Annotated in this window: 56 protein-coding genes, 1 tRNA gene and 1 pseudogene (2 of these 58 only partly in view); 25 read left to right on the forward strand and 33 right to left on the reverse strand. The window is 59.5% G+C overall.

The window, feature by feature from the left end:
* The 5 genes from ACDZ94_RS00485 to ACDZ94_RS00505 form a co-directional block, all read left to right on the forward strand.
* Positions 1 to 372, forward strand: partial view of an inactive transglutaminase family protein gene (locus ACDZ94_RS00485; protein ID WP_064453643.1) — the end only. 1,161 nt of this gene lie to the left of the window's left edge; the window shows 372 of its 1,533 coding nt (coding positions 1,162–1,533); its start codon lies beyond the left edge, outside the window; it ends in the stop codon at positions 370 to 372.
* Positions 372 to 1,358: an alpha-L-glutamate ligase-like protein gene (locus ACDZ94_RS00490; protein ID WP_064453644.1), complete on the forward strand. Its 987-nt coding sequence runs from the start codon at positions 372 to 374 to the stop codon at positions 1,356 to 1,358. The genes ACDZ94_RS00485 and ACDZ94_RS00490 overlap by 1 nt, the downstream gene beginning before the upstream one ends.
* A 99-nt stretch (positions 1,359 to 1,457) precedes the next feature.
* Complete coding sequence (pabB, locus tag ACDZ94_RS00495) at positions 1,458 to 2,801, forward strand: aminodeoxychorismate synthase component I (protein WP_432750923.1); 1,344 nt, start codon at positions 1,458 to 1,460, stop codon at positions 2,799 to 2,801.
* 228 nt (positions 2,802 to 3,029) lie between these two features.
* The gene (locus ACDZ94_RS00500; protein ID WP_064453646.1) at positions 3,030 to 3,332 is read left to right on the forward strand and encodes a type II toxin-antitoxin system HigB family toxin; all 303 of its coding nucleotides are present in this window, start codon (positions 3,030 to 3,032) and stop codon (positions 3,330 to 3,332) included.
* Positions 3,332 to 3,688 (forward strand): helix-turn-helix domain-containing protein, encoded by a 357-nt coding sequence (locus ACDZ94_RS00505; RefSeq protein WP_064453647.1) that lies wholly within the window; start codon positions 3,332 to 3,334, stop codon positions 3,686 to 3,688. Before ACDZ94_RS00500 ends, ACDZ94_RS00505 begins: the two co-directional genes overlap by 1 nt.
* Before the next feature lie 116 nt (positions 3,689 to 3,804).
* Here ACDZ94_RS00505 and thrH read toward each other — a convergent pair whose 3' ends face one another.
* The gene (gene thrH / locus ACDZ94_RS00510; protein WP_128588240.1) at positions 3,805 to 4,422 is read right to left on the reverse strand and encodes a bifunctional phosphoserine phosphatase/homoserine phosphotransferase ThrH; all 618 of its coding nucleotides are present in this window, start codon (positions 4,420 to 4,422) and stop codon (positions 3,805 to 3,807) included.
* Between the two features lie 152 nt (positions 4,423 to 4,574).
* Here thrH and ACDZ94_RS00515 point away from each other — a divergent pair, with 152 nt between their 5' ends.
* The 3 genes from ACDZ94_RS00515 (at position 4,575) to ACDZ94_RS00525 (ending at position 8,050) form a co-directional block, all read left to right on the forward strand.
* Positions 4,575 to 5,309: a phosphoadenylyl-sulfate reductase gene (locus ACDZ94_RS00515; protein ID WP_064453648.1), complete on the forward strand. Its 735-nt coding sequence runs from the start codon at positions 4,575 to 4,577 to the stop codon at positions 5,307 to 5,309.
* A 469-nt stretch (positions 5,310 to 5,778) separates the two neighbouring features.
* Entirely contained in the window at positions 5,779 to 7,308 is a 1,530-nt protein-coding gene (locus ACDZ94_RS00520) for an NCS1 family nucleobase:cation symporter-1 (protein WP_064454995.1), read from the forward strand.
* 13 nt (positions 7,309 to 7,321) lie between these two features.
* Entirely contained in the window at positions 7,322 to 8,050 is a 729-nt protein-coding gene (locus ACDZ94_RS00525) for an aspartate/glutamate racemase family protein (RefSeq protein ID WP_262665989.1), read from the forward strand.
* Positions 8,051 to 8,109: 59 nt separating this feature from the next.
* Here the strand turns inward: ACDZ94_RS00525 and ACDZ94_RS00530 are convergent, their stop codons facing one another.
* Complete coding sequence (locus ACDZ94_RS00530) at positions 8,110 to 9,033, reverse strand: LysR substrate-binding domain-containing protein (RefSeq protein WP_432750924.1); 924 nt, start codon at positions 9,031 to 9,033, stop codon at positions 8,110 to 8,112.
* 106 nt (positions 9,034 to 9,139) lie between these two features.
* Here ACDZ94_RS00530 and ACDZ94_RS00535 point away from each other — a divergent pair, with 106 nt between their 5' ends.
* Entirely contained in the window at positions 9,140 to 9,886 is a 747-nt protein-coding gene (locus tag ACDZ94_RS00535; RefSeq protein WP_432750925.1) for a 3-oxoacyl-ACP reductase family protein, read from the forward strand.
* Between the two features lie 88 nt (positions 9,887 to 9,974).
* Here the strand turns inward: ACDZ94_RS00535 and ACDZ94_RS00540 are convergent, their stop codons facing one another.
* Positions 9,975 to 10,664: an HAD-IA family hydrolase gene (locus ACDZ94_RS00540; RefSeq protein ID WP_221295419.1), complete on the reverse strand. Its 690-nt coding sequence runs from the start codon at positions 10,662 to 10,664 to the stop codon at positions 9,975 to 9,977.
* Between the two features lie 444 nt (positions 10,665 to 11,108).
* Between ACDZ94_RS00540 and ACDZ94_RS00545 the strand changes: the two genes are divergently transcribed.
* The gene (locus ACDZ94_RS00545; protein WP_064453653.1) at positions 11,109 to 11,492 is read left to right on the forward strand and encodes a DUF2784 domain-containing protein; all 384 of its coding nucleotides are present in this window, start codon (positions 11,109 to 11,111) and stop codon (positions 11,490 to 11,492) included.
* Here the strand turns inward: ACDZ94_RS00545 and ACDZ94_RS00550 are convergent.
* Positions 11,452 to 12,420 (reverse strand): NAD-dependent epimerase/dehydratase family protein, encoded by a 969-nt coding sequence (locus tag ACDZ94_RS00550; RefSeq protein ID WP_432750926.1) that lies wholly within the window; start codon positions 12,418 to 12,420, stop codon positions 11,452 to 11,454. The two genes, ACDZ94_RS00545 and ACDZ94_RS00550, sit on opposite strands and share 41 nt — an antisense overlap.
* A gap of 93 nt (positions 12,421 to 12,513) precedes the next feature.
* On the opposite strand from ACDZ94_RS00550, the gene ACDZ94_RS00555 reads away from it, so the two are divergent.
* From ACDZ94_RS00555 to ACDZ94_RS00580, 6 genes are all read left to right on the forward strand, one after another.
* Positions 12,514 to 13,398 (forward strand): LysR family transcriptional regulator, encoded by an 885-nt coding sequence (locus ACDZ94_RS00555; RefSeq protein ID WP_432750927.1) that lies wholly within the window; start codon positions 12,514 to 12,516, stop codon positions 13,396 to 13,398.
* A 54-nt stretch (positions 13,399 to 13,452) separates the two neighbouring features.
* Entirely contained in the window at positions 13,453 to 14,031 is a 579-nt protein-coding gene (locus tag ACDZ94_RS00560) for a DUF4337 domain-containing protein (RefSeq protein ID WP_064453656.1), read from the forward strand.
* Between the two features lie 206 nt (positions 14,032 to 14,237).
* The gene (locus ACDZ94_RS00565) at positions 14,238 to 14,897 is read left to right on the forward strand and encodes a M24 family metallopeptidase (protein WP_432750928.1); all 660 of its coding nucleotides are present in this window, start codon (positions 14,238 to 14,240) and stop codon (positions 14,895 to 14,897) included.
* 17 nt (positions 14,898 to 14,914) lie between these two features.
* Positions 14,915 to 15,268 carry a gamma-glutamylcyclotransferase family protein gene (locus ACDZ94_RS00570; protein ID WP_432750929.1) on the forward strand — a complete coding sequence of 118 codons (354 nt, stop codon included), beginning with the start codon at positions 14,915 to 14,917 and terminating at the stop codon, positions 15,266 to 15,268.
* 103 nt (positions 15,269 to 15,371) lie between these two features.
* A complete protein-coding gene (locus ACDZ94_RS00575) occupies positions 15,372 to 15,707 on the forward strand; it encodes a hypothetical protein (protein WP_010563783.1) in 336 nt (111 codons plus the stop codon).
* Between the two features lie 77 nt (positions 15,708 to 15,784).
* Positions 15,785 to 16,825 carry a DMT family transporter gene (locus ACDZ94_RS00580; protein ID WP_262665998.1) on the forward strand — a complete coding sequence of 347 codons (1,041 nt, stop codon included), beginning with the start codon at positions 15,785 to 15,787 and terminating at the stop codon, positions 16,823 to 16,825.
* Between the two features lie 31 nt (positions 16,826 to 16,856).
* Here ACDZ94_RS00580 and ACDZ94_RS00585 read toward each other — a convergent pair whose 3' ends face one another.
* The 3 genes from ACDZ94_RS00585 to ACDZ94_RS00595 form a co-directional block, all read right to left on the reverse strand.
* Positions 16,857 to 18,416 (reverse strand): sensor domain-containing diguanylate cyclase, encoded by a 1,560-nt coding sequence (locus ACDZ94_RS00585; RefSeq protein WP_432750930.1) that lies wholly within the window; start codon positions 18,414 to 18,416, stop codon positions 16,857 to 16,859.
* A gap of 565 nt (positions 18,417 to 18,981) precedes the next feature.
* A complete protein-coding gene (locus tag ACDZ94_RS00590) occupies positions 18,982 to 19,869 on the reverse strand; it encodes a hypothetical protein (RefSeq protein WP_432750931.1) in 888 nt (295 codons plus the stop codon).
* A gap of 394 nt (positions 19,870 to 20,263) precedes the next feature.
* A tRNA-Ser gene (locus tag ACDZ94_RS00595) sits at positions 20,264 to 20,353 on the reverse strand.
* 335 nt (positions 20,354 to 20,688) lie between these two features.
* On the opposite strand from ACDZ94_RS00595, the gene ACDZ94_RS00600 reads away from it, so the two are divergent.
* The 3 genes from ACDZ94_RS00600 (at position 20,689) to ACDZ94_RS00610 (ending at position 23,355) form a co-directional block, all read left to right on the forward strand.
* The gene (locus ACDZ94_RS00600; protein WP_064453715.1) at positions 20,689 to 21,381 is read left to right on the forward strand and encodes a crotonase/enoyl-CoA hydratase family protein; all 693 of its coding nucleotides are present in this window, start codon (positions 20,689 to 20,691) and stop codon (positions 21,379 to 21,381) included.
* A gap of 213 nt (positions 21,382 to 21,594) precedes the next feature.
* Positions 21,595 to 22,341: a lysophospholipid acyltransferase family protein gene (locus tag ACDZ94_RS00605; RefSeq protein WP_407017245.1), complete on the forward strand. Its 747-nt coding sequence runs from the start codon at positions 21,595 to 21,597 to the stop codon at positions 22,339 to 22,341.
* 42 nt (positions 22,342 to 22,383) lie between these two features.
* Positions 22,384 to 23,355, forward strand: coding sequence for a magnesium and cobalt transport protein CorA (locus ACDZ94_RS00610; protein WP_407017246.1), 972 nt, complete (start codon positions 22,384 to 22,386; stop codon positions 23,353 to 23,355).
* On the opposite strand, the gene ACDZ94_RS00615 is transcribed toward ACDZ94_RS00610, so the two are convergent.
* From ACDZ94_RS00615 to ACDZ94_RS00625, 3 genes are all read right to left on the reverse strand, one after another.
* Positions 23,352 to 24,077, reverse strand: a complete 726-nt coding sequence (locus tag ACDZ94_RS00615) for an amidotransferase (protein WP_432750932.1) — start codon at positions 24,075 to 24,077, stop codon at positions 23,352 to 23,354. The two genes, ACDZ94_RS00610 and ACDZ94_RS00615, sit on opposite strands and share 4 nt — an antisense overlap.
* A gap of 230 nt (positions 24,078 to 24,307) precedes the next feature.
* Complete coding sequence (locus ACDZ94_RS00620; RefSeq protein ID WP_432750933.1) at positions 24,308 to 26,455, reverse strand: 3-hydroxyacyl-CoA dehydrogenase NAD-binding domain-containing protein; 2,148 nt, start codon at positions 26,453 to 26,455, stop codon at positions 24,308 to 24,310.
* A gap of 16 nt (positions 26,456 to 26,471) precedes the next feature.
* On the reverse strand, positions 26,472 to 27,677 hold the full coding sequence (locus tag ACDZ94_RS00625) for an acetyl-CoA C-acetyltransferase (RefSeq protein WP_432750934.1): 1,206 nt from the start codon (positions 27,675 to 27,677) through the stop codon (positions 26,472 to 26,474).
* Positions 27,678 to 28,326: 649 nt separating this feature from the next.
* Here ACDZ94_RS00625 and ACDZ94_RS00630 point away from each other — a divergent pair.
* Positions 28,327 to 29,133 (forward strand): c-type cytochrome, encoded by an 807-nt coding sequence (locus ACDZ94_RS00630; RefSeq protein ID WP_432751475.1) that lies wholly within the window; start codon positions 28,327 to 28,329, stop codon positions 29,131 to 29,133.
* 136 nt (positions 29,134 to 29,269) lie between these two features.
* On the opposite strand, the gene ACDZ94_RS00635 is transcribed toward ACDZ94_RS00630, so the two are convergent.
* From ACDZ94_RS00635 to ACDZ94_RS00700, 14 genes are all read right to left on the reverse strand, one after another.
* A complete protein-coding gene (locus ACDZ94_RS00635; protein ID WP_128588314.1) occupies positions 29,270 to 30,073 on the reverse strand; it encodes a transglutaminase family protein in 804 nt (267 codons plus the stop codon).
* Entirely contained in the window at positions 30,070 to 31,020 is a 951-nt protein-coding gene (locus ACDZ94_RS00640; protein ID WP_064453722.1) for an alpha-E domain-containing protein, read from the reverse strand. Before ACDZ94_RS00640 ends, ACDZ94_RS00635 begins: the two co-directional genes overlap by 4 nt.
* Before the next feature lie 4 nt (positions 31,021 to 31,024).
* Positions 31,025 to 32,434 carry a circularly permuted type 2 ATP-grasp protein gene (locus ACDZ94_RS00645; RefSeq protein WP_432750935.1) on the reverse strand — a complete coding sequence of 470 codons (1,410 nt, stop codon included), beginning with the start codon at positions 32,432 to 32,434 and terminating at the stop codon, positions 31,025 to 31,027.
* A 414-nt stretch (positions 32,435 to 32,848) separates the two neighbouring features.
* The gene (locus ACDZ94_RS00650) at positions 32,849 to 33,190 is read right to left on the reverse strand and encodes a ribonuclease E inhibitor RraB (RefSeq protein WP_003193463.1); all 342 of its coding nucleotides are present in this window, start codon (positions 33,188 to 33,190) and stop codon (positions 32,849 to 32,851) included.
* Positions 33,191 to 33,404: 214 nt separating this feature from the next.
* On the reverse strand, positions 33,405 to 33,641 hold the full coding sequence (locus ACDZ94_RS00655) for a hypothetical protein (RefSeq protein ID WP_128588318.1): 237 nt from the start codon (positions 33,639 to 33,641) through the stop codon (positions 33,405 to 33,407).
* Between the two features lie 103 nt (positions 33,642 to 33,744).
* Positions 33,745 to 34,350: an START domain-containing protein gene (locus ACDZ94_RS00660; protein ID WP_064453725.1), complete on the reverse strand. Its 606-nt coding sequence runs from the start codon at positions 34,348 to 34,350 to the stop codon at positions 33,745 to 33,747.
* A gap of 41 nt (positions 34,351 to 34,391) precedes the next feature.
* Entirely contained in the window at positions 34,392 to 34,646 is a 255-nt protein-coding gene (locus ACDZ94_RS00665; RefSeq protein ID WP_128588320.1) for a YkgJ family cysteine cluster protein, read from the reverse strand.
* 161 nt (positions 34,647 to 34,807) lie between these two features.
* Positions 34,808 to 35,299, reverse strand: coding sequence for a hypothetical protein (locus ACDZ94_RS00670; RefSeq protein ID WP_064453727.1), 492 nt, complete (start codon positions 35,297 to 35,299; stop codon positions 34,808 to 34,810).
* A 93-nt stretch (positions 35,300 to 35,392) separates the two neighbouring features.
* The gene (locus tag ACDZ94_RS00675) at positions 35,393 to 36,832 is read right to left on the reverse strand and encodes a PLP-dependent aminotransferase family protein (RefSeq protein ID WP_053257531.1); all 1,440 of its coding nucleotides are present in this window, start codon (positions 36,830 to 36,832) and stop codon (positions 35,393 to 35,395) included.
* Between the two features lie 251 nt (positions 36,833 to 37,083).
* Positions 37,084 to 37,899: an OmpA family protein gene (locus ACDZ94_RS00680; RefSeq protein ID WP_064453728.1), complete on the reverse strand. Its 816-nt coding sequence runs from the start codon at positions 37,897 to 37,899 to the stop codon at positions 37,084 to 37,086.
* On the reverse strand, positions 37,896 to 38,258 hold the full coding sequence (locus tag ACDZ94_RS00685) for a DUF4398 domain-containing protein (protein WP_064453729.1): 363 nt from the start codon (positions 38,256 to 38,258) through the stop codon (positions 37,896 to 37,898). Before ACDZ94_RS00685 ends, ACDZ94_RS00680 begins: the two co-directional genes overlap by 4 nt.
* 9 nt (positions 38,259 to 38,267) lie before the next feature.
* Positions 38,268 to 39,077, reverse strand: a complete 810-nt coding sequence (locus ACDZ94_RS00690; RefSeq protein ID WP_432750936.1) for a substrate-binding periplasmic protein — start codon at positions 39,075 to 39,077, stop codon at positions 38,268 to 38,270.
* 82 nt (positions 39,078 to 39,159) lie between these two features.
* A complete protein-coding gene (locus tag ACDZ94_RS00695; protein ID WP_432750937.1) occupies positions 39,160 to 40,089 on the reverse strand; it encodes an electron transfer flavoprotein subunit alpha/FixB family protein in 930 nt (309 codons plus the stop codon).
* Between the two features lie 2 nt (positions 40,090 to 40,091).
* Positions 40,092 to 40,841 (reverse strand): electron transfer flavoprotein subunit beta/FixA family protein, encoded by a 750-nt coding sequence (locus tag ACDZ94_RS00700; RefSeq protein WP_017138339.1) that lies wholly within the window; start codon positions 40,839 to 40,841, stop codon positions 40,092 to 40,094.
* A 531-nt stretch (positions 40,842 to 41,372) separates the two neighbouring features.
* Between ACDZ94_RS00700 and ACDZ94_RS00705 the strand changes: the two genes are divergently transcribed.
* Positions 41,373 to 43,037 carry an electron transfer flavoprotein-ubiquinone oxidoreductase gene (locus ACDZ94_RS00705; protein ID WP_432750938.1) on the forward strand — a complete coding sequence of 555 codons (1,665 nt, stop codon included), beginning with the start codon at positions 41,373 to 41,375 and terminating at the stop codon, positions 43,035 to 43,037.
* 191 nt (positions 43,038 to 43,228) lie between these two features.
* On the opposite strand, the gene ACDZ94_RS00710 is transcribed toward ACDZ94_RS00705, so the two are convergent.
* Positions 43,229 to 44,119 carry an AraC family transcriptional regulator gene (locus tag ACDZ94_RS00710; protein WP_064453733.1) on the reverse strand — a complete coding sequence of 297 codons (891 nt, stop codon included), beginning with the start codon at positions 44,117 to 44,119 and terminating at the stop codon, positions 43,229 to 43,231.
* Positions 44,120 to 44,340: 221 nt separating this feature from the next.
* On the opposite strand from ACDZ94_RS00710, the gene ACDZ94_RS00715 reads away from it, so the two are divergent.
* On the forward strand, positions 44,341 to 45,393 hold the full coding sequence (locus ACDZ94_RS00715; protein ID WP_432750939.1) for an NAD(P)-dependent alcohol dehydrogenase: 1,053 nt from the start codon (positions 44,341 to 44,343) through the stop codon (positions 45,391 to 45,393).
* Here ACDZ94_RS00715 and ACDZ94_RS00720 read toward each other — a convergent pair whose 3' ends face one another.
* The 6 genes and pseudogenes from ACDZ94_RS00720 to ACDZ94_RS00745 all read right to left on the reverse strand — a co-directional run bounded on the left by ACDZ94_RS00720 (position 45,394) and on the right by ACDZ94_RS00745 (position 51,411).
* Entirely contained in the window at positions 45,394 to 46,197 is an 804-nt protein-coding gene (locus ACDZ94_RS00720) for an IclR family transcriptional regulator (RefSeq protein ID WP_064453735.1), read from the reverse strand. It lies immediately after the preceding gene.
* A 193-nt stretch (positions 46,198 to 46,390) separates the two neighbouring features.
* The gene (gene araH / locus ACDZ94_RS00725; protein WP_017138344.1) at positions 46,391 to 47,356 is read right to left on the reverse strand and encodes an L-arabinose ABC transporter permease AraH; all 966 of its coding nucleotides are present in this window, start codon (positions 47,354 to 47,356) and stop codon (positions 46,391 to 46,393) included.
* Between the two features lie 17 nt (positions 47,357 to 47,373).
* Positions 47,374 to 48,873, reverse strand: coding sequence for an L-arabinose ABC transporter ATP-binding protein AraG (araG, locus tag ACDZ94_RS00730; protein ID WP_064453736.1), 1,500 nt, complete (start codon positions 48,871 to 48,873; stop codon positions 47,374 to 47,376).
* On the reverse strand, positions 48,870 to 49,850 hold the full coding sequence (locus tag ACDZ94_RS00735; RefSeq protein ID WP_064453737.1) for a substrate-binding domain-containing protein: 981 nt from the start codon (positions 49,848 to 49,850) through the stop codon (positions 48,870 to 48,872). The genes araG and ACDZ94_RS00735 overlap by 4 nt, the downstream gene beginning before the upstream one ends.
* A gap of 19 nt (positions 49,851 to 49,869) precedes the next feature.
* Positions 49,870 to 50,690 (reverse strand): annotated as a pseudogene (locus tag ACDZ94_RS00740) (SDR family oxidoreductase).
* Between the two features lie 241 nt (positions 50,691 to 50,931).
* Entirely contained in the window at positions 50,932 to 51,411 is a 480-nt protein-coding gene (locus ACDZ94_RS00745; RefSeq protein WP_221295470.1) for a GNAT family N-acetyltransferase, read from the reverse strand.
* Positions 51,412 to 51,600: 189 nt separating this feature from the next.
* Between ACDZ94_RS00745 and ACDZ94_RS00750 the strand changes: the two genes are divergently transcribed.
* The 3 genes from ACDZ94_RS00750 (at position 51,601) to ACDZ94_RS00760 (ending at position 53,548) form a co-directional block, all read left to right on the forward strand.
* The gene (locus tag ACDZ94_RS00750; protein WP_262666022.1) at positions 51,601 to 52,797 is read left to right on the forward strand and encodes an MFS transporter; all 1,197 of its coding nucleotides are present in this window, start codon (positions 51,601 to 51,603) and stop codon (positions 52,795 to 52,797) included.
* 85 nt (positions 52,798 to 52,882) lie between these two features.
* Positions 52,883 to 53,230, forward strand: a complete 348-nt coding sequence (locus tag ACDZ94_RS00755) for a hypothetical protein (RefSeq protein WP_064453741.1) — start codon at positions 52,883 to 52,885, stop codon at positions 53,228 to 53,230.
* Between the two features lie 51 nt (positions 53,231 to 53,281).
* Positions 53,282 to 53,548 carry a hypothetical protein gene (locus ACDZ94_RS00760; protein ID WP_064453742.1) on the forward strand — a complete coding sequence of 89 codons (267 nt, stop codon included), beginning with the start codon at positions 53,282 to 53,284 and terminating at the stop codon, positions 53,546 to 53,548.
* 278 nt (positions 53,549 to 53,826) lie between these two features.
* Here ACDZ94_RS00760 and ACDZ94_RS00765 read toward each other — a convergent pair whose 3' ends face one another.
* Together ACDZ94_RS00765 and ACDZ94_RS00770 are read right to left on the reverse strand one after the other, a co-directional pair.
* Positions 53,827 to 54,555 (reverse strand): class I SAM-dependent methyltransferase, encoded by a 729-nt coding sequence (locus ACDZ94_RS00765; RefSeq protein ID WP_221295471.1) that lies wholly within the window; start codon positions 54,553 to 54,555, stop codon positions 53,827 to 53,829.
* 25 nt (positions 54,556 to 54,580) lie between these two features.
* A protein-coding gene (locus tag ACDZ94_RS00770; RefSeq protein WP_432750940.1) for a PfkB family carbohydrate kinase crosses the window boundary here: on the reverse strand, positions 54,581 to 55,296 show its 3' portion. It continues 202 nt past the right edge of the window; 716 of the gene's 918 nt are visible here — the last part of the coding sequence; its start codon lies beyond the right edge, outside the window; the stop codon is at positions 54,581 to 54,583.

The following is a 55,296-nucleotide window of genomic DNA, read 5'->3' on the forward strand; positions in this document are numbered from 1 at the left end:
CTATCGGTGGTGCTGACCTTCGTGGTGGTGCTGATTGCGGCCATCAGCCTGTTCAGCCACAAACTCGGCCTGGAACGCGGGCTGTCGGTGGCGCTGTTCCCGATGGTGATCCTGACCATGACCATCGAACGCCTGTCGATCACCTGGGAGGAGCGCGGCGCCAACCATGCGCTGAAAGTGGCGATCGGTACGCTGTTCGCTGCCTCCCTGGCGCACATCATCATGAGCGTGCCGGAGCTGATCTACTTTGTGTTTACCTTCCCGGCGATCCTGTTGATCCTGGTGGGCTTCATGCTGGCCATGGGTCGTTATCGCGGCTACCGCCTGACCGAGCTGGTGCGCTTCAAGGCCTTCCTCAAGGCTGACTCGTAATGTTCGGCTTCTGGAAGACCTGGAAGGCCCTCGAAGCGCGGGGGATCATGGGCATCAACCGGCGTAATGCCGACTACGTGCTCAAGTACAACAAGCGCAGCCTGTACCCGATTGTGGATGACAAGATCATCACCAAGGAGCGGGCGATTGCCGCCGGCATCCATGTGCCGGAAATGTACGGGGTCATTTCCACCGAGAAGGAAATCGACAAGCTCGACGAGATCATCGGCGGGCGCAGTGACTTTGTGATCAAACCGGCCCAGGGCGCCGGCGGCGATGGCATCCTGGTGGTGGCCGACCGTTTTGAAGGGCGCTATCGCACCGTGTCCGGCAAGATCATCAGCCATGAAGAAATCGAGCATCAGATCTCCAGCATCCTCACCGGTTTGTATTCCCTGGGCGGCCACCGCGACCGTGCGCTGATCGAATACCGCGTGGTGCCCGACCAGATCTTCAAGAGCATCAGCTACGAAGGCGTGCCGGATATCCGCATCATCGTGTTGATGGGCTACCCGGTGATGGCCATGCTGCGCCTGCCGACCCGGCAGTCCGGCGGCAAGGCCAACCTGCACCAGGGTGCGATTGGCGTCGGTGTGGACCTGGCCACCGGCCTGACCCTGCGCGGCACCTGGCTGAACAACATCATCACCAAACACCCCGACACCACCAACGCAGTGGATGGGGTGCAACTGCCCAACTGGGATGGTTTCATGCAGTTGGCGGCCGGCTGCTATGAACTGTGCGGGCTGGGCTATATCGGCGTGGACATGGTGCTGGACCAGGAAAAAGGCCCGCTGATCCTCGAACTGAATGCACGGCCGGGGCTGAATATCCAAATCGCCAACGACTGCGGCCTGACCCTGCGCACCCACGCCGTGGAAGCGCGCCTGGAAGAGCTGAAAGCCGCCGGCGTGACGGAAACCCCGCAAGAGCGCGTGAAGTTTGTGCAGGAAATGTTTGGGCATATACCCCACGTCGAAGGCTGATCCGGGCTTCAATCTGTCTATAGCCGACATCCCCTCTAGGACCAAATCCTACGGGGGACTACAATCGCCTCCCCACGCCAATCGCTGATCCGCCCCGCAATGTCGACCTGCTCCGTACACTCGCTGCCCTACCGGGCCAACCCCGCCGAATACTTTGCGGCGATTCGCCATGCCCCCGGTGCGGTGCTGCTCGACAGCGGGCGCCCGGCTGCCGAACGCGGGCGCTATGACGTGCTCAGCGCCTGGCCACAAGCAACCTTGACCGTAAGGCCTGACGAAAGCGGCAGTGATTTCCTGCAACGCTTGCGCGATAACCTGACGCAGCTGGGTGAGGCGGCAATGCCGGCAGGTGTGGAACTGCCGTTTGCCGGCGGCTTGATCGGCTATCTGAGCTACGACTTCGGCCGGCACCTCGAACAGATGCCACACCTGGCGACGGATGACCTGCACCTGCCGGATGCACGCTTCGGGCTGTATGCGTGGGCACTGATCAGCGATCACCAGGCACAGACCAGTCAGTTGGTCTTCCACCCGGCGCAGGCCAACAGCGAGCGACAACGGCTGATCGACCTGTTCAGCCAGGCTGCCCCACAAACATCAGCCACCTTCAAGCTCCACGGCCCGATGGCGCCCGACCTCACAGCCGAGGCTTATCGCCAGGCCATCGTGCGCATTCAGGACTATATCCAGGCGGGCGACTGCTATCAGGTCAACTTCGCGCAGCGCTTCCGGGCGCCGTGCATCGGCGACCCATGGGTGGCTTACTGCGCTCTGCGTGAAGCCTGTCCTACACCTTTCTCAGGTTTTCAAAGCCTGCCGGATCACGGCGCGGTATTGAGCCTGTCGCCGGAGCGCTTCGTCAGGGTCAGCGAACGCCACGTCGAAACTCGCCCGATCAAGGGCACCCGCCCACGGGGTTTGACCGCCGAAGAGGATGCAGCTCACGCCGCCGAACTGCTGGCCAGCCCCAAGGATCGCGCCGAAAACCTGATGATCGTCGACCTGCTGCGCAACGACCTCGGTCGCACCTGCCGCACGGGCTCGGTGAAAGTGCCCGAGCTGTTCAGCCTGGAAAGCTACCCCAACGTGCACCACCTGGTGAGCAGCGTCACCGGCATCCTGGCCGACGACAAGGACGCCCTCGACCTGATCGCCGGCAGCTTCCCCGGCGGCTCGATCACCGGCGCGCCGAAGATCCGCGCGATGCAGATCATTGACGAGCTGGAGCCGACGCGACGCGGCTTGTACTGCGGCTCGCTGGTGTACCTGGACGTACGCGGCGAGATGGACAGCTCCATCGCGATTCGCAGTTTGTTGGTCAAGGATGGGCAGGTGTGCTGCTGGGGCGGCGGCGGGATCGTAGCGGACTCGCAGTGGGAGGCGGAGTATCAGGAGTCGCTGACCAAGGTGCGAGTTTTGTTACACACGTTGGAAAGCCTGTAGCGCTCCGTATCTTCCTGGCGCTCGGACGCAGAGCCCCGTAGCCGAAAAAGCCTGAATCAGAATGGCCGTGGACGGCGTGTGAGTGGGAGGATAGCGTCCAGCCCCTACCGTCCACCCGCCGTTTGTGAAGGATCACATGAAGCGACTGTCTACTCGTCAGAAATTATTTCCGCGATTGCATATCCACTCAAGCGTATCTATTATCTCCCGTATTGGGAGATTGCAACGATGCGGATAATCGCTCTCTCTACCTTACGAATATTCTGGGAAAGCCATCCCGCGTATATCGAGGCCAAAACGCCGCTGGTCGAGCTGTATCGCCACATGGAGAAGACTATTTACGCCACGCCGCAGGCACTCAAAGATGAGCTTAGAACGGCGAGCATTCTCAAGGGCGGCAGGGTTGTTTTCAACGTGGGCGGCAACAAGTACCGAGTGATCATGGCGATCGACTATCAACGACAGCTGGGTTTCATCCGTTTCGTAGGGACCCATGCGCAATACGACCAGATCAACGCGGAGACCGTGTGATGAACATCAAACCTATTCATTCCCAGGAAGACCTGACTGCGGCGCTCACACGCGTCGAGCAGCTATGGGGAGCGCAAGTCGGCTCGCCAGAGGGTGACGAGCTGGAAATCCTCGCCGTACTCATTGAGAAGTACGAGGCGGAACATTTTCCAATGCCGGCTTCGGACCCAGTGGAAGCGATTAAATTTCGCATGGAGCAGTTGGGCATGACTGCCCGCGACCTGGAGCCTTTTATCGGTACGAGCGGGCGAGTGTCCGAAGTGCTGAATCACAAGCGAAAGCTGAGCCTGGCGATGATCAAACGCCTGCATGAAGGTTTAAGTATTCCTTATGAGCGGTTGCTGGCCGGGGTTTAGGCGCAGACTGAACCGGCTTCATCACAGGCAAGCCAGCACCCACATTTTAAGGGTCACAAATCAAAATGTGGGAGCCGGGCTTGCCCGCGATGAGGCCAACAGCATCAACCAATCAACTACAGGCTCAATGGCCGATTCGACGCCTTGATGAACGCTTTCTTCAAGTCCTCAAACGTATGCACCGCGGGGAACTGCGGGAACTCGCGAATCACATTCTCCGGCGCATGGAACAGAATCCCACGGTCAGCTTCGCCGAGCATGGTGGTGTCGTTGTAGGAATCGCCGGCGGCGATCACGCGGTAGTAGAGGGTCTTGAACGCCAGCACCGACTGGCGCTTGGGGTCCTTCTGGCGCAGTTGGTAGCTCACCACCCGGTCGTTCTCATCGGTAATCAACCGATGGCACAGCAAGGTCGGGAAGCCGAGTTGGCGCATCAGCGGTTGGGAGAATTCGTAGAAGGTGTCTGACAAAATCACCACCTGGAAGCGCTCGCGCAGCCAGTTGACGAACTCGATGGCACCGTCCAGCGGCTTGAGGGTGGCGATCACTTCCTGGATATCGGCGAGCTTGAGCCCGTGTTCGTCGAGGATGCGCAGGCGTTGCTTCATCAGCACGTCGTAGTCGGGAATATCCCGGGTGGTGGCCCGCAAGGATTCAATACCGGTTTTTTCAGCGAAGGCGATCCAGATTTCCGGAACCAGCACCCCTTCCAGGTCGAGACAGGCAATTTCCACAACACACCCCTATTTATCTTATTCAAGTTGAGCGAGCAAAAGGACTGCCGAACTCTAGCGACTCAAGCTCGGCCCCGCAACGCGGGGCGGATTTTGATACCATCGCTCCCCTATAGAGCGCTCAGCGCCACTGACCTGTAGGAACCGTCCTGATGAACCAAGCCTTCGACGTCGCTGAACTCGCTGCGACTTACGCAAACAAATCCGCCCAGGACATTCTCAAGCTGGCGTTCAGTCAGTTCGGCGATGACCTGTGGATTTCCTTCAGCGGCGCCGAGGACGTGGTGCTGGTAGACATGGCCTGGAAGCTGAACAAGAACGTCAAGGTATTCAGCCTCGACACCGGCCGTCTGCACCCGGAGACCTACCGGTTTATCGAGCAGGTGCGCGAGTTCTACAAGATCGATATCGAGCTGATCTCGCCGGACCAGCGCGCGCTGGAACCCTTCGTCAAGGAAAAGGGCCTGTTCAGCTTCTACAAGGACGGCCATGGCGAATGCTGCGGCGTGCGCAAGATCGAGCCGCTGCGCCGCAAACTGTCCGGCGTAAGCGCCTGGGCCACCGGCCAACGCCGCGACCAGAGCCCCGGCACCCGCAGCCAGGTGGCGGCACTGGAGGTCGACAGCGCTTTCTCCACCCCGGAACGTACGCTGTACAAGTTCAACCCGCTGGCGCAGATGACCAGCGAGGAAGTCTGGGGTTACATCCGAATGCTCGAGTTGCCTTACAACAGCCTGCATGAACGCGGCTTTATCAGCATCGGCTGCGAGCCGTGCACCCGGCCGGTATTGCCGAACCAGCACGAGCGCGAAGGCCGCTGGTGGTGGGAAGAAGCTACGCAGAAAGAATGTGGCCTGCACGCCGGGAATATCATCAGCAAAGCCTGAGGGCTAGCGCAGTAAAAATGTGGGAGCGGGCTTGCTCGCGAATGCAGTGGATCAGTCGACACATTCAGTGACTGGCCCTTCACATTCGCGAGCAAGCCCGCTCCCACATTTGCTTTGTGGTGGGTATAAATCTTGTACACACTGATGTAACCATCGGTGCCATTTATGTGTGCAATCCAGTTCAAGACGCACCATAACGTAACATCTCTTCCCGCTTCTTTTCGTTCTCTCCCACACAGCTTCTACTGCATAAAAAATAAATACCTGTTCAAACGGTCAATTTATATCGCTTTAAATTCAGTCATTTACTTGGACAACCTATAAAAAAGAAATTAATCACCCGTTTCATAGTTCAAAAACTGGCACGCATGTGGCTTAAGTTGAAATGCGCTTTGTATACAATAAATACAAAACCTACATACACTTTGCCATCCGCGGCTTGCTCGCCGATGCGCTGGAGCCTGCCGGAATGCGTACAAGCCTCTCGAATAACATCGCACTGGATCTGCCCTCCTCCGCCCTGAACCCGGCGGCCGCGAGCCCCGGCCCGTTGGTGCTCAGCCCTCGCCTGCACAACCGGGACCTGGCGCCCACCAAAGTTGAGGGTCGTCGCTGGGGTCGCTACAGCATTTTCGCGTTGTGGACCAATGACGTGCACAACATCGCCAACTATTCGTTTGCCATCGGCTTATACGCGCTGGGCCTCGGCGGTTGGCAGATTCTGTTATCACTCGGGATTGGCGCGGCGCTGGTGTACTTCTTCATGAACTTGTCGGGGTATATGGGGCAGAAGACCGGCGTGCCGTTCCCGGTCATCAGCCGTATCAGTTTCGGTATTCACGGTGCACAAATTCCGGCGCTGATTCGGGCGGTGATTGCGATTGCCTGGTTTGGTATCCAGACCTACCTGGCGTCAGTGGTTTTCCGCGTGCTGTTGTCGGCAATTCATCCAGGGTTTGCCGACTATGATCACAACTCGATCCTCGGCCTGTCGACGCTGGGTTGGGCGTGTTTCGTGGCGATCTGGTTTGTGCAACTGGCGATCCTGGCGTACGGCATGGAAATGGTGCGCCGCTACGAAGCGTTTGCCGGGCCGGTCATTCTGGTGACTGTGGCCTCATTGGCCGGTTGGATGTATTTCCAGGTCGGCGGCAATATCGCCTGGTCGATCCGCGAGCCGCTGAGCGGTGGCGAGATGTGGCGCAACATCTTTGCCGGCGGCGCGTTGTGGCTGACGATCTACGGCACGCTGATTCTCAACTTCTGCGACTTTGCCCGGTCCTCGCCGTGCCGCAAGACCATCCTGGTCGGCAATTTCTGGGGCTTGCCAGTGAATATCCTGGTGTTTGCCGCCATCACCGTGCTGCTCTGCGGTGGGCAGTTCCAGCTCAATGGACGGGTGATTGAAAGCCCGACCGAAATCATCGCAGCGATCCCCAACACCTTCTTTCTCGTGCTGGGCTGCCTGGCATTCCTGATCGTCACCGTGGCGGTGAACATCATGGCCAACTTCGTCGCACCGGCCTTTGTGTTGAGCAACCTGGCGCCCAAGTACCTGAACTTTCGTCGTGCCGGGCTGATCAGCGCCACCGTGGCGGTGCTGATCCTGCCGTGGAACCTCTACAACAGCCCGCTGGTGATCGTGTATTTCCTGTCCGGACTGGGCGCGCTGCTGGGGCCGCTGTACGGGGTGATCATGGTCGATTACTGGCTGATTCGTAAAAGCCAGGTGGACGTTCTGCAGCTGTATAGCGAAGACCCGAATGGCGTTTATTACTACAGCCGAGGCGTCAATTTACGCGCAGTCGCGGCGTTTATTCCTGCGGCGGTGATCGCAATCCTACTGGCGCTGTTGCCAGGTTTTACCAGCGTCGCTCCCTTTTCCTGGCTGTTTGGCGCTGGTATTGCAGGGCTGTTGTATCGGCTGATCGCCAAGCGCCAACCGTTCTACGCCGATGTCAGCGGCGAAAGCATTGCAGTCGATAACGTCAGTCATTAACCAAGGACATTCCATGCGCATCCTCGTGGTCAACGTCAACACCACCGAATCCATCACTGAAACCATCGCCCAGCAGGCACGGGCTGTGGCCTCGCCCGGCACCGAAATCGTCGGCCTCACGCCGTATTTCGGCGCCGAGTCGGTGGAAGGCAATTTCGAAAGCTACCTGGCCGCTATCGCCGTGATGGACCGGGTGATGGCCTACGATCAGCCGTTTGATGCGGTGATCCAGGCCGGCTATGGCGAACATGGCCGTGAAGGCTTGCAGGAGTTGTTGAATGTGCCCGTGGTGGACATCACCGAGGCGGCGGCCAGCACGGCGATGTTCCTGGGCCACGCCTACTCGGTGGTGACCACCCTGGACCGTACCGTGCCGTTGATCGAAGACCGGTTGAAACTTGCCGGGCTGTATCAACGCTGCGCCTCGGTACGCGCCAGTGGCATGGCAGTGCTTGAGCTTGAAGAAGACCCACTGGCCGCCATGGAAGCCATCGTGCGCCAGGCGGAACTGGCGATCCGCGAGGACAAGGCCGAAGTGATCTGCCTGGGCTGCGGCGGTATGGCCGGGCTGGATGAGCAAATTCGCCAGCGCACCGGCGTGCCGGTGGTGGATGGAGTGACGGCGGCGGTGACCATTGCCGAATCCCTGGTTCGGTTGGGGTTGTCGACATCGAAGATCAGGACCTATGCCACGCCGAGGCCGAAGAGGGTCATTGGTTGGCCGGGTAAGTTGGGCCGGTAGACCGAGTCGCCTGCATCGCGGGCAAGCCCGGCTCCCACATTGGAATTGAGCAACCGTCGTCAAATCGCGCTGAACCGATGCCCCAAGCCCTTTTCGGAAAACTGCTCAATGATGAAGTCCACAAACGCCCGAGTCTTGCCGGGCAGCAGCTTGTGTTCGGCGTAGTAAATGGAGATGTTGCCGTCGTCGACGTACCAATCGGGCAACACCCGCACCACCGCGCCGCTGTCGAGGAACGGCACGGCCATCGGCATGCTGACCAGCGCAATCCCAAGGCCTTGGGCGCTGGCGCAGCAGGCGGCTTCGGAATCGCTCATGGTCATGCGCGGCTTGAGCACCAGCGGGCGTTGCTCACGCTCCGGGCCCGTGAGCTGCCAGGTGCGCACGCGGCCGGTTTGCGGAGAGCGGATCAGGATGCCCAGGCAACGCGATAAATCTTCGGGCGCCCTTACCGGCAGACGCCGCTCCAGATAAGCCGGCGAGGCCACCAGTATTCGATGCGCAGGTGCCAACTTGCGCGCCACCACGCCCTGGGGCAGTTCAAAACCGCCGCCGATAGCCGCATCAAAGCCTTGGCCGATCAGGTCCACCTGGCGATTATCGAAATGCCAGTCCGGGCTGATATCCGGAAAGCGCCGCATGAACTCCACCAGTAATGGCACCACATAACGATTGCCGAACACCGTGCCCATGCTGACCTTGAGCGTGCCCACCGGGCGGCCTTCCGCGCTCGCCAGGTTGGCCACGGCGTTCTGGATGGTGATGAGGCTGCCGCTGACTTCTTCGAGGAACAGCTTGCCGGCTTCGGTCAGGGTCAGGCGCCGGGTGCTGCGTTGAAACAGGCGAACACCGAGGCGTGCTTCCAACTTGGCGACACTCTTGCCGACCGCCGCCGGCGTCAGGCTCAGGTGCCGGGCCGCTTCGGCGAAGCTGCCGCCTTCGGCACTGCGCACAAAGCATTCGATACTTCCAAAGCTTTCCATATCGCACCATTCTAAACTTTTGGTTTACACAGACTATAGCAATCACGGTCTACCGGCATGGGTGGGTGAGGTCGATACTCGGCCCATCAACTACTTGGAGATCGACATGACCACACAAAACCTCATCGGCAAAGTCGCCTTGATCCAGGGCGGTTCCCGCGGCATTGGCGCTGCGATCGTAAAACGCCTGGCCGCACAAGGCGCAGCCGTCGCCTTCACTTACGTCAGTTCGGCCGCCAAGGCCGAAGAACTGCAGAACGTCGTGATCAGCGCAGGCGGCAAAGCCCTGGCCATTCAGGCCGACAGTGCCGACGCCACGGCGATTCGCAATGCGGTCAACGCCACCGTCGAAGCGTTCGGGCGCCTGGATATTCTGGTGAACAACGCCGGTGTATTGGCCATCGCGCCACTGGAGGATTTCAAGCTGGAAGACTTCGACCAGACCCTGGCGATCAATGTGCGCAGCGTGTTTATCGCTACTCAGGAAGCGGCCAAGCACATGGGTGAAGGCGGCCGCGTGATCAACATCGGCAGCACCAATGCCGAACGTATGCCGTTTGGCGGCGGTGGCCCCTACGCGATGAGCAAGGCGGCGCTGGTGGGCCTGACCAAAGGTTTGGCACGGGACCTGGGGCCACGCGGCATCACCATTAACAACGTGCAGCCGGGGCCGGTGGACACCGATATGAACCCCGCGAACGGTGAGTTTGCCGAGACGCTGATCGGGTTGATGGCGGTGGGGCGTTATGGCCACGTGGAGGAGATAGCGAGTTTTGTGGCTTATCTGGCCGGGCCGGAAGCGGGGTATATCACCGGTGCAAGCCTGACCATTGATGGTGGTTTCAGCGCCTAACCCATTGTGGGAGCGAGCCTGCCTGCGACGGCGGTCTTGAGGACGCCATCGCAGGCAAGCCAGCTCCCACATTTTTGACCCTGTTCAGTCAGGGAAAAGGTGGCAAGCCATAGGCGGCGAGATCGAAGTCCGCGAGTTTGCGGATGATCTGGTCGGCATGTTGGTATTTGCTGTCGGCCATGGCTTCATCGGGCACGGCGATAGCGGTCATGTTGGCGGCTTTCGCGGCCGTCACACCGAACGGCGAATCCTCGAACACCAGGCAATCCTGTGGCGCGACGCCCAAGCGGCGCGCAGCGGTCAGGAAGATATCCGGCGCAGGTTTCGCGGCGCCGACTTCCGGGTCATCGGCCGTGACGATGGTGCCGAACAGGCCAAACCATTCACGGTGCAAGGTGGTCTTGTGGCCAAACGAATTGCGCGACGAACTGGTGCCCACCGCGATCGGAATGTTATGCGCCTTCAAGTGCCGCACCAGCGCCTCGGCCCCGGGCATGCCCAAGGCCTTGGGAAAACGCTCGCTCATCAGCGGTTCACGGATTCTGAGAAACTCTGCTGGCGTGATCGGCAAGTCCAGCGCCTTGACCACGTAATCGGCCAGGTCCTGAGCGCCTCGGCCGATGATGTGCTGCTTGATGCCCCAGTCGTAGGTACGGCCGTAGCGTTCGGCGATGATCTGCGTGACTTCGGTGTAGATGCCTTCGGTATCCAGCAATAACCCGTCCATATCGAAAATCACGGCCTTGATCGGGCCGACTGCGGTACGCGGTGCATTCATCACAACAGAACCTTGGGGAAAGGACTAAAAGGATTCAGCACAATAACGGCCCAGGTTGCTTGCAAGCAACCATCACGGCCACAAACCTGAGCCCGCCCTCACGCCTTACTCCGCAAAGTCCACGCCTTCAGTCGTCTCAGCCCACGCCTCAAAATCAGCGCTTAACACCCTTGACCTGGGTGCATGCAAAACCCAACGTAGCCTTGCCCGGCAGCAGGCACACTGGACGGCTTCGGCTTTGCCTATGTTGGACGCTCCAGCCTCGCGCCCTATTTGCAAAGCGGCGAGTGGGTAGAAGTATTGGGCGACGGGATCATCCATAGTACGTGGCGGGTGTATGACGGCAATCGCAGTAATATGTCGAAAAAACTGCCTGTGTTTATCGCCTACCCGCAAGAAGAATTCGGCGCCTGACACTGGCCCACCTTATAAGCGAATCCCAACATGCTCTATCGCGTAGCCGCCGACAGCCTGGTGCTGTTTCACCTGAGTTTCATCTTGTTCGTGCTGTTCGGCGGATTGCTGGCCCTCAAGTGGCGGCCTGTCATGTGGCTGCACCTGCCCGCAGCGGCCTGGGGGGTCGCCGTCGAGGTGTTCCACCTGCCCTGCCCGCTGACCCGTTGGGAGAACCTGTTCCGCCATCTCGCCGGGCAGGACGGTTATGGCGGCGGGTTTGTCGAGCATTACATCCTCACGCTGATCTACCCGGCCGGGCTGACCCCGAACATTCAATGGGTACTCGGGGCCGTGGTGTTGCTGATCAACATGGCGGTGTATGTGCGCTTGATCAGGCGGACGCAGGCAAACACCCCAGGTCGGCCAAGGTAGTCTCCACCGCCTGTTCCAGCGGCGTGTGCGGCTCACGGCCCAAGGCATCCAGCAAGCGCTGGTTATCCAGGCGCAACGGGGTTTGCCACAGGTAGCGCATTTCCTGCATCTCACGGACTGTGACGACAAAGGGCGCTGCCAATTTCATCAACCACCAAGGGAAACGACCTACGCGCGGTTGATGGCCGGTCCGACGCAGCACCACGCGCTGGATCGCCTCGGCCATCTGCGTGCCATCCGCGTCCATATGCCCAGCCATATGAAAGCGCGCGAACGCATCGAGGCTCGCCCGGCGCTCAATCAACTCGAGCATGGTGCGCGCCACATCCGGCAGGTACGCCCATTGATGCGCCACACCGGGAGCGCCCGGGTAGCTGACGGCGTGCACCGGTTTGCCGGGCTTGACCAAGCCTTGGGCGAACCAATTGTTGGCCACCCGGGCGCCGAAAAAATCCCCGGCGCGCACGATCACCACCCGAGCGCCCTGGCGGGAAGCGTCCTGTAGACGCTGCTCCAGTTGCACACGAATCGCGCCTTTGCGTGTCTGCGGGTGCTGAGGCGAGTCTTCGTGCAACACGGGAAACGCATCCGGCCCGAAGTTGTAGACCGTGCCAGGCAACACGATGGTCGCGCCCTCGGCGATGGCCGCCGCGATACTGTTATCGATCATTGGCAGCACCTGCTCGGCCCAGTTGCGATAGCCCGGTGGGTTGACCGCATGGACGATCACCGCACAGCCACGCGCGGCAGCGAGCACTTCCTGGCGATTGAGTGCATCGCCCTGGAGCCAGGAGAAGGCGGCATTCGCAAGTCGCGCCTTGTCCACATCCCGGGTCAACGCACACACCTCCCAGCCTGCCGCACTCATCTGCCGCGCCACTTCGCCGCCGATCCCGCCCGTCGCTCCCAGTACCAGAACTTTGCTCATGACCGTCTCCCACGTTGGTTGGTGAGGCCATTGTGTGGCGGGGTCAGCTATAGATAAATTGCCGAAGAGCATCGAGCCGCTATACATTTATGCATGCCTGCGAATATTGGTTGGGAGCTTTACCGGTCGTTCCTCGGCGTACTGAAGGAAGGATCGTTGTCGGGGGCCGCGCGGCTGCTTGGCATCACACAGCCGACGGTCGGCCGGCACATCGCTGCACTGGAATTGGCGCTGGGGGTGGTGCTGTTTACTCGCTCGCCCACCGGGCTGTTGCCGACGGCGGTGGCCCACACCTTGCGCGCCCACGCCGAAACCATGGAGCGCACGGCCGCCGCCCTGGAGCGCGCAGCGTCAGCCCAAGGCGACGAGGTACGTGGCGTGGTGCGGATTTCCGCCAGTGAAGTGGTCGGCGTGGAAGTGTTACCGCCGATCATCACGCAGTTGCGCCGCCAGCACCCGCACCTGCGGGTTGAACTGATCCTGAGCAACCGCCTGATCGACCTGCTGCAACTGGAGGCCGACATCGCCGTACGCATGGTGCGACCGAGCCAGGAGCAATTGCTGGCAAGGCGCGTCGGCCTGATCGAAGTCGGCCTGCACGCCCGCGACGATTATCTGCAACAGCACGGCAGCCCTCTGCTGATGCAAGACCTGGTCGGCCACTCGGTGATTGGCTTCGATCAGGAAAGCGCGTTTATCCGCAGCCTGGCCATCAACGGCTTTGAACGCAGCACCTTCGCCATCAGCAGCGACAGCGACCTGGCACAACTGGCGCTGATTCGCGCCGGTGCCGGTATCGGCGGCTGCCAGGTGCAACTGGCCAAGCAAGACCCGCGCCTGCACCGGGTCCTGCCCGACGCGTTTGCGTTCAAGATGGACACGTGGGTCACCATGCACGAAGACCTGCGCAACAGCCCGCGCTGCCGGGTGACATTTGATGCGCTGGTGCAGGGTTTACAGCGTTACGTACAGGATTGAGACAGCTGAACTGGTAAAGAATCAGACTCCCTCATTCCGTTCGTAGACGCCCCCATGTCCGAAGCCTTCGAAGTCCCCAGCCCCCACGAAAAACACGTCGAACACACCACCGAACACGCCCATGGCCGTGGAGACAATTTCGCCAGCCGCATCGCTGTGATGACCGCCCTGATGGCCACCCTCGGCGCCATGCTCAGCTACCAGGCAGGCTCGACCGAAAGCGAAGCGGCAATGGACAAAAACAACGCCGCCATCATCAAGACCGAAGCCGCCAACCAGTGGAACTACTACCAGGCCAAATCCAGCCGACAAAACCTGGCGGAACTGGCCACCCATATTCCCGGTGTGGATGCTGCGCATTACAAGGATGAGATCGAACGCTACAAGGGCCAGAAGGAAGAAGTGCGCAAGCAGGCCGAGAAGCTTGAGGCGACTTCGCGGGACTGGGATCAGAAGTCCGAAGAGGCGCTGCACCAGCATCACCGATGGGCTCAGGCGATGACGGCGATTCAGATCGCGATTTCGCTGGCGGCGATCACGTTGCTGACGCGTAAGGAGTGGTTGAAGCGGATGTCATACACCGCTGGCGGCGTGGCCGTGATATTGGGCAGCCTGGCGTGGCTGCATCTCTGACTGACCGAACGCGGTCAAAAAGTGGGAGCTGGCTTGCCTGCGATGGCGGTGGGTCAGGCCGCATCACTGTTTGCTGAACCCGCGCTATCGCAGGCAAGCCAGCGCCCACAGGTGCTCTTCGGGGTTTTCAGAGTTGGGCTCTGCATCGTATCGCTATATAGTAAAACGTATAGCGCCCAGTACAGCTTGAACGCGAGGGAAAACCGGTGACTGCACAACCCAAAGAAGCCGTGGGCGCCGCCTACAGTATCGACTCCATGCGTTATGCCCAGGCCATGACGTGGCAAGCCATCGACCACCTTGCCCAACGTATTCGCCCCGGCATGCTCGAATCCGAAGCGCGCGAGCTGGGCAAGCAGGTGCTCACCGAGCTCGACATGCAACGCATCTGGCACCCGCTGCTGGTGCGTTTCGGTGCCAACACCCTCAAGACGTTCAAGCAACGCTCCGACGGCGACCCGGTACTGGCTGAAAACGATATCTTCTTCATCGACATGGGCGCGGTGTGGCAAGGCCACGAAGGCGACGCCGGTGCGACCTTCACCACCGGCAGCGACCCACAGATGATCGCCTGCGCCAGCGCCGCCAAAGAACTCTTCGACCGCGTACAATCACGCTGGAAAAACCACCAGGTCGTGGGCCTTGAGCTCTACCGCTACGCCGAGGAGCAGGCCCAGGCCATGGGTTGGCAACTGAACCTCGACATCAAGGGGCACCGCGTCAGCGACTTCCCCCACGCGATCCACCGTGGCGGCGACCTGGGGGATTTCGAGCACTACCCGAATGCCGGACTGTGGATCCTGGAAATCCAGATCGCCCACCCGAGCAAGCCGTACGGCGCCTTCTACGAAGATTTACTCGCCTGACCCACCAAGGAATCAAAATGGAACACTCCACCCAATTTCCTGTGCTGCTGTTTTCCTACGGCACCTTGCAAGACAAGGTCGTGCAACTGGCCAACTTCGGCCGGGAATTAGTCGGCCAGCAGGACGCGATGCTGGGCTATTCACAAAGCTGGGTAGAAATCACCGACCCCGAAGTGCTGGCCACCAGCGGCAAGACCCACCACCCAATTGTCGCACCGACCACAGAAAAGGCTGCCAGCGTTGAAGGCATGGTCTTTCAGATCAACGAACAGGAACTGGCGGCGGCGGATGCGTATGAAGTGTCCGACTATAAGCGGGTCTCGGTCGCGCTGGCTTCCGGGCTGACAGCTTGGGTGTACGTGCAGGCGTGAAGATGAAAATGTGGGCTGATTGATTTCAATCCGCCCTGGCCGCGTTTAAAGTGTCGCCCCCCTCGTGAATTGAATCGCGAGGGTTAGTCCATGGAGTTACACAGTGAAGTACGTCAGTAAAGTGGTTGCAGCAGCAGTTCTCGGTTTCGCACTGGCAGGCTGCACCGGCACCGCCATCAAATCCCCGCAGTACGACAGCAGCCAGTACACCGTTCTGGGCCACAGTGAAGCCAGCGCCACCGGCATCATGTTGTTCGGGGTTATTCCTATCGGCCAGAACAGCCGTTTTGTGCGCGCTCAGGATGCAGCCATCAAAGCCAAAGGCGGCGACGCGCTGATCAACACCCAAGTGCAGGAAAACTGGTTCTGGGCATGGGTATTGAGCGGTTACACCACCAAGATCTCGGGTGATGTGATCAAGCTGAAAACCGCGCAATAAGTGTGACCGTGTCAAAATCGCCAGGGCATTAACCCCTACGCGCGACGTATCATGGGCCTGACCTTCGAGGATGGCCCATGAACCTCAGTATCCTGTACGCACTTGCCGCTGCCGCCCTCTTCGGCGCCAGCACGCCGCTCGCCAAAAGCCTCGGCCTGGGCCTCTCGCCTGTGCTGCTCGCGGGCCTGCTCTACCTCGGCAGCGGAATCGGCCTGGCCGGCGTGCGCCTTATCCGTGATCGCGGTTGGAAACCCAGCGGGCTGACCCGTTCCGAATGGCCGTGGCTGATCGGCGCCATCGCATTCGGCGGTATCCTCGGGCCGGTCGCGTTGATGTTCGGCCTGACTCGCACAGCAGGCGCGACCGCTTCCCTGATGCTCAACCTTGAGTCGGTGCTGACCGCCGTTATCGCCTGGCTGGTGTTCAGAGAGAACGCCGACCGGCGCATCGTCCTGGGCATGCTCGCAATCGTGCTGGGCGGCGTGGTGTTGTCAGGGTCCGGCGGTGGCGGCACGAGCCACGATTGGACCGGGCCGCTTGCCGTGGCGGTGGCCTGTTTGTGCTGGGGGATTGATAACAACCTGACGCGCAAGGTGTCTGCGTCGGACGCGGTGTTTATTGCGGGCGCCAAGGGTTTAATTGCCGGGGTGGTGAATTGCAGTTTGGCGCTGTATCTCGGGGCGCAGATTCCGGGTGTTGCGCAGCTGGCGCCTATCTTGTTGGTTGGCTTTCTGGGGTATGGCATCAGCCTGGTCATGTTTGTGCTGGCATTGCGCGGTCTAGGCAGTGCGCGCACCGGCGCCTACTTTTCCACCGCGCCGTTCCTCGGTGCCGCGGTTGCGTTGCTGGTGATGGGCGAGTCGGTGACCATGGCGTTCTGGATTGCGTCGGCGCTGATGGCCGTGGGTGTGTGGCTGCACCTGACGGAGCGGCATGCGCATGAGCATCTGCACGAGGCGACGGAGCACGGACATCGGCACGTGCATGACGAGCATCATCAACATGAGCATGGGTTTGAATGGGACCCGGCGCAGCCGCATAGTCATGTACATGTTCATAGCCCGATGAGGCATAGCCATGCGCATTTTCCGGATGTGCATCATCGGCACAGGCATTGAGGGCGGGCGCTCATGCTGACAGCCTAGGCCGTCAAGGCTGCTCAGCCACCACGCAATTACGCCCGTTTTGCTTGGCCTGGTACAACAGCTGGTCAGCCCTCTCAAGCACAACCGCTATCGAATCGGCGCCGGGGTGCCATAGCGCGACGCCCAGCGAAACCGTCACGTGCCCGACAGTTTCAATGTCCGCTGCGTCAATTGAGGCACGCAGTCGCTCGGCGACATCCATTGCAGCCTGAAGCGAACTATTGGGCAATAACAATACGAACTCCTCTCCACCGACCCTGCAGGGCAAGTCATTGGACCGCGAGTTCTGTTGCATGAGCTGCGCGATAGCCCTCAGTGTTTCATCACCTGCACCGTGGCCGAAGGTGTCGTTCACACGTTTGAAGTGGTCGATGTCCATGGAAACAACGGCAAACGCTTTTTCGGCCTCCTGCCAGCGCGCCAGGATGTCCTGCATCGCTCGACGATTGGCCAGTCCTGTCAGCGCATCGGTTTGCGCTTGCTGATTGAGCTTGCCGATTTTCTCTTGCAGCAGGGTGGCACCCAGCAACAGTGCTCTGCGAATCTGCCAGCTTTCGAAATAACGCGCCGGGACTGCCCTGATGCGTTCGTAGCTGTCGGGTGTATCCAGTCGTTTGGCGCACTCGGCAAGCCTGGACAGCGGCGCCGAGATCCTTGTCCCCAACCACCAGATCAAGATGATTCCGAACAGAGCCAGTGGCGCTATACCCTGCATGACCTTGGCCATGGTATGGCGCAGAACGGCGTGGATATTTTCCAGTGGCTGTTGCGAAATCACCCCCCAACCGCTACTGGGCACCCTGGCGAAGCCCGCGAGCATTTCCACGTCATTGGCATCCGTCGCCTGCAAAGTACCGGCGTCCTGACTGAGCGCAGCATCAGCGATCAAGCCCTTACCCGTGACGCTGCCGATCTGCTCGGGGTCTGTGTGATAGAGCACCCGGCGGGCGCTGTCGATGAGATAGACATGCGCCCCATCCTTGCGCACATTGGTATCCATCAGCGCCTGCAGTGTATTTCTCTGCTCAAGCCGGACACTGCCGCCTATCAGGCCCAGGTATTCGCCTTTCGCGTCAAATACGGGCTGGGTAATGAACACCACCAGATTGCCGGAGAGGGACCTGAACGCATTGCTGATTCTTGGCACACGAAGGCTGAGCGGCTCCTTGTGTTGCAGCGTGCGCCCATCGAGATGGAGGCTTTCCGGGGCTGAGGCAATGATTGATCCGCCCGCGTCGGCGATCAGCACAGAGTTGAAGCTGGCGTCCTGGCCAAACAGTCGATCGGCCTCCTCTGCCAAATAGCGCTTATCGTCAAACGCCTTACCAATGACCCCGGAGCCATACTTTAACTTGTCCAGGTCAGAGTTAAGCACCTGCTCCACACTCAGCGCGATCCGAGAAGCGTAGGCCTTGTTCACCTCCAGGGCATTCTCAATTAACTCCTGCTTCTGAATCTTGAACGTCACCCAGAAACTATTGACCAGGGTTGCAAAGGCAGAGAGCAGTACAAAGATAAGAATCAGCGTGCGAAGGTTGAGCTTAGGCTTCGGTCGAGTGGTCATTATTAAAAAATCCGGGTGTGCGGGAGAATGACAAACGATTTCACCCTTGGTATCGCATCCTGGCCGAAAGCAGCCGCTGCTGCTGGCGAGGACGCCCGCCACCCAATTCTGAACCCACTGGGCCGTTGTGTCTGAAATTAGAGGTTATAAAACACCGTAAGTCGCAAATTGGACCTAAATGGCCCTTTTTCAGAGGCCAAAAACCACAAAGTGAGTATTTCAAATGGCGCACAAAATTTAACCCGTGAAGGGGGAGTGCTATACCAGTCCTATGGGATTTGGTTTTCATGCTCACAAAAAAAGCCTCCCTCGTGCCTGGCTTAGGTGTGGGGGGCTTTTTTACATAAGCGGCGTAATTCGCATCCTGCGTTCAGTCAATCTGTACTCAACGGCCGTAATTGGCCCATTGAGGTCATACTGGAAAACAAAGCTGAACCTCCGGAGATCACGCCTTAGCGGTCAATCTTCCTTTACGTCGACAAGGATTCATCAACGGCCGCGCGAGTTCATAGTTACGTACTCCGTTCAATAAAGTATCGAAGGCTACCTACGCTGTGTTTGTCTTCTACGATGGATTTATGATAGTGCCGTCCTCGGTACGCGCTACCCACGCACCGTTCTCAACGGTAAAACTGAGAGTCTCCATGGAATTTAAAGTCCACTGCCTCGGGCGACCCAGCCATTTTATATGTTCATCTTCAAAGTTGCTGCTGAAATTGATCTCTCGCACGGTTAGTGACTCAGCTTGCCGCTCCATAACTTCCATTTCACGGACATCGGAAAGCCGCAGACATGACTGTGCTACTAACGTTTGAATTGCAATGTTATCGGAGCGCGAGGTATGTGCAACAGATGGGTATACAACAGCTCCAAGGGGCCGCCCTTTAAGCTGTTCAGGAGGGCCCAAGACGTTACCAGTGGATAATTTCTCGGTAATGGCGGAAGTCAGTTTATACTGTGCTGAAAATGTCTCATGAACAGGTTGAGCGAATCGCGTCTCAAAAAACGTTTCAATTTTTGAGAAAGCGACGTCATCTTCCATTCCCTCGCCTGCACCCGGTGGAATTCGGAAGTAAAAAAACTCTCGATCAACAATCCAGCTTGATAGATAAACTATGTTTCCAACATCCGCATTTAGTTCGGAAAATACTGCAGCGATATCGACACTTGCATAGAACATAGGTTTACCGGGACCATTGCAACGTTGAAAACTGGTCACAAGTTCGGCGGGTGGACTACCTAAATAGCTCACTTCACAGAGCCGTTCGGAGCAAATTCTCCCCCGATAAAGCGTGGTCCCTACAGGCAAAGATTGCACTATCAAAGGAATGCCCTTGATTAAGATTCCCACTTGAGTCAGGAGATGGTTGTAATCAATAGCAGTCAGATCGGCACGGTTCAGTGCAGAGACTATTTCACGTATTTTGGTTGTGCTCGTGCGTTCAATAGTCATAGATCAGCATCATTGAAAAGGCGAAGTGGTAATCTTATTCGGGTTGGCTATATCTGTGTCAAGATTCCTGGTCAGACTGTAATTCACTCGTAACCCCCCCTGCAACGAACGTTCACGAACCGTCATTCCACTACCTGCACGGTCGTCCGATTTGGCAAAAGCGGTCGCCTAAAAATATTGGCGATCGTCTGTTCATGGCCGAAGGTAGCCACTCTCTGGGCGCGCTGTTAGCAGCCAGATGAAATGCCCCCGAACACTCAGTCGCTGGCTTTACTTTATGCACCAAAATAGCGCGCCAGTCCCATGGTGGTCCCATGAGGCTATTTTTTGAACGCCAAAAACCACAAACCCCCGACTTTCTCTAGGAAAATCGGGGGTTTGTGTTTGTAGAATGTGGCGGTGAAGGAGAGATTCGAACTCTCGATACAATTTCTTGTATACACACTTTCCAGGCGTGCTCCTTAAGCCACTCGGACACTTCACCGTATCTCGTCAAACCAGTTCAGTCTGTCGAGGCGCGCTAATGTAGTCGAAAGCCTTTCTGATGGCAAAGGTTTTTTTCAGAATTTTCATGCGGTTAGGCGGTTATGCCGTTACCCGCCCGGCGAGGGCGGTGATTCTGCCATTCTCGGGCACCGCTGGCACGCACTTGGGGCGGCTGCTGCGCCCTGCCCTGGGCCGTCTAACCTAAGGAATGCTGGAAAAGTCTGACTGAGTAGTCAGTCACGGCGCTTTACCGGGGCGGGCGTGGTGGGTAACGTCTGCGCATGCTCTTCTATAAACAGCCTATCTATAACAAGTCCTACAAGGAACCGCGTCATGAGTGAGTTGATTGCCTACCACCTCGAAGACGGTATCGCGACCCTGACCTTGAGCAACGGCAAGGTGAATGCCATTTCTCCGGCGGTGGTCAGTGAGTTTAATGCGGCGCTGGATCAGGCCGAGAAAGATCGGGCGGTGGTGATCATCACCGGGACGCCGGGGATTCTGTCGGGCGGTTATGATTTGAAGGTGATGACGGCCGGCCCTAAAGAGGCTATTGGCCTGGTGACGTCGGGCTCGACGTTGGCGCGTCGCCTGTTGTCGCACCCGTTTCCCGTCATCGTCGCATGCCCCGGACATGCGGTGGCCAAAGGTGCGTTCCTGCTGTTGTCGGCAGATTATCGGATTGGTGTGGAAGGCCCGTTCAGCATTGGCCTGAATGAAGTGGCGATCGGCATGACCATGCACCACGCCGGTATCGAGTTGGCGCGGGATCGTCTGCGCAAGTCGGCGTTTCATCGTTCGGTAATCAATGCGGAAATGTTTGACCCGCAGGGCGCACTGCAAGCGGGCTTCCTGGATAAGGTGGTCGCACCGGAAGAGTTGCACGCGGCGGCCCTGGAAGCAGCCCGCCAGTTGAAGAAGATCAACATGAACGCCCACAAGCACACCAAGCTGAAGGTGCGTAAGGCACTGCTGGAAGCGTTGGATGATGCAATCATCCAGGATCAGGGCCATATCCTTAGCTAACACCCCGCAGCGGCAACGCCAGAGCCCGACCTAGAGTCGGGCTTTTTCTTACCGATAAATCCGAAACCTCTTTAGCCGCTCTAGTCAGGCCTTGTCGGCACACGTTGAAACATGTACTTAAACATCGCCTATCTCCTACGTCTGTAGGGGCAATTGCCGAATACAGTGCACATCCGTACACTGCGCCACCTTTTGTCCCGATGGGCCGCGTCGATGCTCTTTCTGTTACGTATGTTGTTGATGAGCCTGCACTTTATGGTTGCCGGTGTGTTGGGCGTGCTGTTGGGCATTTGTCGGCCGTTTAATCCCGACAACAGCCGCTTGTGCGCGCGCCTCTATGCGCTGCCCGCCATGTGGATATTGCGTTTAAACGTGAAGACGGATGTTGACTCGCTGCGCAACAAGCCCGGCACGTGCGTGGTCATCGCCAACCACCAGTCCAACTATGACTTGTTTGTGTTGGGTACTGTGGTGCCTTACCGCACGGTGTGTATTGCCAAGAAAAGCCTGAAATGGGTGCCGCTGTTCGGCCAGTTGTTCTGGCTGGCAGGCAATGTGCTGATCGACCGCGGCAATGCGCACAAGGCGCGTCGCGCGATGCTCACGACCACGCATACCTTGCAGCATCAGGACACGTCGATCTGGGTATTTCCGGAAGGCACGCGCAACCTCGGCAAAGGCCTGCTGCCGTTCAAGAAAGGCGCGTTCCATATGGCGATTGCGGCAGGTGTGCCGATCGTGCAGGTGTGTGTCAGCAATTACATCACCCATATGCAACTTAATCAGTGGAACAGTGGTGATGTCCTCATACGCTCGTTGCCACCGATTCCTACCGCAGGCCTGACTTCGGATGACATCCCTCAGTTGATGCAAACCTGTCAGACGCAGATGGATGAATGTATTGCCGCGATGGACAGTGAGCTGCAAAGTGCCGTAACAATCGAACTCGCTTCCAGCTAAGCTGCCCAACACCTGTCCTCCTAATAAGAAGCGATCAGCACCATGGGTAGAGTTGTTGCGGCCGCCGTTTACAGCGGCGGAAAGAAAGTCACCGATATTACCCTCGATGAGGGCGCGGCCTGGGCCGCCAAACCCGACCATTTTGTGTGGATTGGCCTGGAAGAGCCCAACGCCCAGGAACTGGCCAACCTGCAACGCCAGTTCAACCTGCATGAACTGGCCATTGAGGACGCCCTGGAAAAGCACAGCCGACCGAAGCTGGAAACCTTCGGCGATGCGCTGTTTATCGTGACCTACTCACCGGTACGCGAGAACGGCAAACTGGTGTTTATCGAAACTCATATTTTTGCCGGCAACGGCTACATCATTACCGCACGCAACGGGCACTCAGCGTCGTACGGCTATGTGCGCCAGCGCTGTGAGGCGCGGCCGCTGTTGCTGGAGCATGGGGAAGATTTCGTACTCTATGCGCTGCTGGATTTCGTCACCGAGAATTACCAGCCGGTGAGCGAGGCGATCCATGCCGAGATCGATGAGCTGGAACGCAACGTGTTGTGCAACTCCCTCAATGAAACCCATATCCAGAACCTCCACGGGCTGCGCCGTGACGTGCTGCGGCTCAAGCGTTATGTGGCGCCGATGGTCGAAATCAGCCAGGAACTGCAGAAGCTGAGCTTCCCGTTTATCGACAAGAACATGCGCCCCTATTTCCGTGACGTGCAGATCCACGTGACGCGGCAGATGGAAGACCTGACCACCCTGCGCGATATCGCCAGCCAGACCATTGAGATCGGTGTGTTGCTGGAGGCCTCACGCCAAAGCGTGGTGCAACGCAAGTTCGCCGCGTGGGCGGCGATTCTGGCATTCCCCACCGCGGTGGCGGGGATTTACGGGATGAACTTCCAGAACATGCCCGAGCTGCAATGGCACTACGGCTATTTTGCGGTGCTCGGGTTTATTGCGGCGGGCTGCACCGGTTTGTGGGCGAGCTTCAAGCGTTCGGGCTGGCTTTAAACCGCAGACTCTGGCTTGTGCGCGACAAAACGCATCATCCACTCCGCCACGGTGGCACCGTGGTGGTCGCGTTCCAGGCTTGCCACGCCGTGGGTGTAGACCTTTTCCCCAAGAGTTGTCTGAAGAATCTCCAGCAACTCGCGGGAATAATCGTGGATGAATTCCGGGTGGCCCTGGAAGCACAGCACCTGGTCTTCGATGTGATACGCCGCATAGGGGCAAAAATCGCTGGAAGCTATCACCGTGGCGTTTTCCGGCAGGCTGGTCACTTGATCCTGATGACTGATCAGCAACGTCAGTTCTTCCACCACCGGGCTCATCCAGGGCGCCTTGGCATTCAGCGTGTAGTCGTGGATGCCCATGCCCCAGCCTTTGCTGGCGCGTTCAGTCTTGCCGCCCAACAGCAGCGCCAATAACTGGTGACCGAAACAGACGCCCAGCAATTTATCGCCGCGCGCATAGCGTTCGAGCAGGTAGGTCTTGAGGGTCTGGATCCATGGGTCGGTGCCGAAGGAGTCGGCTTTGCTGCCGGTGATCAGGTAGGCGTCAAACACTTCATCATCTGACGGGTATTCGCCCTGGACGACGTTGTAGATTACAAATTCGGCGGCAATCGGTTGCTTGGAGAACAGGCGCTTGAACATCTGCCCGTACCCTTGGTAGTGATCGATCAAGCCTGGACGCAGGATATCGGTTTCCAGGATACAGACGCGTAGCGACATAAAAAATACCTGACACGGTGATGGGAATAATGCACACCCCAGAGCCTGCCTTGAAATACCCCTGCAAAGCAAGCCCCACCCTGTGCCTACCTGCAGGAGCGGCGGTGCGACGATTCAACTTACCCGCGATGGCGTCATATTCGCCAACATTTGCATTGGCTGACATACCGCTATCGCGGGCAAGCCCGCTCCCAAAAGGGTTCTCTATTACCCAAAATATTGCGTTTCGGTCAGGCGAATATTGCTCCCTGTGCAGCTTTTTCCAGTAGCAGGGCCGGCGGTGAGAACCGCTCCCCATACTGCTCGGCCAGGTAGCGTGCCCGAGCGATAAAGTCGTTGAGCCCGTACTGGTTGATAAATTGCAGCGCGCCGCCACTCCACGCGGCAAAGCCAATACCAAAGATCGAGCCCACGTTGGCGTCGGCCGTCGACATCAACACGCCCTCCTCCACACACCGCACGGTTTCAATCGCCTGGATAAACAGCAAACGATCGCGCACATCTTTTGGCGAAATCTGATTGCCGGGCTGTTCGAAGCGCGCTTTCAGCTCGGGCCACAGGTGTTTCTGCCCGCCTGCGGGATAGTCGTAAAAACCGCCCCCGGCCGCCTTGCCCACGCGTTTGTATTCATTCACCAACAGATCGATCACCCGCGTCGCCGGATGCGTCGGTACCGCCTTACCTTCCGCCTGCAGATCCTTCGCGGTTTGCTGTCGGATATGGCTCATCAGGCTGAGCGATACCTCATCGGACACCGCCAACGGCCCCACCGGCATCCCAGCCTTGCGCGCTTCGGTCTCGATCATTGGCGCGGCCACGCCTTCGCCTAACATCGCAATGCCTTCGTTGGTAAAGGTGCCGAACACCCGCGAGGTGAAGAAGCCGCGACTGTCGTTGACCACAATCGGGGTTTTCTTGATTTGCAGTACGAAGTCGAAACCTCGTGCCAGGGTTTCGTCGCTGGTCAGGGCGCCCTTGATGATTTCCACCAGCGGCATTTTGTCGACAGGGCTGAAGAAATGCAGGCCGATAAACTTGCCTTGATCAGGCACCGCTTTGGCCAGGCCGCTGATGGGCAGCGTCGAGGTGTTGGAGGCAATCACCGCACCGGCGCCAACCACGTTTTGTGCAGCCGCCGACACCCTGGCTTTGAGTTCACGGTCTTCGAAGACGGCTTCGATGATCAGGTCGCAGCCAGCCAGGTCGGCGTCATCCTGAGTAGGATGAATCCGCGCCAGGGTGCTTTCCCGCTGTTCGGCTGTCAGTTGCCCACGGCTGACCTGCTTGTCCAGCAGCGCGGCCGAATGGGCCTTGCCCTTCTCGGCCGCCGCCAGGTTGACGTCCTTGAGCACCACCTCGATGCCCGCACAGGCACTGACATACGCGATGCCCGCCCCCATCATCCCCGCGCCAAGCACGCCAACTTTACGCGTGACGTAAGGCGCGAAGCCTTGGGGCCGTGAACGGCCGGCGTTGATTTCGTTGAGCTGGAACCAGAAGGTACCGATCATGTTTTTCGCCACCTGCCCGGTGACCAACTCGGTAAAGTAGCGCGTTTCAATCAGGTGCGCCGTGTCGAAATCCACCTGGGCGCCTTCCACGGCGGCACACAGGATCTTCTCCGGTGCCGGGAAGCAGCCTTGGGTTTTACTGCGCAATATCGACGGCGCAATTGCCAGCATCTGCGCCACTTTGGGGTTCGACGGCGTGCCGCCGGGGAGCTGATAGCCTTTGTTGTCCCACGGCTGTCTGGCCTCAGGATTGGCAAGAATCCAGGCGCGGGACTTGGCCAGCAGTTCGTCGCGGTCCACCGCCAGCTCATTGATCAAGCCCGCCTGCAGCGCCTGCTGCGCACGGACTTTTTTACCTTCCAGCAAATACGGCAAGGCTTTTTCCAACCCCAGCATGCGCACCATGCGGACCACCCCGCCGCCACCCGGCAACAGGCCCAGGGTGACTTCCGGCAAGCCGAGCTGCACCGACTTGTCGTCCAGCGCGACGCGGTAATGGCAGGCCAGGCAAATCTCCCAGCCGCCGCCCAGGGCAGCGCCATTAATCGCGGCAACCACCGGTTTGCCGAGTGTTTCCAAGCGGCGCAATTGCGCCTTTAACACCCACACACCGGCGTAGAAATCCTTGGCGTGCGCTGTGTCGACTTTGATCAATTCATTGAGATCACCCCCGGCAAAAAAGGTCTTCTTCGCCGAGGTAATGACCACACCGGCCAGCGTGTCCTTCTCCGCTTCCAGGCGCGCGACAGTGGCCGCCATCGCCTCGCGGTACACACTGTTCATGGTGTTGGCGCTCTGGCCAGGCATGTCGAGGGTCAGCACCACGATCTGGTCCTGGCCTTTTTCGTAACGAATGGCTTCGGTCATGACAAATTCCTTGGGCTCAGAGGCGTTCAATAATGGTGGCGATGCCCATGCCACCGCCGACACACAGGGTGGCCAGGCCGTAGCGCTGCTGGCGCACTTCCAGCTCGTCGAGCAACGTGCCGAGGATCGCGCAGCCCGTGGCGCCCAGTGGATGGCCCATGGCGATGGAGCCGCCATTGACGTTGACCCGCGCGGCGTCGATGCCCATGTCCTTGATGAACTTGAGCACCACCGAGGCAAACGCTTCGTTGACCTCGAACAGGTCGATGTCTTCCACGCGCAAACCAGCCTTGGCAAGGGCTTTGCGTGTAGCAGGTGCCGGGCCGGTGAGCATGATGGTGGGGTCGGTGCTGGTAACCGCCGTGGCGACAATCCGCGCCCGCGGTTGCAGGCCCAGTTCACGGCCTTTGGCCTCGGAGCCGATCAGCATCAGCGCCGCGCCATCGACGATGCCGGAGCTGTTGCCGGGCGTGTGCACGTGGTTGATGCGCTCCACATGGCTGTAGACCCGCAGCGCGGTGGCGTCGAAGCCCATCTGCCCCATCATCTCGAAGCTCGGCTTGAGCTTGCCCAGGCCTTCGAGGGTGGAGTCGCCACGGATAAACTCGTCATGGTCCAGCAGTACGATGCCGTTCTGGTCCTGCACCGCAATCAGCGATTTGTTGAAAGAACCGTGTGCGCGTGCCCTGGCCGCTTTCTGCTGGGACTGTAGGGCGAAAGCGTCGACGTCCTGGCGAGTGAAGCCTTCCAGGGTCGCGATCAAATCCGCGCCGATGCCTTGGGGCGTGAAGTGGCTGTGCATGTTGGTCTGTGGGTCGAGCACCCAGGCGCCGCCATCACTGCCCATCGGCACGCGGGACATAGATTCGACGCCACCGACCACCACCAGGTCTTCAAAGCCGGAACGCACTTTCATCGCGCCAAGGTTGACCGCTTCAAGGCCCGAAGCGCAGAAGCGGTTGATCTGTAAACCGGCGACACTCACGTCCCAGTCCGCCACCAGCGCGGCGGTCTTGGCGATGTCGGCACCCTGGTCGCCTACCGGGGTGACGCAGCCGAGGACGATGTCATCCACCTGGCGCGTGTCGAGGTCGCTGCGTTGTGCCAGCGCGGTGAGCAAGCCCGCCACCAGGTTTACCGGTTTGACGCTGTGCAAGGCGCCGTCGGCCTTACCTTTGCCCCGGGGCGTGCGTATCGCATCAAAGATCAAAGCTTGGGTCATGACGTCCTCGAACCGCTGTGCATGTGTGCCCCTTACCTTAGGCCCGATTGACACGGTTTCAATGACGGATGCGCTCATTGCTTTTGACACCCACGCTCGGACGAACGGTAGCCAGCTACGGAAAACGGTCGGTTAAACGTTTTAGCTGTCTAGCCTCGGGGCTGGCGCCAAGATGGCCTTAGGCCTCATGCCGCTTTTAGCGGATTTTCTGATTAGCTGATATGAAATGGATCTAAGCCGCAAAGAACGAGGGCTCTAAGGTTGAATCAGTAAGAAGTTGCTGCCGGGTTTTGCTGGAGCAGCTGTAAGAAAAGCGACACGTCACGTTGCGATACTGAAATTAACCGGCACGCATTTGACGTTCAGGAATAACAACAAAAGGCAGACAGCCATGTTCAAACACACCAAAGTACGTCAGGCGGGACTTATTCTTTTCGCCACCACCCTGATTCTGATCTTGCCCAATTTAACCAAGATTATTGGGTGACGACTCGATCCTCACATTGCGTGCACACAGTCCACCAGGACTGCAGTTTTTGGCAGCACCTGCCGGGGCATTGCGTATAGCGGTCCTGTTGCAGGGGCTGTCTTTTTGCGTGCTGATTTCCGGTATCGTGTGCGCAACCGTCACTTCGAACCGGGTTCCCTCTTGAAACCGATCCTTGCCTTCCTCGCCTTGCTGTTGGCCCTGCCCGCTGCGGCGGCGCAATTGACCATTGAGTTGGACCACGCCAGTAAAACCTGGCAGACCGAGGACTTGCTCAAGCACCCGGATGCGCAGACGGTGCAGATCGTTGATGACGTTTCCTACAAGCGCAATATGACGTATCGCGCAGTGCCGTTGGCAGATCTCCTGCCCGGTTTGAAACCTGAAAACCACCTTCAAGCCGTGGCCCTGGATGGATTTGCCGCCGAGCTAACCGCTGCGCCATTGTTGGAGAAACACGGCGCACGTGCCTGGCTGGCGGTTGAAGACCCGGCGCACCCGTGGCCCGCGCTGGCGGAAGGCAAACCCGGTGCCGGGCCGTTCTATCTGGTGTGGACCGACCCGCAAGCCGCCCATATCAGCCCGGAGCAGTGGCCGTTTCAACTCTCCGCCATCAAGCAACTGAAGACGGTGGCCGAGCGTTTTCCGGCCCTGTTGCCCGACCCGAAGTTGGCTGCAAATGACCCGATCAACCAGGGCTTCGCGTTGTTCCAGAAAAACTGCCTGGCCTGCCATCGCCTCAATGGCGCCGGCGATGCACAGATGGGGCCGGACCTGAACGTGCCCTACAGCCCCACCGAGTATTTCAGCGGGGATTTCCTCAAGCGTTATATCCGCGACCCGCAGAGCCTGCGGCATTGGCCACAAGCGAAGATGCCGGCGTTTACGGCCAGTGTGTTGCCGGATGGCGAGCTGGATTTGCTGGTGGGGTATTTGAAGCATATGGGGGGGCGTAAACAGCAGCCCTGAGCCTGGCAATTTTTCTGAAAACACCCGCGCCCACTGTGGGAGCTGGCTTGCCTGCGATAACGGACGTTCAGTTAACCCATTTGTCTGACCCAGCGCAATCGCAGGCCAGCCAGCTCCCACACCAGAGTTGTCTCGCCTATTGCTGCTGCACGGAAATCACCGGCGTCGGCGCCACACACACCTTGGCATGCATCTGCTCATGCCCACCGCCACGGCGCATGCCGCGTACCGGGCAGGCATCCAGGTAATCCAGGCCCACGGCCAGTTTCAAATGCCGTTCCGGCCGGGCCAGTTGGTTGGTCACGTCAAAGCTGTACCAGGCGTCATCCAGCCAGGCTTCCGCCCAGGCATGGCTGGCGAGGTGCGTGCTGTCCTCAGTGTACAAATACCCCGACACATACCGCGCCGGAATCCCCAGGCTGCGCGCGCAGGCCAGGAACGCATGGGTGTGATCCTGGCACACGCCTGCGCGGCCGGCGAAGGCCTGCGCGGCACAGGTGTCGACTTCAGTGGCGCCGGGCGTGTAGACCATTGACTGGTTGAGGGCGTGCATCAGGTCGATCAGCGCGCTGCGGTCACGACGGCGCTGGCAGTGTTGCTCGGCAAAGCCGCGCAGTGCCTGGTCGGGCTCGGTCAGGCGCGTGCTGCGCAGGAACGGAAAGGCCGACTGGCTCTCGTGTTCGGCCTCGCGTAATTCGTCGATATCCACTTGGCCACGGGCGCCAATGATGATGGCGTCGTGGGGTTCATCCAGGGTCAGCACGTGCAGGATGTTGCCGAACGGGTCAACCTGCGCCCGCACCGGGCGCGGCAGGTCGAGTTGCCAGCTGAGCACATGCTGGCGCTCGCTGTCGTGGGGCGTGAGGCGCAGGTACTGGATGCTGGCGCGCACCTGGTCTTCGTAACGGTAGGTGGTTTCGTGGCTGATGGAGAGTCTCATGCCGCCTCCAGGTAGGAACTGTAGATGGCGTCGCCCAACTGGCGGACCAAGGGAATAAAATCGGTCAGCCAGGCGTGCAGGCCTTCCTCGAGAATTTCATCGATGGCGGTAAAGCGCAGGCGCGCGTCCATCTCGGCGGCCAGGCGCTGGGCCGGGCGGCCATTGAGGCCGGGCAGGCTGGCAAGGATCTGGTCGATCTCTTCGCTGCAGGCCCGCAGGGAACGCGGGACGTCTGCGCGTAACAGCAGCAGCTCGGCCACTTGCCGGGCGCCGGGCGCGTCGCGGTAGATCTCGGTGTAGGCCTCGAATGACGACAAGGCGCGCAACAAGGCGCTCCATTGATAGTAGGCGTGGGCCGTGCCGTCGGTGACGGCGGCGGCTTGGTCACCGGCCATTTCGTAGCGAGCATCGAGCAGGCGCAGGGTGTTGTCGGCGCGCTCGATAAAGGTGCCCAGGCGAATAAAACGAAACGCATCGTTACGCATGATGGTGCCGTAGGTAGCGCCTCGGAACAGGTGCGAACGCTCCTTGACCCATTCACAAAACCGGCTCATGCCGTAGTGGCTCAGCCCTTGTTGGGCAATATCGCGAATATCCAGCCAGGTGGCGTTGATGTTTTCCCACATGTCGGCGGTAATTCGCCCACGCACTGCATGGGCGCTGGCCCGCGCAGCGCCGAGACAACTGTAGATGCTGGCCGGGTTGGCCGCGTCCAGTGCAAAGAAGTGCAACAGGCGTTCGGCGTGCAGTTCGCCGTGGCGTTCGTGGTAATCCTCCAGAGTGCCGGTGATCAACAACGGCATGGCCAACTCATGCAAGCCATCGCCGCGCCCGTCCTGGGGCATCAGCGACAACGAATAGCTGACATCGAGCATGCGCGCGAGGTTTTCGGCGCGCTCCAGGTAGCGCGACATCCAATACAAATCCGAGGCAGTTCTACTCAACATGGCATCAGTCCTCGACCACCCAAGTGTCTTTGGTGCCGCCGCCCTGGGACGAATTGACCACCAGCGAGCCTTCGCGCAGCGCCACACGGGTGAGGCCACCGGGAACGACGCGGGTTTCCTTGCCGGACAATACAAACGGCCGCAAGTCGATATGTCGCGGCGCGATGCCGTTTTCGACGAAGGTCGGACAGGTGGATAAACACAGGGTCGGTTGCGCGATATAGGCGTGGGGCTTGGCCTTGATACGGGCGCGGAAGGCTTCGATTTCCGCCGCCGTGGAAGCCGGGCCGACCAGCATGCCGTAGCCGCCAGAGCCTTGGGTTTCCTTGACGACCAGGTCCGGCAGGTTGGCCAGCACATGGGACAGTTCATCGGGCTTTCGGCACTGAAACGTCGGAACGTTCTTCAGAACCGGCTCTTCATCCAGGTAAAAGCGGATCATCTCGGTGACGAAGGGGTACACCGACTTGTCATCCGCCACCCCCGTGCCGATCGCATTGGCCAGTACCACATTGCCCGAGCGGTATGCCGCGAGCAGGCCAGGCACGCCCAGCATAGAATCCGGGTTGAAGGCCAGCGGGTCGAGGAATGCGTCGTCGAGGCGCCGGTAGATCACGTCCACTGCCTTGGGGCCGTCGGTGGTGCGCATGAATACGCGGTCATCGCGTACAAACAGGTCCGCGCCTTCTACCAGTTCCACGCCCATCTCCCGGGCCAGGAAGGCATGTTCAAAAAACGCGCTGTTGAAGCGGCCCGGCGTCAGCACCACCACACTTGGATTATCCAGCGGGCTGGAGCTTTTGAGGGTATCGAGCAGCAGGTTGGGGTAATGATCAATCGGCGCAATGCGCTGCGCCGCGAATAATTCCGGGAACAGCCGCATCATCATCTTGCGATCTTCAAGCATGTAGCTGACACCGCTTGGGGTGCGCAGGTTGTCTTCCAGCACGTAGTAAGTGCCATCGCCATCGCGTACGAGGTCGACCCCGGAGATGTGAGAATACAGATCGCGGTGCAGGTCCAGGCCCTGCATCGCCAGTTGGTATTGCTCGTTGGCCAGCACCTGCTCGGCGGGGACAATGCCGGCCTTGATAATGCGCTGGTCGTGATACAGGTCGGCGAGAAACATGTTCAGCGCCTTGACCCGTTGAATACAACCACGCTCGACAATCCGCCATTCACTCGCCGGAATACTGCGCGGGATGGTGTCAAAGGGGATCAGACGCTCAGTGCCCTGCTCGTCCCCATAGAGGGTGAAGGTGATACCGGCACGGTGGAACAGCAAGTCGGCCTCACGCCGGCGCTGCGCCAGCAGTTCGGCCGGCGTTTCGGCCAACCAGCGGGCGAACTCGCGGTAATGGGGGCGAACCTGCCCTGCCCCGTCGTACATTTCATCGTAATAAGTGCGGGTCATGCCGTACTCCTTGTCACCCGGGCGCAAGCACTGTCGCAAGGCCCGTGCCATCGGCATAAACACTTAAAAATCAGTCAGTTAAATAACCTGCTAATTCTGACCGCACCTTCCTGGTGCGCAGAATGCTGGCGCTCACGACCCGCGCTTCATCGCAATGCAGGCTTTGACTATCAACAGCATAGTCAGAGTTGATTTCACTGCCCGGCCCCTCCTGCGGATAATCACCCACATCGGCTGAACAGGATTGTTTCCTGAGATTTCAGCGAACCTCTCTTCCCTTTGGGCCACCCTTTTCGGGTGGCTTTTTTTTGCTGCTCGAAAAGTGCGCTGCACGTTCGGGAAATTTCAGACAGCACAAACAAAATCGGCCGACCCAAAGGTCAGCCGATACGCTGTGTTGCTCATAAAATCCAGCTACATGGGTAACCCACGCACCTCCTGCTTGACGCCCCACCCTTCGATGATTCCGCCCAGCGGCTCGACCACCGCTTCAAAGTCTTGCTCGAAGTCTCCTATACCGTCGTAGGTTGCGAACATGATTTTGCTCAGCTCCAGGTACCAGGCGCCATCATCGCGCGCGCTGACCTGGGCATTCAGGGATTCCCCACGAAATCGACCCGCAGCCCTTCGCGCCCGTTCCTCATCCGGGAAAATGGCGTAGAACTCGATGGGGTGAAAACGCGAGAAGTCGAAGCCGCCCTCTTTCATGCGGCGCAGTACGTTGGTGCTGATGTCTTCTTGATAGGCTGTGCTCATGAAACGTCCTCCTCAAACCGATGGATAGACTTTCCGTGCTTCCCGAAGCCCGCGCCCTACTGGCGCGGGTACTACGGCAATGACATGACCGCGGGAAAACAAGCATGTAGCTGACAAGACCAGACCTTAGCGATTCATTCGCTGATCTCAGTTGCAGAGTAGCGCGAAGCTATCACCTCCACCAGAGGTGGTTTGGATGCCATACAGGGAATATTCAGGCGGCGGGGGAGATGTCGAGAATCTGAATACTGTTCTGATCCTTGAGGATCTTGACCGTAGGCTCGGGCTTGCGGCCCTCAAGGTCATTAAGATCGAGTTCGGCGGCTACGGGCACCAGCTTGTTGCGAATCATGTGTGCCGCATCTTCGAGGCTGGGTTTTTGTGCGCAGGTGAACTGCTCCACGGACTGTACGCCGTGATCATCAACGAAGGTAATCTGCCACTTTTGCATCGGTGCCTCCTCGATAAAACCCGTGTGTGGGCTTACACATATCTGGACCTTGAGGGACCGGCAAACGTTCCACTCAAGGCCGGAGGCACCTGATCAACTGCGCTTATTTTTCAGCGTGTTCTTTCAAGGCTTTCAAGGTGTTGAACGGCGCGTCCACCACAAACTTGTTGGCCAGCCACGACGGCACACTGCCACCTGGCTCGGTGTGCACCTGGTAGGTGACTTCGGTCTGGTTGTCGCCTTTTGGCACCAGTTTCCAGTAGCCATCTACCTGGGCGACACGCACGTAGCCTTTGACTTCCGGCTGGTAGGTCGGCACTTCCAGCAGTTTACGGGTCACAGTGCCATCGGCGGCCTTCGACGTGGTGATTTCAAGGATCGAATCGCGGTCGGTCACTGGGAACGGTGCCTTGAACTGGGTGTAGGTCCAGCTCTTGTCACCTTCGGTCTTGAGCAGTTTTTGCGATTTGCATTCGTGAATCCACGAGCAGGCACCGGCCACGTCTTCCTGCAGGGCCTGGATCTTGGCGACGGGCGCCTTGATCAGGGCCACACCGCGATATGCCTTGTATTTGGAGCCGGCAATTTCGCTCAGGGACACCTTGATACCGTCTTCGTCCTTGGCCACTTGCCAATCTTCAGCCTGGGCAGTGGCTGCAAATAACACCGTAAAACCGCACAACACAGCCATTCGTTTCAGCGAACCCATTGTTGTATTCCTTATTGTTGAAGTTCCGATAGTAAAGCCCATCAAGCCGCCGTCATTTGCTCCCACCAGCCGATCAACCGGATCGCATCGGCTTGATCGTTGCCACAAACCTCAAGGTCTGCCTTGAAGTCACTGCACACCGCCGGTCGCTCCGGTTGCCCGAACAGCAGGCACAGCTGTTCGACCGACAGATGCAGGCAGCGTTCGCCTGCCGGTTTGCCGTGGGGCATTCCAGGTAATGGCGAACTGATGGAGGGGGCGATGCAGCAAGCGCCACAGCCTTCACGGCATTTCATGACCAGCAGGTCCTCGACGACTCAATGTGGATGGCCGGGCTAGAGTACGCCCTTAAACAGCCGTTTTAAAATGGTCTAACAGGGGTTTTTCGCACAAAACAAAAGTGACTGACCAGTCTGCGACAAATGGTCGATGGCCTGCGTCACCTTTGCGGGAAAATTTATTGCTTGAATTCGAAATCGAGCGCGGCGCCTTCAATATCGCGTCGTTCTTCACTGCGCAGTTGCAGCTGCATCTGGTTGCTGAGCAGGCGGCCATTGATCTGGAACGCGCTGTCGTCGGTGGGTTTTTCAGCAAACATGGGCGGTAACAACGGCACGCTCTTCGGTTTAGGCATGGTGCCAATGGGCTGCAAATGCCTGACCATTTCCGTCGGCAGGGACAAGTCCAACTGTGCCGGTGGCAGTTTGGTCTGGGCTATTTCGTGGGCAGACTTGGATTTGCTCGCGACCGGTGCGCGTTTTTTTATTACTGCAGGTTTCTTCTTGGCTGCCGGAGCCTTTTTAACCGGCGCCGGCTTCTTCGCAGGGGTCTTCTGTTCGGTACTGGCAGCGGGCTTGCCGTCAGTCACGGGAGCCGCCGCCAGCACCGAGCCGGCATTGCACAGGCTTAGCAGGCCAATCACCACAACAGTGCGAAAAATAGAGGTCATATCGCCAACAGCATTAACGGCAGAGAGCCATATGCTCGCTTTTTGTGCGTGGCATGACAAGTCTGGTGATTCGCCAGCCCGTCTTGCCCCCCTTCAAAAACCGGCCGCAGTTTCCTGACACAACTGGTTGGCCAACATCCCCAGCGTCATCAGTGCCCGCTCTGCCTCGCGGTTCCACGGCGTGCCGCAGTTAAGACGAATACAGTGATTGAACTGTTCCGTATTACTGAAGATCACCCCCGGCGCGATGCTGATGCCCTGCTGCAGTGCACGCACATGCAGTTCCTGGGTATTGACCCGTCCCGGCAAACTGACCCACAAAATGAAGCCGCCCGTCGGGCGTGTCATCTGTGTGCCCTCCGGAAAATACTGCTGCACCGCCAGCTGGAAAGCACTCAGGTTCTTGCGGTACTCCTGGCGGATGTAGCGCAGATGCCGATCATAGCCACCGTTCTCCAGGTACGCCGCGACCCCCATCTGGGTGACGCTGCAGGCCGAGTGGGTACTGAACATCTGCAACCGCTGGATTTCCTGTTGATACTTGCCGGCGATCATCCAGCCGATGCGCACACCCGGGGACAAGGTCTTGGAAAAGCTTGAGCAATAGATCACCCGGTCCAGGCGGTCATAGGCTTTCAGCGCCTTGGTGCGGCCCAGTTCGAACATCAGCTCGCCGTAGATATCGTCCTCGACGATCTGAATATCAAAATCCGAGGCCAGGCGCAGCAACTGTTTCTGGCGCTCTTCGGGCATGGTCGCGCCCAGCGGATTACTCAGGCGCGTAGTCAGCACCAACGCCTTGATCGACCATTGGTTGGCTGCCAGTTGCAGGGCTTCAAGGCTCATGCCGGTGGACGGGTCGCTGGGGATCTCGATGACTTTGAGGCCCAGCAGATCCGCCAGTTGCAGCAAGCCGTAATACGTCGGGGACTCGGCGGCAATCAAGTCGCCGGGACGGGTCAGCACACGCAAGGACATCTGCAACGCATCGACACAACCGTGGGTAATCACCACTTCGGAGGGGTCCACAACCACGCCGGCATCGCGCATGCGAATTGCCACCTGGCGCCGCAGCGGTTCAAAGCCGGGGCTGAACATGTAGCTGAACGCCCGCGGGCTCTGAAAGCGCGTGACCTTGGCCAACTGTTGATGCAGCGCCCGTACCGGCAAGTAGTCGACACTCGGTACCGCCGCGCCGAGTGGGAACACACCTTCACGGCGCGACTCGACCAATACCTGCTGGATAATGCTGCTGCGGGTGACCAACCCCGGGCGTTCAACCCGCGCGATGTCCGGCGTGGGCGCCGTGAGTGCGGGCGTCTGGTGCACGTAATAGCCCGACTGCGGCCGCGCCCGGATCAGCCCCTGGTCTTCCAGGTTGGCGTAGGCCTGCAACACCGTGGCATGGCTGACGTTGAGCTGTGAACTCATCTTGCGCACCGAAGGCACGCGCTCACCGGGTTGATAGACACCGCGCCGGATGTCCTCAGCCAGTTGCTGGGCGATACGTTGGTAAAGCAACAGATTGGTCATGACGCAGCACTCGATTTCACGGGTATTTTATTTTTGTGTGAAACATACCGGCACAGTTTAGAAGTGTACGGGGACAGTTGCGAGAATAGTCGAGCGCGAGCGGCAGTGATAGAAAAAACTGTAAGGTGTATACAGAACAAAAATGTGGGAGCGGGCTTGCTCGCGAATGCGGTGTGTCAGCCAATGAAATGTTGACTGATACTCCGCATTCGCGCGCAGGCCCGCTCCCACATTTTATTCGGCGACAGGCTTCAGCGCGCAGCGCCTAACTGGCCTTTCTCATCGGAGAACACAATTTCCACACGACGATTCTGTGCGCGGCCCCGCTCGGAGGCGTTGACCTCCACCGGGTACTGGTCGCCGTAGCCTTCAACCTGGATGCGTTTTTCGTCGATCCCCAGGTCCATCAGCACGTCGGCCACGGCCTGCGCACGGTCGCGGGACAGCTTGAGGTTTTCCTGTTCGCCGCCGGTGTTGTCGGTGTAGCCCTCGATGCGCACCACGCGCTTGGGGTTCAATTGCAGAAACTGCACGATCTTGAGCACGGTGCGGTTGGCCGAGTTTTGCAGCTGCGCGTCACCGGTGTCGAACAGCACATCGCCCAAGGTCATGACCAGGCCGCGATCGGTCTGGGTGGTGGTCAGGCTGGCGATTTGCTCTTCAAGCCACTTGCCTTGCTGCTGCACACTGGCCAGCTTGTTTTCACGCAGGGCCAGTTGCAGGCGTTGGCGCTCCAGTTCGAGCTTGGTACCGCGCTCTGCGTTAAGGCCTTGCTCGGTGTGTTCGCGGGCGATGGCACTGTAGCGCTGGCTCAGGTAGGCGTAATGCACCACGTCGGCACCGCTGCCCCAATAGCTGGACAAGCGATCGGCGCGGGCCAGGGATTCACCGGCGCGAATCACATCCTTGGGCGCGAAGCGCAACACGTTGGAGTCTTCCTTGACCTTCTGGAAGTCACTGCCGGCCTGCTGCAACGCCTGCTCGCTATTGGGTTGGCTGGCGCAACCGCCCAGGGCGGCGCTGCTCAACAGCAGCACACAGCTCAGACCACGGATCATCGGGCTCATTGGGCTTCTCCCAACTGCAATTGCTTGCGCAGGCGAGTGATGCGGGTATTGAGCACGTTCAGTTGCTCCTGGCTCTTGCGGGTCAGAATTTTCGCTTCGGCGAGGCGCGCGTCCAACTCGGCCTGTTCGGCCCGCATACGCGCATGCTTGTAGGATTGGTCAGCCATATCGGCCTGGGCCCTGGCGAACTTGTCTTCGGCCAGTTTCAGTTCCGGCGACTCATCGGTGCTGGCACCCACGGCGCCGGCCTGTTCCAAGGCTTGCTGGGTGAGGCGTATTTGTTCATTCGGCGCAGGATCGGCTGCACATCCCGCCAGAGCGACAACGGCGAGGGCCGCGAAAAGAGGTCGAAGAGTCACTGTAAATCCTTACTTTGCTGGGGTGCCGACGGGTTGCTGCAATTGCGCTTTCCAGCGTTCGAGGTTGCGCTGCAATGCGGCTTGCGCGGCACCGGACGCGGGCAATTCTGTCATCTTTTTGGCCAGCTGTCCGCGCAGCCACGGATCATTGCAGGCGGAGTTGTGGGAAATCGCCAGGTACAGGCCAGGTTGATCGACGGGCACTTCACGCGCGATCAGGTCGTTGCTCATGCCCAAGGTCTGGGCCATGGCCATCCCGGAATAACGTCCGGCAAGCACATAGTCGACCTCCCCCAGCAGCAGTTTCTGAAAGGCCGGCGTCAAGCTGGGCAGGCGTTGCAGGCTGAGTTGCTGGGCGGCGAAGGTCTCGAAGCCGGCACTCAAGCGCGCGCGTTCGGATACCGCGCCCTTATGGCCGTGAAGGTCGGCGGCCGTGGTGTAGGGCAACGGCGAATCCTTGCGGGTCCAGACCAGGTAATCGATCTGTACCAGCGCCGGGTGGATGTAGTCGAGGGTTTCCAGTTCGCCGAGGTTCAGCGGTGCGTCCGCGAGGATGTCCACGCGCCCGCTGCGCACTTCATCCAACGCCAGGGAGCGTTTACCACCGTAGAGCAGGTCGATTTTAAGCCCCAGATCCTTGCCCACTTGTTGCAGCACTTCGGCGGTGGCACCGATCAGGTGGGTCGGGTCTTGGGGGTCGCGCCACAGCAGCGGCGGTGCATCCGGGCTTCCGGTAATCACCAGGCGATCACATTTGCCGGCGGCCAGCGCCAGGCTTGGCAGCAGCAACAGAGCCAGCAATACGGGACGCAAATCCATGGCAATTTCTCCAGGTTGAAAAAGGGCGCGCAAAAAAAAGCCCGGTCACTCGACCGGGCTCTTTATAAGTGAAGCGGCTGGATTAGACCAGCTTCTCCAACTCAGGTACGGCTTCGAACAAGTCCGCAACCAGGCCGTAATCAGCCACCTGGAAGATCGGTGCTTCTTCGTCCTTGTTGATCGCAACGATCACTTTGGAGTCTTTCATACCGGCCAAGTGCTGGATCGCGCCGGAGATACCGACCGCGATGTACAGCTGTGGCGCAACGATTTTGCCGGTCTGGCCGACCTGCATGTCGTTGGGTACGAAACCTGCGTCGACGGCCGCGCGGGAAGCGCCGACCGCAGCGCCCAGCTTGTCGGCCAGGGCGTACAGGTGCTTGAAGTTGTCACCGTTCTGCATGCCGCGACCGCCGGAAACGACGATTTTGGCAGCAGTCAGTTCAGGACGATCCGACTTGGCCAGCTCTTCGCCGACAAAGCTGGAAGTGCCAGCGTCGTGAGCAGCGGAGACGGCTTCAACGGCAGCCGAACCACCTTCAGCGGCAACCGGGTCGAAGCCGGTGGCGCGCACGGTGATCACTTTGATGGCCGCGGTCGATTGCACGGTGGCGATGGCGTTACCGGCGTAGATCGGGCGCTTGAAGGTGTCGGCGCTTTCTACCGAGATGATCTCGGAGATCTGGTCAACGTCCAGCTGCGCAGCAACGCGTGGCAGGATGTTTTTGCCGTTGGAGGTGGCAGCAGCCAGGATGTGGCTGTAACCAGCGCCCAGCTCTGCTACCAGCGGAGCCACGTTTTCCGGCAGTTGGTGAGCGTAGGCGGCGTTGTCGGCCGACAGTACTTTGCTCACACCAGCGATTTTCGCCGCGGCTTCAGCCACGGCGCCAGCGCTTTGGCCTGCTACCAGTACGTGAATGTCGCCACCGATTTTCGCAGCAGCAGCCACTGTGTTCAGGGTGGCCGGGGCCAGCACCTTGTTGTCGTGTTCTGCGATTACCAAGATAGTCATTTTTAGATTACCTTCGCTTCGTTTTTCAGTTTCTCGACCAGTTCAGCCACCGACTTGACCTTGATGCCTGCGCTGCGTGCAGCCGGCGCTTCGACTTTAACGGTCTTGTTGGTGGAGGCGGTGGAAACGCCCAAAGCTTCTGGAGTTACCGACTCAAGCGGCTTCTTCTTGGCTTTCATGATGTTTGGCAGGGACGCGTAGCGCGGCTCGTTCAAACGCAGGTCGGTAGTGACGATAGCCGGCAGTTTCAACGAAACGGTCTGTGCGCCGCCGTCGATTTCACGGGTAACAGCAACGCTGTCGCCGCTCACTTCGACTTTGGAGGCGAAGGTGCCCTGGCCGTAACCGGTCAGCGCAGCCAGCATCTGGCCAGTCTGGTTGTTGTCGCTGTCGATGGCCTGCTTGCCGAGGATCACCAGCTGAGGCTGTTCCTTGTCGACAACGGCTTTGAGCAACTTGGCAACGGCCAGGGAGGTCAGGTCTTCAGCGGACTCAACCAGGATGGCGCGGTCGGCGCCCAGTGCCAGGGCAGTACGCAACTGCTCTTGAGCAGTGGTCGGGCCGATGGAAACCACGACGATTTCAGTCGCCACGCCTTTCTCTTTCAGGCGTACGGCTTCTTCCACAGCGATTTCGCAGAAAGGGTTCATCGACATTTTGACGTTAGCGAGGTCGACGCCGGAATTGTCCGCCTTGACGCGAACTTTCACGTTGTAATCGACAACGCGTTTGACAGCTACAAGAACCTTCATGGATTCCTCGTTACTCTCCGGTGAAAAGAAAGTCGCCTAGGCGAACCTGGCGGTTGATGCTCATCGGCACACAAGGGCACCTCCAAAAACCTCGGCGTGTGACACAGCGATGGGGGATTGATGACCGTTCGTCAGTAGTGACTGAGAGGTCATTCCTTATCGCGGCGTGTAAACTGCGCGCCATCAATTAAACGCGCGTCACCTGTTTTGCCGTTGCCCTGCTTTTGGACGTGCTCTTGAAACCTGCGGTGTGCCTACGGTTAGCGCAAAACCGACCGTATATTGACCGGAACGCCTATTCTGGTCAATACGCCAAAATAGCCAGTCATAAGCCGCGTTGCTTTGATTTACCTAGCTTCCAAGCAATTCAAACAAACGTTTGTATTGGACGCTGCCAGTGGTGTAGATATAATGCGCCACCTAGAGAGAAAGGTGGGTCATCCCCTGCCCTTTTGCAGCGATGACGGACACGACACCGAACCTCCACCCATTAGAAAAAAAGCCTGTTGAGCCTTGAGTAGGAGATAGCCTGTGGAACGCGAATACATGGAATTCGACGTGGTCATCGTCGGCGCTGGCCCGGCAGGCCTGTCTGCCGCCTGCCGACTGAAGCAGAAGGCCGCCGAAGCCGGTAAAGAAATCAGCGTCTGCGTGGTCGAGAAAGGCTCCGAAGTCGGCGCACATATCCTCTCCGGTGCCGTGTTCGAACCACGTGCCCTGAACGAACTGTTCCCGGACTGGAAGGAACTCGGCGCCCCGCTCAACACCCCCGTGGTGCGCGATGACATCTATGTACTGCGCAGCGCCGACACCTCCACCAAGGTTCCCGACTTCTTTGTGCCCAAGACCATGCACAACGAGGGCAACTACATCATCTCCCTCGGCAACCTGTGCCGCTGGCTGGCCCAACAGGCCGAGAACCTGGGTGTGGAAGTCTACCCAGGCTTCGCCGCCCAGGAAGCACTGTTCGACGAAAACGGCGTGGTCCGCGGGATCATCACCGGTGACCTCGGCGTCGACCGCGAAGGCAATCCAAAAGAAGGCGTCTACACCCCTGGCATGGAACTGCGCGGCAAGTACACGCTGTTCGCCGAAGGCTGCCGTGGCCACATCGGCAAGCAACTGATCCAGCGCTTCAACCTGGACAGCGACGCCGACGCCCAGCACTACGGCATCGGCCTCAAGGAAATCTGGGAAATCGACCCGGCTAAACATCAGCCAGGCCTGGTGGTGCACACCGCCGGCTGGCCGCTGGACATCATGAGCAACGAGAACACCGGTGGCTCGTTCCTCTATCACCTGGAAAACAACCAGGTGGTGGTCGGCCTGATCGTCGACCTGTCCTACAGCAACACCTTCCTGTCGCCGTTCGATGAGTTCCAGCGCCTCAAGCATCACCCGGTTCTGGCTCAATACCTGGAAGGCGGCAAGCGCATCAGCTACGGCGCCCGTGCCCTGGCCAAAGGCGGCATCAACTCGTTGCCGAAGATGGTATTCAAGGGCGGCGCATTGATTGGCTGTGACCTGGGCACCATGAACGTGGCCAAGATCAAAGGCAGCCACACGGCCATGAAGTCCGGCATGCTCGCGGCTGACGCGGTGGCCGAACGTCTGTTTGCCGAATCCGAAGGCGGCGACGAGTTGACCAACTACGTCGACAGCTTCAAAGCCAGCTGGCTCTACGAAGAACTGTTCGCCAGCCGCAACTTCGGCCCGGCGATGCACAAGTTCGGCCCGATCATCGGCGCCGGCTTTAACTGGTTCGACCAGAACATCCTCGGCGGCAAAATGCCGTTCACCCTGCACGACACCAAGCCGGACTACGCCTGCCTGAAGCTGGCCAAAGACAGCAAGCAGATCAACTACCCAAAACCCGACGGCAAGTTGAGCTTCGACAAGCTGAGCTCGGTGTTCATCTCCGGTACCAACCATGAAGAAGAACAGCCGTGCCACCTGAAGCTCAAGGACCCGAGCATCCCGATCAGCACCAACCTGCCGCTCTACGATGAACCGGCGCAGCGCTACTGCCCGGCCGGCGTGTATGAAGTGATCACCAAGGAAGACGGCGAAAAGCGCTTCCAGATCAACGCCCAGAACTGCGTGCACTGCAAGACCTGTGACATCAAGGACCCTTCGCAGAACATTACCTGGGTAACACCGGAAGGCGCGGGTGGGCCGACTTATCCGAATATGTAAGTCGATTGCTTGACCTGAAAGGCTCCCAGACGGGGGCCTTTTTTGTGGCCGGCATAAATCGAATGTGGAACCCGCTTTCTGTGGGAGCCGGGCTTGCCCGCGATGCAGGCGACTCGGTCTGTCAGTAAAACTCAGCGGATGCCATCGCAGGCAAGCCAGCTCCCACATTGACCGAGTTGTATCAACAGAACCTAGGCCGCGCGCTCTTCACCCGGATTACGCAGGAAGTAGCGCTTATATTCGCGACTGAACTGCGACGTACTCTGATACCCCACGCTGTGCGCCGCCTGCGCCACGCCCATGCCTTCTACCAATAACAATTGCTGAGCCTTGAGCAAGCGCAAACGCTTCAGGTACTGCACCGGCGACAACAGCGTGCAGCGTTTGAAATGCTCATGAAACGTCGACGCACTCATGTGCGCATAACCTGCCAGGGTCTCGATATTCAACGGCTCGGCGTAATGGGCATGCAGGTGATTCAACGACGTGGCGATTCGCGAAAACTGCCCCTGCTGCTCCACCAAGGCGCGCAACACATCCGCCTGCGGCCCGCGCAGCGCCGTGAACAACAACTCACGCACCCGTGCCGGGCCCATGATCCGGCTCTCCAGCGGATCGTGCAGGCAGTGCAACAGCCGCTCGACGCACCCGCGCATCGCATCATCGAGCACCACCGAGCTCATCGACTCCAGGGTCTGCGCCGTCGGCGGCGGCCCCGCCTGAATGCCCATGGCCATGACCAACTCGCCCAGCACCACGCGGTCAATGCCAACCGTGACGCCATACAGCGGCGCATTCGGCAGGGCAAAGGTCTCGCATTCGAAGGGCACCGGCATCGCCTGGATCAGGTAGTGCCCCGCGCCATACTCCAGCGTACGCGGGCCCAGATAGGCGACTTTGCTGCCCTGGGCGACGATCATCAGGCTCGGCTCATAAATCTGTGGCCCGCGCGCCACGTCGCAACTGGCGCGCAATACCTGCACGCCCGGCAGGTTCGTCGGGGAAAAACCGTCGCGGGGCGTAAGCCCTTTTATCAAGGCCACCAGCGTGGCGTTGGCGTCGAGATGGCGGGTCAATAACATAAAAGCAGTTCTCGGGAGTTTTCAGATCTGAGCGTCTGCAAGCTTCAAGCCTCAAGCAGCAAGAGAGCGTGCAGTTTATAGCGTGCAGCTTAAGGCTTGACGCTTTTAGCTGCTCCTCCGGAGCTTTAGGCATGAGGTTCGGAGCAATCGCCATGGCCGCAGCCAGGCCGGGCGCGGAGAATGCGCCGCCTCCCTAGTCATTCCTTTTGCGAGGTTTCTTCATGTACACCGCCATCGGTTATGCCGCCCAGTCGGCTACCACTCCCCTCGCCCCCATGTCCTTCGAACGTCGCAGCCCGCGCGCCGATGACGTGGCCATCGAGATCCTCTACTGCGGCGTCTGCCACTCCGACATCCACCAGGCTCGCAACGAATGGGGCATTGCCGTCTACCCACTGATGCCGGGCCACGAGATCGTCGGCAAAGTCACCGCCGTCGGCGCCAGAGTGACCGCGCATAAAGTCGGCGACCTGGTTGGCGTCGGCTGCATGGTCGACTCGTGCCGCCACTGCGACGCCTGCCATGCGGACCTGGAGCAATATTGCCTCGAAGGCCCGACCATGACTTACGCCACCCCGGACCGGGTCGATGGCAGCAATACCATGGGCGGCTACTCCGATAGCATCGTCGTCAGCGAACACTTCGTGGTGAAGATTCCGGCCAAGCTCGACCTGGCCAGCGCCGCGCCAATTCTCTGCGCCGGCATCACCACCTACTCGCCGCTCAAGCACTACGGCGTGAAGGCTGGCGACAAAGTTGGCATTCTGGGTATGGGCGGCCTGGGCCACATGGGCATCAAGTTCGCCAAGGCGATGGGCGCGGAAGTGACGCTGTTCACCCGCTCCGCAAGCAAGGCTGAGGAAGGGCGCCGCCAGGGCGCCGACCACGTGATCGTGTCCACCGACGCCGAGCAGATGAAAGCCGCTGCCGGGCACTTCGACTTCCTGCTGGACACCATTCCGGTGCAGCACGACTTGAACCCCTACCTCGACGTGCTGCGCTTTGACGGCGTGCATATCCTGGTTGGTTTGATCGAGCCGGTGGACCCGCCTGTGAATGCGGCCAAGCTGGTGTTGGGTCGTAAAGTGCTGGCCGGCTCCTTGATCGGCGGTATTGCCGAAACCCAGGAAGTTCTGGATTTCTGCGCCGAGCACAACATCACGTGTGATATCGAAATGCTCGACATCCGCCAGATCAACGAAGCCTACACCCGCATGATCGCCGGTGATGTGAAGTACCGCTTTGTCATCGACATGGCGACCCTGAAGGCCTGATCAGGCCTTTGCGCCCAACTCCGCTGACAGCCGGGCTGCGACCTGTTTGATCACAGGAATCAGCTCGGCCATTTTTTCCAGCGGCATGTAGGGCACGGTACTGGCGATGCTGATGCCGGCGACGATTCGCCGGCTGGCATCGCGCACTGGTGCCGCCACACAGCGGATCGACGGTTCGTTGTCTTCCAGATCGAACGCATAACCCCCCACCACGTATTCGCGCATGCGCTGCTCGAACTGTGCCCAGGATTGCTCCGGGTGCTGCGGCCATTGCAGGCTTTTCCCGCCGGCAGGCAAGCTGACTTCGTACAGACGCTGCCACTCCTCGACCGAATCATCCAGCAGCAACGCCTTGCCGATACCGGTGCGCGCCAACGGCATGCGATGGCCGACCCGCGAGCGCATTTCCGGGCCGTTGCGGCCGGGATTCTTGTGCAGGTAGAGCACGTCGTCGTATTCGCGAATGGCCAGGTGGATGGTGTCGCCGGTCAGCGCCGACAGCTCGTCCAGATAAGGCACGGCCAGGCTCACCAGAGGCAGTTCTTCACGGGCCTGGAAGCCCAATTCGATCAACTTCGGCCCCAGCAGGTAACCGACTTGCGGCACCACGCGCAGGTAACGCTCTTCCACCAGGCAACTGGCCAGGCGGTGGGTGGTGCTGCGGGTGGTGCCGATGCGCCTGGCGATCTCTTTCAGATCCCGCGCACCGGCCGCCACCGCTTGCACCACGCCCAGGCCACGCAGCAGGGTCTGGGTGCCGGTGGGCGCGGCGTCTTTGACGGGGGTGTGGGCGTTTTCCTGCATATCGGGCCTATTGGGAAGTACGAAAACGGCGCCATTATGGCAAATGCTGAACCTCAATACAGTGGAGATCCAATGTGGGAGCGGGCTTGCTCGCGAATGCGGTATGTCAGTTTGCACATCTGCGTCTGATACACCGCATTCGCGAGCAAGCCCGCTCCCACATTGGATTTTCAGTGTTGTTGAGACCGGGTTTCTAACGCTGCTTCATGCGGTCGATAATCACCGCCAGCAACAGGATCGAACCACGGATCACGTACTGGTAAAAGGTGTCGATGTTCTTCAGGTTCATCGCGTTTTCAATGATCGCCAAAATCAGCACGCCGGCAATCACATGGCGGATCATGCCGATGCCACCGCTCAGCGACACACCGCCCAGCACACAGGCGGAAATCACCGTCAATTCAAAACCCTGGCCGATCATCGGCTGGCCCGACGTCATGCGCGACGCGAGGATTACCCCGGCCAAAGCGCCGATCAAGCCGTGCACGGCAAAGATAATGATCTTGGTGCGATCAACGTTCACCCCGGCCAGCAACGCCGCTTCCTGGTTACCGCCGATGGCCATGGTGTTGCGCCCGTAGGTGGTGTAGTTGAGCAGCCAGCCGAAAAACACAAAGCACAGCACGGTGATGATGATCGGCACCGGCACGCCCATCAGTTGGCCGTTACCGAACACGAAGAACCGCTCATCCATCACGCCGACAGCCTTGCCGTTGGAGAAGATGTAGGCCAGACCCCGCACGATCTGCATGGTTGCCAATGTGGCAATCAACGCATTGATGCGCAGCTTGGCGATCACAATCCCGTTGATCAGCCCCACCACCAGGCCCATGGCCAATGCGGCCGACACGCCGAGCACCACGCTGTCGGTGTCACGAATCACAATCCCCGCCACCACCCCGGCGCAGGCAATCACCGAGCCCACCGACAAGTCGAAGTGCCCGGACGCCAGGCAGAACAACATGGTGCACGCGGCAATGCCGACCGTAGAAATCGCCAGGCCCAGGCCACGCATGTTCAGCGGCGAAAGGAAGTTGTCGATAAACAGCGCACTGAGCACAAAGATGCTCAACGCGGCGAGCAGCATCACCCAATCATCCAGAAACTTGCGCTGGTTGAAACCCGGCCAGAAGCCTTTTGCAGTTTTTACCTGGGACATCATTCACCTCGAATTCTTCAAGCCCGCGTACGCGGAAGTGCCAGTTGCAATAGCTGTGCTTCGTCCGCGTGTTCGCGGTTCAACTCGCCGGTCAGCACGCCTTCGCTCATCACCAGGATGCGGTCAGAGATGCCCATCACTTCCATCAGGTCGCTGGACACCACGATCACCGCGATGCCGCTGGCCGCCAGGTTGTGGATGATCTGGTAGATCTCCGACTTGGCGCCGATATCGATGCCACGGGTCGGCTCGTCGAGCAGCAATACCTTCATCGGCATCGACAGCCAGCGACCGAGGATGGCCTTCTGCTGATTACCGCCGGACAGGTACATGATTTTCTGTTGTGCGTTCGGCGTTTTGACTTTCATCGCCTTGATTTGCTGGTCGGCGTTGCCTTTCTCCCAGCCCTCACGCAACAGCCAGCCAAACGTGGAATGGGCACCCCGTGCGCTGATATTGATGTTCTCGGCCACACTGGACAGCGGAATGATGCCCTCCTTCTTGCGGTCTTCCGGACACAGCAGCACACCACCGGCGATAGCGTCACGCGGGGAGCGCAAGTGCAGCGGTTGCCCACACAGTTCGAGTTGCCCGGCCGTGCTGCGCACCAGCCCGCTGAGCAGGCGCAGCAGTTCGGTGCGCCCTGCCCCGACCAGCCCGAACAGCCCAAGGATCTCGCCCTTGTGCACCTGCAAGCTGACCGCTTCACGCAGGCCCGGGCCAAGCAAACCCTCGACCTTGAGCGCCACTTCACCGCGTTCGCGCGGGCGGTAATCGTAGATATCCTGGATGTCGCGCCCGACCATGCACGTCACCAATTGGTCGTGGGTGAGCGTGGCCATGTCGTCAAAGGTGCGCACGAAGCGGCCGTCCTTGAACACCGTCACCGCATCGCAAATACGGAACACTTCTTCCATGCGATGCGACACATACAGCACCACTTTGCCCTCATCGCGCAGGCGCGTGATGATTGCCATCAGCCGGTCGATTTCCCGCGCCGACAAACTGCTGGTGGGCTCGTCGAAGGCAATCACATGGGCGCCACGGGACAACGCCTTGGCGATCTCCACCAGTTGGCGCTGGCCCAGGGACAGCCGCCCGAGCTTTTCCTGCGGGTCGATTTCATCGGCCAGGCCTTTGAGACATGCCAACGCCTGCTTGCGCAGCAGGCCGCCGTTGACCACCCCGAAACGCGACGGCAGATGCCCGAGAAACAGGTTCTCCGCCACGGTCATTTCCGGCACCAGGTGCAGTTCCTGATGGATCACCGCGACGCCGCTGGCAATGCTGTCGGCGGCGGATTTGAAGTCCATCGTCTGCTCGCCGATCTGCACGGTGCCGCTGCTCGGAATGTAGGCGCCGCCGAGGATCTTCAACAGCGTGGACTTGCCTGCGCCGTTCTCGCCCATCAGCGCATGCACCGAGTGCGGCCGCGCTTCAAAGCTGATCTGCGCCAGGGCTTTGACCCCGGGAAATTCCTTGCCGATGCCGTTGAAGCGCAGGGCCGCGCCGGTCATTTCCACAGACCGATTTTGCTCAACTCTTCCTTGAAGTTGGCGCGCGTGATCAGGGTGACGTTATCCAGGGCGGTGAACTTGGCAGGCTCGGTGCCTTTGGTGACCCACGCGAACATCGCGCTGGCGGTTTTGTAGCCCGACGCGTCAGGGCTGAGCAGCATTGAGCCGTAGAAACCGGTGTCGGATTTTTTCAGTTCTTCAATCGCATCGGTGCCGTTGATGCCGACCCCGATCACGTTGGCAGCCTTGAACCCGGCGCTTTCAGTGGCGCGCACGCCGCCCAGCACGGTGCTGTCGTTCATGCCGCCGATGAGCAGGTTTTTCGCGCCGCTGGGCAGTTTCACCAGGGCCGAGTTGGTGGCGTCCATGCTGCCCGGCACGTCGAGGGTTTTCTGTGCGCTGAACAGGATGTGGTCGGCCGGCAAGCCGGCGGCCTTGAGGCCTTCTACCGAACCGTCGGTGCGTTTCTTGCCGGTTTCCAACTCGTCAAAGGTGTTGATGACGGCGTAGGTGTCCTTCCAGTCCCAGTTGCGATGCTTGGCTTCGGTGGCCATGGCCTCGCCTTGTTTCTGGCCGATTTTGTAGGCGTCCAGGCCGACGTAGGGCACGTCTTCCATGGGCTTGCCTTTGGCGTCGACGAAACGGTCATCCACCGCCAGCACTTTCAAACCGTTGAGCTTGGCCTTGGCCATGATCGCAGGGCCCAGGGACACGTCCGGCGGGCAGATCACAAAGCCCTTGGCGCCGTTGGCAGCGAGGGTGTCGATAGCGGAAAGGGTTTTCTCGCCGTCGGGCACGGCGATCTTGATCACGGTGAAGCCCTGGTCCTTGCCGGCTTTTTCGGCGAAGGCCCATTCGGTCTGGAACCAGGGTTCTTCGGCTTGCTTGACCAGAAAGCCGATCTTCACCTCTTCGGCGGATGCAAAGCCGCTGAAAGCGATCGCAAGTGCCAGGGTGCCGAGTGTCTTCTTAAACATGAACCACCTCTTGTTGGATTTAGTCGTGGTACATCACAGAACGCCCGCATCGATCATCAGGCAGGTTGCATTGATAAAAGGCGCCTCGTCAGTCGCCAGGAACAGTGCCGTCATCGCCACTTCTACCGGCTGGCCGATACGCTTGGGCGGGTGCAAATCGAAGGCGCGCTGACGCTCGGCGTGAGGGTCAGGAAAACCGTTCCAGTAATCGACATTGAGCTGAGTTTCGATATACCCCGGGGCGATGGCATTCACGCGGATGCCCTTGGGCGCGTATTCGATGCCCAGGGCGCGAGTGAGCCCGAGCAGGCCGTGCTTGGCGACGGGATAGGGAAAGCAGCCGGGGATGATGTGGCTGGAGTGGGTGGAGGCGATGTTGATGATGTTGCCGATGCCCTGTTCGATCATCAATGGCAACACCGTGCGGCAGCCGAACCAGGCGCCGTCGAGGTCGATGGCGAAACAGCGGCGCCAGTCTTCGTCGGTCATCTGCAGTGGGTCACGGAACACGTTGACGCCTGCGCAATTGACCAGCACATCCACGCGACCAAAGCGCTCAATGGCCAGGTTGACCAGCGACTGCCATTGCTCTTTGGAGGTGATGTCGACGGCTTGCGCGACGATTTGCGCACCGCGTTCGCGCCAATGCGCGGCGACTTTTTCGACTTTTTCGCCCTGGATATCCGCGATCACCAGGCGTGCCTGCTGGGCCTGGAAACAGGCGACGATCGCCTCGCCAATGCCTTGAGCGGCACCGGTGATGATCACCACTTTGTTCTTCAACCGCTCGCCATAGGTAGGCTCGGGGACGGCGGGTAACGACAACGGTTGGGGCTGCATCGCTTCACCTGTTTTATTTTTGGTAGTGAGTGCTGATGCAGCCGACTATAAACCCATCATTTGAAATATCTCAATATATAAATTTGCATCCCACATATTGGAATAAAATCAAAAAATAATGTGGGAGCGGGCTTGCCCGCGAATGCAGTGGGTCAGTCAATAAATCATTGGCTCAACGACCGCATTCGCGAGCAAGCCCGCTCCCACATTTTTGATCTTGGGTGCTTTAAGAGAAGTGTTTTCAGCCGATGGCGAAATCGCGCAGCGCGTCACCTTCCATGCGGTAGCGCACCCACTCCTCCTGCGGCTGGGCGCCGATGGATTTGTAGAAGGCAATCGCCGGCTCGTTCCAGTCCAGCACGCTCCACTCAAAACGCCCGCAGCCATTGTCGCAGGCGATCCGGGCCAGGTGGCGCAACAGTTTCTTGCCCGCACCGCCGCCGCGTTGCTCGGGGTTGATATACAGGTCTTCGAGGTACAGGCAGTTGCTGCCCAACCACGTGGAATAACTGAAAAAGAACACCGCAAAGCCAATCGGCAAGCCGTCCCGCGAACAGATCAAGCCATGGGCGGTGGCACCCTCGCTGAACAGGCTGCGCTCGATATCCACCACACTGGCGATCACTTCATGCCGGGCCTTTTCGTACTCGGCAAGCTCGGTGATGAACGTCAGGATCTGCGCAGCATCGCTGGGTACGGCGGGGCGAATCTCGATGGTCATGGGCGAGCCTTGGGCAAATTCAAAGCCCACATATTAAGGCGGTTTGATGACGGATTGCAGTGCAATTTCGCGGTGACTGGGGTGCTTTACTCCGTCGCGCGGTAACCCGAGCACCACCAACCACAGAACAATCCGCCGGGTCGTGCATGGTAAACAGAGCGTATAAATCCAACGATTCGAGACTTGTTCATGCACACCACGCCTGCGGTGGGCGCGAAGACATTCGCGCTGTTCTGCCTTGCCAGCTTCTTGTTGTCGCTGTCCTACGGCTCGACGTTTCTGCTGTCGCTATTGATTCATTCGCGCGGGGGGAACGAGCATGATGCCGGCAGCGTGATTTCCATGGCGATGCTCAGCACGTTCGTGGCGGTGGTTTTTTGCGGGCATTTGGCCGATGCCGTGGGCGCTGCACGGGCTATTGCGGGGATGGGCGTGTTGCTGGTGGTGGCCTGCCTGGGGTTTGCGCTGACGCCGGGTTTTGGTCAAGGCCTGATGCTGTTCGGGCTGTCCTTGGGGTTGGGCTGGGGCGTGTTCTACACCTTGGGTCCGATCATCGTGACACTGCTGGTGGAGTCCCACCAGCGGGCCAAATACTTTGCGCTGCTGTCGGGCAGCATGTTGAGCGGAATCGGTGCCGGCCCTTTGCTCGGGCGAGCCGCCAGTGCATTGGACCTGCCGCTTACAACGGCCTTCTATATTGCGGGGTTGGCCAGCCTCGCCGGCGTTGTGATGTTCTGGCGCATGGGCGCACGCCTCAAACATCACGCGAATGTGCCCACCTCGAAAATTTCCTGGGCTTCCAGCCGCCGAGTGCTGTCATCCAAAGCGGCATTTGCGATCTTGATGGTCGGCCTGGGTGGCTGTGTATTTGGCGGGCTGTCCTCGTTCCAGACCAGCTATGCAGCGGCCCATGGGTTGGACTATTCGCTGTTCTTCGCGGGTTTCCTGAGTGCCGCCATCACCAGCCGCCTGTTGATCGCCGGCCACGTGGTCAAGCGTGACGCCTACCGGGCCGCCTGCGTGTTATCCGGGATCATGCTCGGGTCGATCGCGCTGTTTGCTTTTGGCGTCAGCGGTAACTTCAGCTACCTGCTGGCAGCTGCCATGTTGGGGGTTGGATATGGCCTCACGTATTCGGTGATTAATGGACTGGTGGCCAGCGAGGCGCCGTCCGGCACTACGTCCCAGGCACTGCTGCTGTTCAGCCTGGCGTACTTTATCGGCGTGTTCGGGTTTCCCTGGCTGGCCGGCAAGCTCATCGTCGACTACGGCCTGCCGACGCTGCTGGCGAGTGTGCTGGGCGTGGCCGTGCTCAACTGGCTGATTACGGTGGCGCGATTGATCTGGCGCCAGCGCTCGGCACACAAAATCTTACAGGTAACTTGATACCGTTCGTCGCCATCAAGGCACGAACCAGAAACGGGCGCGGACCAATAAAGGGTAAGGACATTAATCATATGGAGACACCCCCATGAAGAATTCCAAGTTTGCCGCCCTCGCCCTCACCGGCCTGCTGTCTGCCGCCTCGCTGAGCGCCTTCGCCGCGACGTCGTCGACCGGCAAGACTGACCCCGTCGGCAGCCCGCCAAGCCCTGCCACCCAGGAATCCCAGGATTCGATGGGTACCGGCCTCGACACCAATGGTGGCGCGATTATCGACAACGGCGCTGACCCACGCACCAAAGGTGCCGACACCCAGCGTCAGGCACCGGCTGCGGTGGGCAACGGCAAAATGGGCCCAGGTATCAGCAACGAGCCGAAGGTCAATAAAGGCGATGACAACAACATCCCTGGCGCACCGAAACAACCCGCGCCTTGATGCAGCGATAGCACGACTTACACCCGATCATTTCCCAGTGAAGAGGTACACATGAACGTCGATAGAAACCTTGAAAAAGAAGTCCTCACCCGCCTGTTGCACGCCCACCCGAACGGTTTGGGCAAGGAGGTGCTGGATAACTACCGCGGCGAGAAGGAGGTTGCCAGTGTCTTGGCATTCCTGCAGGACCGTGGGCTTATCAAGGATGGGCATGTGACCACCGACGACGCCGGTGAATATTCGTTGAACCTGCCGATCAAGTTGACCGCGTCCGGCGTGGACGAGGCGCGCAAGTTGGAAGGTGAAAGCCGTCACTGATCCATTTTGTCTGGCCTGGCCCTGGCAGCAGGGCCAGTGGGACTAGTGAAATGCCTCTTGGAAGCAAAGCCAAATATACCGCCGCAAAGAAGCGCAAGGCCGCGCGTATCTAGGCCTTGAGAAAGACGGGTTAGACCAGGCTCAGATCAGGCACTCGACACCCATGTGCTAGCGGGCGTGTTCGCGAATGCGGTGGGTCAGTCAGCTGAGATGTCGACTGACACTCGGCATTCGCGAGCAAGCCCGCTCCCACAGGTTGATCCGATTTGCCAGTGAGATCAGCGGTGGGCCGACACCAGCAGCATCATAGGGCGCTCTTGCTCTTCGGCCAGCTCTGGCCGCGCAATCAGGTCCGCCTCGCTTGGGCCCCACTCCTCGATATGACTCAACGCAAACCCCGCCTGAATCAACAGATTGAGCAACGTGCCCAACGTACGGTGCTGTTTGATCACCCCATCGGCCAGCCAGTTGGTGACCCGTGGCCCTTCGATTTGATAGCCATCCAACGGCCAACTTTTTCGGCCTTGATCATCGACCAGCCATCCTGGATTGCGCGGCGACATGAAAATAGGGTGTTCAATGGAAAACACCAGTCGCCCGCCGGGCACCAGCGCCTGGTGGATACGCTCGAACAGGCCCTTGAGGTCGACGATGTAATGGAACGCCAGGGAGCTGTAGGCCAGATCGAATGAGGCCGCCGGCAGGTCAAGCTGCTCCAGGTCGGCAACTGCATAGGTGATAGCGGGCGCCGAGGTCATCTCTTTGGCCCGCGCCAGCATCTTGTGTGACACGTCCAAACCGAGTACATGCGCAGCGCCCTGCTCCTGGGCCCAGCGACTGAACCACCCGTAGCCGCAGCCCAGGTCCACCACGTTCAAGCCAGGCATCGCCGGCAACTGTGCCTGCAACGCAGGCCACTCGGGCGCACCGGCCAGGCCTTCAACCGAGCGGCCCATCTTGCTGTAGCCCTCGAAGAAGGCAGGCGTGTCGTAGATATTCTGAGTCATTGCGTTGCTCCGTGCTGAGTACGCCCTATTCTGCCAACAACGCATCCACTTCGTCAGCCCCGGGCGAAGTCGCCGGGCCCCAGCGCGTGACCGCCAACGCTGCCGCCGCATTGGCCCTGCGTGCCGCTGCAGCGGGCGCCAAGCCCTTGGCCAACCCGGCCAGAAACACACCGGCATGGGCATCGCCCGCGCCGTTGCTGTCCACCGCTTGCACCTTGAACCCCGGCACATGCTCAGCCTTGCCTTGCTGGCTCACCCAGCAACCATTGGGCCCATCGCGCACCACCAGCAATGCTTCGGCAGGCAGGTGGCGATTGAGCGCCAGCAGCGCATCGGCCAGCGTACCCGTGCCGGTAAACGCAAGCGCTTCCGGGCCGTTGCTGGTCCAGATATCGATACGCGGCAGCAAGGCAATCATCAACGCCGAATCCGGCGCCTTGACCAACGGCCCCGGGTCGAACACCACCGTGATTTCACGCGGCAGCGCCAACAGCCAATCGAGCAAGGCCCGGGCCTTGCCTTCGAGCAACAGGCTGTAGCCGCTGACGTACACATAGTCGTCCGCGCGCGGTAATACGCCCGCCAAATCCTCAGCCCTCAAGTCACCTTCAGCGCCGATGTGGGAAATGAAGGTGCGCTCAGTGGTGGTCTCGGTCAGCGACACGCACAAGCCCGTGTCCTTATCGTCGCTGGCATCCTGGGCTATCTCCACACCTTCGGCCTGCATGGCAGCGCGGGCCA

This window comes from Pseudomonas sp. UBT, from assembly GCF_050915955.1.
Lineage (GTDB): Bacteria > Pseudomonadota > Gammaproteobacteria > Pseudomonadales > Pseudomonadaceae > Aquipseudomonas > Aquipseudomonas antarctica_A.

Bases quoted from the DNA above. Each gene is read 5' to 3' on its own strand.
- ACDZ94_RS00670 (WP_064453727.1), bottom strand. From the start codon at position 35,299: ATGACCTCTATTTTTCGCACTGTTGTGGTGATTGGCCTGCTAAGCCTG.
- ACDZ94_RS00620 (WP_432750933.1), bottom strand. From the start codon at position 26,455: ATGACCGAAGCCATTCGTTACGAAAAAGGCCAGGACCAGATCGTGGTG.
- ACDZ94_RS00615 (WP_432750932.1), bottom strand. From the start codon at position 24,077: ATGTCGCTACGCGTCTGTATCCTGGAAACCGATATCCTGCGTCCAGGC.
- ACDZ94_RS00690 (WP_432750936.1), bottom strand. From the start codon at position 39,077: ATGGATTTGCGTCCCGTATTGCTGGCTCTGTTGCTGCTGCCAAGCCTG.
- ACDZ94_RS00580 (WP_262665998.1), top strand. From the start codon at position 15,785: ATGAACCTCAGTATCCTGTACGCACTTGCCGCTGCCGCCCTCTTCGGC.
- ACDZ94_RS00600 (WP_064453715.1), top strand. From the start codon at position 20,689: ATGAGTGAGTTGATTGCCTACCACCTCGAAGACGGTATCGCGACCCTG.
- ACDZ94_RS00735 (WP_064453737.1), bottom strand. From the start codon at position 49,850: ATGTTTAAGAAGACACTCGGCACCCTGGCACTTGCGATCGCTTTCAGC.
- ACDZ94_RS00655 (WP_128588318.1), bottom strand. From the start codon at position 33,641: ATGCAAAAGTGGCAGATTACCTTCGTTGATGATCACGGCGTACAGTCC.
- ACDZ94_RS00760 (WP_064453742.1), top strand. From the start codon at position 53,282: ATGAACGTCGATAGAAACCTTGAAAAAGAAGTCCTCACCCGCCTGTTG.
- ACDZ94_RS00605 (WP_407017245.1), top strand. From the start codon at position 21,595: ATGCTCTTTCTGTTACGTATGTTGTTGATGAGCCTGCACTTTATGGTT.
- ACDZ94_RS00745 (WP_221295470.1), bottom strand. From the start codon at position 51,411: ATGACCATCGAGATTCGCCCCGCCGTACCCAGCGATGCTGCGCAGATC.
- ACDZ94_RS00545 (WP_064453653.1), top strand. From the start codon at position 11,109: ATGCTCTATCGCGTAGCCGCCGACAGCCTGGTGCTGTTTCACCTGAGT.
- ACDZ94_RS00520 (WP_064454995.1), top strand. From the start codon at position 5,779: ATGCGTACAAGCCTCTCGAATAACATCGCACTGGATCTGCCCTCCTCC.
- ACDZ94_RS00675 (WP_053257531.1), bottom strand. From the start codon at position 36,832: ATGACCAATCTGTTGCTTTACCAACGTATCGCCCAGCAACTGGCTGAG.
- ACDZ94_RS00500 (WP_064453646.1), top strand. From the start codon at position 3,030: ATGCGGATAATCGCTCTCTCTACCTTACGAATATTCTGGGAAAGCCAT.
- ACDZ94_RS00555 (WP_432750927.1), top strand. From the start codon at position 12,514: ATGCCTGCGAATATTGGTTGGGAGCTTTACCGGTCGTTCCTCGGCGTA.
- ACDZ94_RS00765 (WP_221295471.1), bottom strand. From the start codon at position 54,555: ATGACTCAGAATATCTACGACACGCCTGCCTTCTTCGAGGGCTACAGC.
- ACDZ94_RS00505 (WP_064453647.1), top strand. From the start codon at position 3,332: ATGAACATCAAACCTATTCATTCCCAGGAAGACCTGACTGCGGCGCTC.
- ACDZ94_RS00695 (WP_432750937.1), bottom strand. From the start codon at position 40,089: ATGACTATCTTGGTAATCGCAGAACACGACAACAAGGTGCTGGCCCCG.
- ACDZ94_RS00560 (WP_064453656.1), top strand. From the start codon at position 13,453: ATGTCCGAAGCCTTCGAAGTCCCCAGCCCCCACGAAAAACACGTCGAA.
- ACDZ94_RS00720 (WP_064453735.1), bottom strand. From the start codon at position 46,197: ATGCAGGAAAACGCCCACACCCCCGTCAAAGACGCCGCGCCCACCGGC.
- araG (WP_064453736.1), bottom strand. From the start codon at position 48,873: ATGACCGGCGCGGCCCTGCGCTTCAACGGCATCGGCAAGGAATTTCCC.
- ACDZ94_RS00665 (WP_128588320.1), bottom strand. From the start codon at position 34,646: ATGAAATGCCGTGAAGGCTGTGGCGCTTGCTGCATCGCCCCCTCCATC.
- ACDZ94_RS00570 (WP_432750929.1), top strand. From the start codon at position 14,915: ATGGAACACTCCACCCAATTTCCTGTGCTGCTGTTTTCCTACGGCACC.
- ACDZ94_RS00515 (WP_064453648.1), top strand. From the start codon at position 4,575: ATGAACCAAGCCTTCGACGTCGCTGAACTCGCTGCGACTTACGCAAAC.
- ACDZ94_RS00550 (WP_432750926.1), bottom strand. From the start codon at position 12,420: ATGAGCAAAGTTCTGGTACTGGGAGCGACGGGCGGGATCGGCGGCGAA.
- ACDZ94_RS00645 (WP_432750935.1), bottom strand. From the start codon at position 32,434: ATGACCCGCACTTATTACGATGAAATGTACGACGGGGCAGGGCAGGTT.
- ACDZ94_RS00640 (WP_064453722.1), bottom strand. From the start codon at position 31,020: ATGTTGAGTAGAACTGCCTCGGATTTGTATTGGATGTCGCGCTACCTG.
- ACDZ94_RS00750 (WP_262666022.1), top strand. From the start codon at position 51,601: ATGCACACCACGCCTGCGGTGGGCGCGAAGACATTCGCGCTGTTCTGC.
- ACDZ94_RS00710 (WP_064453733.1), bottom strand. From the start codon at position 44,119: ATGTTATTGACCCGCCATCTCGACGCCAACGCCACGCTGGTGGCCTTG.
- ACDZ94_RS00590 (WP_432750931.1), bottom strand. From the start codon at position 19,869: ATGACTATTGAACGCACGAGCACAACCAAAATACGTGAAATAGTCTCT.
- ACDZ94_RS00650 (WP_003193463.1), bottom strand. From the start codon at position 33,190: ATGAGCACAGCCTATCAAGAAGACATCAGCACCAACGTACTGCGCCGC.
- ACDZ94_RS00585 (WP_432750930.1), bottom strand. From the start codon at position 18,416: ATGACCACTCGACCGAAGCCTAAGCTCAACCTTCGCACGCTGATTCTT.
- ACDZ94_RS00660 (WP_064453725.1), bottom strand. From the start codon at position 34,350: ATGGGTTCGCTGAAACGAATGGCTGTGTTGTGCGGTTTTACGGTGTTA.
- ACDZ94_RS00755 (WP_064453741.1), top strand. From the start codon at position 52,883: ATGAAGAATTCCAAGTTTGCCGCCCTCGCCCTCACCGGCCTGCTGTCT.
- ACDZ94_RS00700 (WP_017138339.1), bottom strand. From the start codon at position 40,841: ATGAAGGTTCTTGTAGCTGTCAAACGCGTTGTCGATTACAACGTGAAA.
- ACDZ94_RS00715 (WP_432750939.1), top strand. From the start codon at position 44,341: ATGTACACCGCCATCGGTTATGCCGCCCAGTCGGCTACCACTCCCCTC.
- ACDZ94_RS00540 (WP_221295419.1), bottom strand. From the start codon at position 10,664: ATGAATGCACCGCGTACCGCAGTCGGCCCGATCAAGGCCGTGATTTTC.
- ACDZ94_RS00525 (WP_262665989.1), top strand. From the start codon at position 7,322: ATGCGCATCCTCGTGGTCAACGTCAACACCACCGAATCCATCACTGAA.
- ACDZ94_RS00625 (WP_432750934.1), bottom strand. From the start codon at position 27,677: ATGACCCAAGCTTTGATCTTTGATGCGATACGCACGCCCCGGGGCAAA.
- pabB (WP_432750923.1), top strand. From the start codon at position 1,458: ATGTCGACCTGCTCCGTACACTCGCTGCCCTACCGGGCCAACCCCGCC.
- ACDZ94_RS00490 (WP_064453644.1), top strand. From the start codon at position 372: ATGTTCGGCTTCTGGAAGACCTGGAAGGCCCTCGAAGCGCGGGGGATC.
- ACDZ94_RS00610 (WP_407017246.1), top strand. From the start codon at position 22,384: ATGGGTAGAGTTGTTGCGGCCGCCGTTTACAGCGGCGGAAAGAAAGTC.
- ACDZ94_RS00635 (WP_128588314.1), bottom strand. From the start codon at position 30,073: ATGAGACTCTCCATCAGCCACGAAACCACCTACCGTTACGAAGACCAG.
- ACDZ94_RS00535 (WP_432750925.1), top strand. From the start codon at position 9,140: ATGACCACACAAAACCTCATCGGCAAAGTCGCCTTGATCCAGGGCGGT.
- ACDZ94_RS00530 (WP_432750924.1), bottom strand. From the start codon at position 9,033: ATGGAAAGCTTTGGAAGTATCGAATGCTTTGTGCGCAGTGCCGAAGGC.
- araH (WP_017138344.1), bottom strand. From the start codon at position 47,356: ATGTCCCAGGTAAAAACTGCAAAAGGCTTCTGGCCGGGTTTCAACCAG.
- ACDZ94_RS00680 (WP_064453728.1), bottom strand. From the start codon at position 37,899: ATGAGCCCGATGATCCGTGGTCTGAGCTGTGTGCTGCTGTTGAGCAGC.